The organism is Chryseobacterium caseinilyticum, assembly GCF_014837145.1.
Taxonomy (GTDB): Bacteria; Bacteroidota; Bacteroidia; order Flavobacteriales; family Weeksellaceae; genus Chryseobacterium; species Chryseobacterium caseinilyticum.
This window is the reverse complement of the sequence record NZ_JACYFS010000003.1, coordinates 1-57,671: the sequence shown is the minus strand read 5'-3', so window position 1 is coordinate 57,671 and position 57,671 is coordinate 1. Positions and strand designations below refer to the sequence as shown.

55 protein-coding genes, 2 tRNA genes, 1 rRNA gene and 1 pseudogene (1 of these 59 running past the window's edge) are annotated in these 57,671 nt (G+C 37.3%); 26 read left to right on the top strand and 33 right to left on the bottom strand.

Going from position 1 to position 57,671, the window contains the following annotated elements; all coding sequences use genetic code 11:
- The 5 genes and pseudogenes from sufB to sufD all read left to right on the top strand — a co-directional run.
- Nucleotides 1-75, top strand: partial view of a Fe-S cluster assembly protein SufB gene (gene sufB / locus IC610_RS10880; RefSeq protein ID WP_191736886.1) — the 3' end only. Its footprint begins 1,374 nt before the window's first position; the window shows 75 of its 1,449 coding nt (coding positions 1,375-1,449); its start codon lies beyond the left edge, outside the window; the stop codon is at nucleotides 73-75.
- 30 nt (nucleotides 76-105) lie between these two features.
- Entirely contained in the window at nucleotides 106-315 is a 210-nt protein-coding gene (locus tag IC610_RS10875; protein ID WP_191736885.1) for a DUF2683 family protein, read from the top strand.
- Nucleotides 316-327: 12 nt separating this feature from the next.
- Nucleotides 328-576: pseudogene (locus tag IC610_RS10870) on the top strand (Txe/YoeB family addiction module toxin); the annotation flags it as partial.
- 6 nt (nucleotides 577-582) lie between these two features.
- On the top strand, nucleotides 583-1,326 hold the full coding sequence (sufC, locus tag IC610_RS10865) for a Fe-S cluster assembly ATPase SufC (protein ID WP_056083605.1): 744 nt from the start codon (nucleotides 583-585) through the stop codon (nucleotides 1,324-1,326).
- Between the two features lie 114 nt (nucleotides 1,327-1,440).
- Nucleotides 1,441-2,748, top strand: a complete 1,308-nt coding sequence (sufD, locus tag IC610_RS10860) for a Fe-S cluster assembly protein SufD (protein ID WP_191737237.1) — start codon at nucleotides 1,441-1,443, stop codon at nucleotides 2,746-2,748.
- Between the two features lie 67 nt (nucleotides 2,749-2,815).
- Here sufD and IC610_RS10855 read toward each other — a convergent pair whose 3' ends face one another.
- Nucleotides 2,816-3,748 carry a DUF3078 domain-containing protein gene (locus IC610_RS10855; protein WP_191736883.1) on the bottom strand — a complete coding sequence of 311 codons (933 nt, stop codon included), beginning with the start codon at nucleotides 3,746-3,748 and terminating at the stop codon, nucleotides 2,816-2,818.
- Nucleotides 3,749-3,981: 233 nt separating this feature from the next.
- Between IC610_RS10855 and IC610_RS10850 the strand changes: the two genes are divergently transcribed.
- From IC610_RS10850 to gdhA, 3 genes are all read left to right on the top strand, one after another.
- On the top strand, nucleotides 3,982-4,755 hold the full coding sequence (locus tag IC610_RS10850; RefSeq protein WP_191736882.1) for a rhomboid family intramembrane serine protease: 774 nt from the start codon (nucleotides 3,982-3,984) through the stop codon (nucleotides 4,753-4,755).
- A gap of 30 nt (nucleotides 4,756-4,785) precedes the next feature.
- A complete protein-coding gene (gene dprA, locus IC610_RS10845; protein ID WP_191736881.1) occupies nucleotides 4,786-5,895 on the top strand; it encodes a DNA-processing protein DprA in 1,110 nt (369 codons plus the stop codon).
- Nucleotides 5,896-6,086: 191 nt separating this feature from the next.
- Complete coding sequence (gene gdhA, locus IC610_RS10840) at nucleotides 6,087-7,445, top strand: NADP-specific glutamate dehydrogenase (protein ID WP_191736880.1); 1,359 nt, start codon at nucleotides 6,087-6,089, stop codon at nucleotides 7,443-7,445.
- 136 nt (nucleotides 7,446-7,581) lie between these two features.
- On the opposite strand, the gene IC610_RS10835 is transcribed toward gdhA, so the two are convergent.
- Nucleotides 7,582-8,037, bottom strand: coding sequence for a hypothetical protein (locus IC610_RS10835; RefSeq protein WP_191736879.1), 456 nt, complete (start codon nucleotides 8,035-8,037; stop codon nucleotides 7,582-7,584).
- Nucleotides 8,038-8,170: 133 nt separating this feature from the next.
- Between IC610_RS10835 and IC610_RS10830 the strand changes: the two genes are divergently transcribed.
- Nucleotides 8,171-8,539 carry an iron chaperone gene (locus IC610_RS10830; protein ID WP_191736878.1) on the top strand — a complete coding sequence of 123 codons (369 nt, stop codon included), beginning with the start codon at nucleotides 8,171-8,173 and terminating at the stop codon, nucleotides 8,537-8,539.
- Nucleotides 8,540-8,877: 338 nt separating this feature from the next.
- Here IC610_RS10830 and IC610_RS10825 read toward each other — a convergent pair whose 3' ends face one another.
- Both IC610_RS10825 and IC610_RS10820 read right to left on the bottom strand, forming a co-directional pair.
- Nucleotides 8,878-9,543, bottom strand: coding sequence for a hypothetical protein (locus tag IC610_RS10825; protein WP_191736877.1), 666 nt, complete (start codon nucleotides 9,541-9,543; stop codon nucleotides 8,878-8,880).
- Between the two features lie 40 nt (nucleotides 9,544-9,583).
- The gene (locus IC610_RS10820) at nucleotides 9,584-10,072 is read right to left on the bottom strand and encodes a YkgJ family cysteine cluster protein (RefSeq protein ID WP_191736876.1); all 489 of its coding nucleotides are present in this window, start codon (nucleotides 10,070-10,072) and stop codon (nucleotides 9,584-9,586) included.
- A gap of 230 nt (nucleotides 10,073-10,302) precedes the next feature.
- On the opposite strand from IC610_RS10820, the gene IC610_RS10815 reads away from it, so the two are divergent.
- A complete protein-coding gene (locus tag IC610_RS10815) occupies nucleotides 10,303-10,683 on the top strand; it encodes a group III truncated hemoglobin (protein ID WP_191736875.1) in 381 nt (126 codons plus the stop codon).
- Between the two features lie 41 nt (nucleotides 10,684-10,724).
- On the opposite strand, the gene IC610_RS10810 is transcribed toward IC610_RS10815, so the two are convergent.
- The 9 genes from IC610_RS10810 to hflX all read right to left on the bottom strand — a co-directional run bounded on the left by IC610_RS10810 (nucleotide 10,725) and on the right by hflX (nucleotide 20,120).
- Complete coding sequence (locus IC610_RS10810; protein WP_056083626.1) at nucleotides 10,725-11,795, bottom strand: calcium:proton antiporter; 1,071 nt, start codon at nucleotides 11,793-11,795, stop codon at nucleotides 10,725-10,727.
- Nucleotides 11,796-11,860: 65 nt separating this feature from the next.
- On the bottom strand, nucleotides 11,861-12,199 hold the full coding sequence (locus IC610_RS10805; RefSeq protein WP_056083629.1) for a DUF6122 family protein: 339 nt from the start codon (nucleotides 12,197-12,199) through the stop codon (nucleotides 11,861-11,863).
- Nucleotides 12,200-12,216: 17 nt separating this feature from the next.
- Entirely contained in the window at nucleotides 12,217-13,437 is a 1,221-nt protein-coding gene (locus IC610_RS10800; protein WP_191736874.1) for a hypothetical protein, read from the bottom strand.
- A complete protein-coding gene (locus IC610_RS10795; RefSeq protein ID WP_191736873.1) occupies nucleotides 13,438-15,546 on the bottom strand; it encodes a coiled-coil domain-containing protein in 2,109 nt (702 codons plus the stop codon).
- 12 nt (nucleotides 15,547-15,558) lie between these two features.
- The gene (locus tag IC610_RS10790; protein WP_191736872.1) at nucleotides 15,559-16,221 is read right to left on the bottom strand and encodes a hypothetical protein; all 663 of its coding nucleotides are present in this window, start codon (nucleotides 16,219-16,221) and stop codon (nucleotides 15,559-15,561) included.
- Nucleotides 16,222-16,241: 20 nt separating this feature from the next.
- Nucleotides 16,242-16,952, bottom strand: coding sequence for a DNA alkylation repair protein (locus IC610_RS10785; RefSeq protein ID WP_191736871.1), 711 nt, complete (start codon nucleotides 16,950-16,952; stop codon nucleotides 16,242-16,244).
- A gap of 6 nt (nucleotides 16,953-16,958) precedes the next feature.
- A complete protein-coding gene (locus tag IC610_RS10780; RefSeq protein ID WP_191736870.1) occupies nucleotides 16,959-18,248 on the bottom strand; it encodes a cation:proton antiporter in 1,290 nt (429 codons plus the stop codon).
- 15 nt (nucleotides 18,249-18,263) lie between these two features.
- Entirely contained in the window at nucleotides 18,264-18,890 is a 627-nt protein-coding gene (locus IC610_RS10775; protein ID WP_191736869.1) for a DUF4919 domain-containing protein, read from the bottom strand.
- Between the two features lie 12 nt (nucleotides 18,891-18,902).
- The gene (gene hflX / locus IC610_RS10770; RefSeq protein ID WP_056083649.1) at nucleotides 18,903-20,120 is read right to left on the bottom strand and encodes a GTPase HflX; all 1,218 of its coding nucleotides are present in this window, start codon (nucleotides 20,118-20,120) and stop codon (nucleotides 18,903-18,905) included.
- A gap of 226 nt (nucleotides 20,121-20,346) precedes the next feature.
- On the opposite strand from hflX, the gene IC610_RS10765 reads away from it, so the two are divergent.
- Nucleotides 20,347-21,054 (top strand): LytR/AlgR family response regulator transcription factor, encoded by a 708-nt coding sequence (locus IC610_RS10765; RefSeq protein ID WP_191736868.1) that lies wholly within the window; start codon nucleotides 20,347-20,349, stop codon nucleotides 21,052-21,054.
- On the opposite strand, the gene IC610_RS10760 is transcribed toward IC610_RS10765, so the two are convergent.
- Nucleotides 21,034-23,037, bottom strand: a complete 2,004-nt coding sequence (locus IC610_RS10760) for a tetratricopeptide repeat-containing sensor histidine kinase (protein ID WP_191736867.1) — start codon at nucleotides 23,035-23,037, stop codon at nucleotides 21,034-21,036. The genes IC610_RS10765 and IC610_RS10760 overlap by 21 nt on opposite strands.
- Before the next feature lie 150 nt (nucleotides 23,038-23,187).
- Here IC610_RS10760 and IC610_RS10755 point away from each other — a divergent pair, with 150 nt between their 5' ends.
- Genes IC610_RS10755 through IC610_RS10745 form a run of 3 tightly spaced genes read left to right on the top strand, consistent with a single transcriptional unit; the run spans nucleotide 23,188 to nucleotide 26,647 of the window.
- Complete coding sequence (locus tag IC610_RS10755; RefSeq protein ID WP_191736866.1) at nucleotides 23,188-23,667, top strand: T9SS type A sorting domain-containing protein; 480 nt, start codon at nucleotides 23,188-23,190, stop codon at nucleotides 23,665-23,667.
- 4 nt (nucleotides 23,668-23,671) lie between these two features.
- Nucleotides 23,672-26,221 carry a beta strand repeat-containing protein gene (locus tag IC610_RS10750; RefSeq protein ID WP_191736865.1) on the top strand — a complete coding sequence of 850 codons (2,550 nt, stop codon included), beginning with the start codon at nucleotides 23,672-23,674 and terminating at the stop codon, nucleotides 26,219-26,221.
- A 6-nt stretch (nucleotides 26,222-26,227) separates the two neighbouring features.
- Nucleotides 26,228-26,647, top strand: a complete 420-nt coding sequence (locus tag IC610_RS10745; RefSeq protein ID WP_191736864.1) for a hypothetical protein — start codon at nucleotides 26,228-26,230, stop codon at nucleotides 26,645-26,647.
- A gap of 92 nt (nucleotides 26,648-26,739) precedes the next feature.
- On the opposite strand, the gene IC610_RS10740 is transcribed toward IC610_RS10745, so the two are convergent.
- On the bottom strand, nucleotides 26,740-27,174 hold the full coding sequence (locus tag IC610_RS10740) for an META domain-containing protein (RefSeq protein ID WP_228462909.1): 435 nt from the start codon (nucleotides 27,172-27,174) through the stop codon (nucleotides 26,740-26,742).
- 85 nt (nucleotides 27,175-27,259) lie between these two features.
- Between IC610_RS10740 and IC610_RS10735 the strand changes: the two genes are divergently transcribed.
- Entirely contained in the window at nucleotides 27,260-29,458 is a 2,199-nt protein-coding gene (locus IC610_RS10735; RefSeq protein ID WP_191736863.1) for a S46 family peptidase, read from the top strand.
- Nucleotides 29,459-29,511: 53 nt separating this feature from the next.
- On the opposite strand, the gene IC610_RS10730 is transcribed toward IC610_RS10735, so the two are convergent.
- The 6 genes from IC610_RS10730 to IC610_RS10705 form a co-directional block, all read right to left on the bottom strand.
- On the bottom strand, nucleotides 29,512-30,015 hold the full coding sequence (locus IC610_RS10730) for a hypothetical protein (RefSeq protein ID WP_056083671.1): 504 nt from the start codon (nucleotides 30,013-30,015) through the stop codon (nucleotides 29,512-29,514).
- 72 nt (nucleotides 30,016-30,087) lie between these two features.
- A complete protein-coding gene (scpA, locus tag IC610_RS10725) occupies nucleotides 30,088-32,199 on the bottom strand; it encodes a methylmalonyl-CoA mutase (RefSeq protein WP_191736862.1) in 2,112 nt (703 codons plus the stop codon).
- A gap of 521 nt (nucleotides 32,200-32,720) precedes the next feature.
- Entirely contained in the window at nucleotides 32,721-34,766 is a 2,046-nt protein-coding gene (locus IC610_RS10720) for a prolyl oligopeptidase family serine peptidase (protein WP_228462917.1), read from the bottom strand.
- A gap of 140 nt (nucleotides 34,767-34,906) precedes the next feature.
- Nucleotides 34,907-34,981, bottom strand: a tRNA-Val gene (locus tag IC610_RS10715).
- Nucleotides 34,982-35,014: 33 nt separating this feature from the next.
- A tRNA-Val gene (locus IC610_RS10710) sits at nucleotides 35,015-35,089 on the bottom strand.
- 39 nt (nucleotides 35,090-35,128) lie between these two features.
- Nucleotides 35,129-36,373, bottom strand: coding sequence for a bifunctional folylpolyglutamate synthase/dihydrofolate synthase (locus tag IC610_RS10705; RefSeq protein ID WP_191736860.1), 1,245 nt, complete (start codon nucleotides 36,371-36,373; stop codon nucleotides 35,129-35,131).
- Nucleotides 36,374-36,556: 183 nt separating this feature from the next.
- On the opposite strand from IC610_RS10705, the gene IC610_RS10700 reads away from it, so the two are divergent.
- Genes IC610_RS10700 through IC610_RS10680 form a run of 5 tightly spaced genes read left to right on the top strand, consistent with a single transcriptional unit; the run spans nucleotide 36,557 to nucleotide 40,772 of the window.
- Complete coding sequence (locus IC610_RS10700; RefSeq protein ID WP_191736859.1) at nucleotides 36,557-37,897, top strand: TolC family protein; 1,341 nt, start codon at nucleotides 36,557-36,559, stop codon at nucleotides 37,895-37,897.
- A 1-nt stretch (nucleotide 37,898) separates the two neighbouring features.
- The gene (locus IC610_RS10695) at nucleotides 37,899-38,489 is read left to right on the top strand and encodes a SprT-like domain-containing protein (protein WP_191736858.1); all 591 of its coding nucleotides are present in this window, start codon (nucleotides 37,899-37,901) and stop codon (nucleotides 38,487-38,489) included.
- A gap of 3 nt (nucleotides 38,490-38,492) precedes the next feature.
- The gene (locus IC610_RS10690) at nucleotides 38,493-39,575 is read left to right on the top strand and encodes a mannose-1-phosphate guanylyltransferase (RefSeq protein WP_228462908.1); all 1,083 of its coding nucleotides are present in this window, start codon (nucleotides 38,493-38,495) and stop codon (nucleotides 39,573-39,575) included.
- A 32-nt stretch (nucleotides 39,576-39,607) separates the two neighbouring features.
- Nucleotides 39,608-40,270 carry a hypothetical protein gene (locus IC610_RS10685; RefSeq protein WP_191736857.1) on the top strand — a complete coding sequence of 221 codons (663 nt, stop codon included), beginning with the start codon at nucleotides 39,608-39,610 and terminating at the stop codon, nucleotides 40,268-40,270.
- Nucleotides 40,236-40,772: a GNAT family N-acetyltransferase gene (locus IC610_RS10680; RefSeq protein WP_191736856.1), complete on the top strand. Its 537-nt coding sequence runs from the start codon at nucleotides 40,236-40,238 to the stop codon at nucleotides 40,770-40,772. The genes IC610_RS10685 and IC610_RS10680 overlap by 35 nt, the downstream gene beginning before the upstream one ends.
- A 73-nt stretch (nucleotides 40,773-40,845) precedes the next feature.
- Here IC610_RS10680 and IC610_RS10675 read toward each other — a convergent pair whose 3' ends face one another.
- The 6 genes from IC610_RS10675 to IC610_RS10650 all read right to left on the bottom strand — a co-directional run bounded on the left by IC610_RS10675 (nucleotide 40,846) and on the right by IC610_RS10650 (nucleotide 45,013).
- Nucleotides 40,846-42,147, bottom strand: a complete 1,302-nt coding sequence (locus IC610_RS10675) for a C2 family cysteine protease (protein ID WP_191736855.1) — start codon at nucleotides 42,145-42,147, stop codon at nucleotides 40,846-40,848.
- 14 nt (nucleotides 42,148-42,161) lie between these two features.
- A complete protein-coding gene (locus IC610_RS10670) occupies nucleotides 42,162-42,557 on the bottom strand; it encodes a hypothetical protein (protein ID WP_191736854.1) in 396 nt (131 codons plus the stop codon).
- 145 nt (nucleotides 42,558-42,702) lie between these two features.
- Nucleotides 42,703-43,029, bottom strand: a complete 327-nt coding sequence (locus IC610_RS10665; RefSeq protein WP_056083710.1) for an SUF system Fe-S cluster assembly protein — start codon at nucleotides 43,027-43,029, stop codon at nucleotides 42,703-42,705.
- 18 nt (nucleotides 43,030-43,047) lie between these two features.
- Nucleotides 43,048-43,740: a 3'-5' exonuclease gene (locus tag IC610_RS10660; RefSeq protein WP_191736853.1), complete on the bottom strand. Its 693-nt coding sequence runs from the start codon at nucleotides 43,738-43,740 to the stop codon at nucleotides 43,048-43,050.
- A gap of 87 nt (nucleotides 43,741-43,827) precedes the next feature.
- Nucleotides 43,828-44,175 carry a tRNA-binding protein gene (locus tag IC610_RS10655; protein ID WP_191736852.1) on the bottom strand — a complete coding sequence of 116 codons (348 nt, stop codon included), beginning with the start codon at nucleotides 44,173-44,175 and terminating at the stop codon, nucleotides 43,828-43,830.
- Between the two features lie 58 nt (nucleotides 44,176-44,233).
- On the bottom strand, nucleotides 44,234-45,013 hold the full coding sequence (locus tag IC610_RS10650) for a hypothetical protein (RefSeq protein WP_191736851.1): 780 nt from the start codon (nucleotides 45,011-45,013) through the stop codon (nucleotides 44,234-44,236).
- A 194-nt stretch (nucleotides 45,014-45,207) separates the two neighbouring features.
- Here IC610_RS10650 and IC610_RS10645 point away from each other — a divergent pair, with 194 nt between their 5' ends.
- Nucleotides 45,208-46,743 (top strand): YifB family Mg chelatase-like AAA ATPase, encoded by a 1,536-nt coding sequence (locus tag IC610_RS10645; protein ID WP_191736850.1) that lies wholly within the window; start codon nucleotides 45,208-45,210, stop codon nucleotides 46,741-46,743.
- A gap of 132 nt (nucleotides 46,744-46,875) precedes the next feature.
- On the opposite strand, the gene IC610_RS10640 is transcribed toward IC610_RS10645, so the two are convergent.
- The 4 genes from IC610_RS10640 to IC610_RS10625 all read right to left on the bottom strand — a co-directional run bounded on the left by IC610_RS10640 (nucleotide 46,876) and on the right by IC610_RS10625 (nucleotide 51,227).
- Nucleotides 46,876-47,628 carry a hypothetical protein gene (locus IC610_RS10640; RefSeq protein WP_191736849.1) on the bottom strand — a complete coding sequence of 251 codons (753 nt, stop codon included), beginning with the start codon at nucleotides 47,626-47,628 and terminating at the stop codon, nucleotides 46,876-46,878.
- A gap of 359 nt (nucleotides 47,629-47,987) precedes the next feature.
- On the bottom strand, nucleotides 47,988-49,148 hold the full coding sequence (locus IC610_RS10635; RefSeq protein ID WP_191736848.1) for an FtsX-like permease family protein: 1,161 nt from the start codon (nucleotides 49,146-49,148) through the stop codon (nucleotides 47,988-47,990).
- 5 nt (nucleotides 49,149-49,153) lie between these two features.
- Nucleotides 49,154-49,801: an ATP-binding cassette domain-containing protein gene (locus IC610_RS10630; RefSeq protein WP_191736847.1), complete on the bottom strand. Its 648-nt coding sequence runs from the start codon at nucleotides 49,799-49,801 to the stop codon at nucleotides 49,154-49,156.
- On the bottom strand, nucleotides 49,794-51,227 hold the full coding sequence (locus IC610_RS10625) for a DUF4836 family protein (protein ID WP_191736846.1): 1,434 nt from the start codon (nucleotides 51,225-51,227) through the stop codon (nucleotides 49,794-49,796). Before IC610_RS10625 ends, IC610_RS10630 begins: the two co-directional genes overlap by 8 nt.
- Nucleotides 51,228-51,797: 570 nt before the next feature.
- Here IC610_RS10625 and IC610_RS10620 point away from each other — a divergent pair.
- The 4 genes from IC610_RS10620 (at nucleotide 51,798) to IC610_RS10605 (ending at nucleotide 55,694) form a co-directional block, all read left to right on the top strand.
- On the top strand, nucleotides 51,798-53,189 hold the full coding sequence (locus IC610_RS10620; RefSeq protein ID WP_191736845.1) for an RtcB family protein: 1,392 nt from the start codon (nucleotides 51,798-51,800) through the stop codon (nucleotides 53,187-53,189).
- A gap of 211 nt (nucleotides 53,190-53,400) precedes the next feature.
- On the top strand, nucleotides 53,401-54,099 hold the full coding sequence (prfH, locus tag IC610_RS10615) for a peptide chain release factor H (protein ID WP_191736844.1): 699 nt from the start codon (nucleotides 53,401-53,403) through the stop codon (nucleotides 54,097-54,099).
- Nucleotides 54,086-54,595, top strand: coding sequence for a tetratricopeptide repeat protein (locus IC610_RS10610; protein ID WP_191736843.1), 510 nt, complete (start codon nucleotides 54,086-54,088; stop codon nucleotides 54,593-54,595). The genes prfH and IC610_RS10610 overlap by 14 nt, the downstream gene beginning before the upstream one ends.
- Before the next feature lie 385 nt (nucleotides 54,596-54,980).
- Complete coding sequence (locus IC610_RS10605; protein WP_191736842.1) at nucleotides 54,981-55,694, top strand: C40 family peptidase; 714 nt, start codon at nucleotides 54,981-54,983, stop codon at nucleotides 55,692-55,694.
- A gap of 654 nt (nucleotides 55,695-56,348) precedes the next feature.
- On the opposite strand, the gene IC610_RS10600 is transcribed toward IC610_RS10605, so the two are convergent.
- Together IC610_RS10600 and IC610_RS10595 are read right to left on the bottom strand one after the other, a co-directional pair.
- Nucleotides 56,349-56,504 carry a hypothetical protein gene (locus tag IC610_RS10600; protein ID WP_191736841.1) on the bottom strand — a complete coding sequence of 52 codons (156 nt, stop codon included), beginning with the start codon at nucleotides 56,502-56,504 and terminating at the stop codon, nucleotides 56,349-56,351.
- 89 nt (nucleotides 56,505-56,593) lie between these two features.
- A complete protein-coding gene (locus IC610_RS10595) occupies nucleotides 56,594-56,767 on the bottom strand; it encodes a hypothetical protein (protein WP_191736840.1) in 174 nt (57 codons plus the stop codon).
- Nucleotides 56,768-57,605: 838 nt separating this feature from the next.
- Here IC610_RS10595 and IC610_RS10590 point away from each other — a divergent pair.
- A 16S ribosomal RNA gene (locus IC610_RS10590) occupies nucleotides 57,606-57,671 on the top strand; the annotation flags it as partial.

Here is a 57,671-nt window from a genome sequence, read left to right as displayed (position 1 = left end):
AATAAATTACCAATGGAGTTTGCCATCGAAGCTCAGAAATTACTGGAAATTTCTTTGGAAGGTTCTGTAGGATAGAATTTCGTAATTTTAAATAAAATTTAAATTATGGAAGTTGTTCTGAAAAATTTGAAGAAAAAAGATTTTGAAGTGATTAAATCACTGGCAAAAGCATTGGGCTTTGAAATTGAAAAAAAGGAAGAACAAAGTCCGTACAATCCAGAGTTTGTAAAGAAGATTTTGGATGCTCAAAAAGAAATAGAAGAAGGGAAAGGTACGAAAATGACCCTTGAAGAACTGGATGCTTTATGGAAATAATATTCTAATAAAGCAAAAAGTGATTTGCTTTTTTGGCAGAAATCAGGAAACAAAATTATTTTGAAAAAGATTTCGCAGCTTATTCGTTCCATCCAAACTAGTCCTTATGAAGGAATTGGAAAACCAGAACCTTTGAAATATAATTTATCTGGAACCTGGTCAAGGAGAATTGATAAAGAGCACAGGATAATTTATCAAATTACCGAAGAGAATACAATAGAAATATTAAATATTTTGTCTTTAAAAGGACACTACGAATAAAAAAGTATGTTAAACATTAAAAACTTACATGCCAGAATTGAAGATGGCGCACAAATATTAAAAGGTATCAATCTTGAAATCAAGCCGGGCGAAGTTCATGCGATCATGGGACCCAACGGTGCCGGAAAATCTACGCTTTCTTCTGTAATCGCAGGAAAAGAAGATTACGAAGTGACGGAAGGCGAAATCATTTTTCAAGGTGAAAACATTATTGAAGATGCTCCTGAAGAGAGAGCGCACAAAGGAATTTTCCTTTCTTTTCAATATCCAGTAGAAATTCCGGGAGTTTCTGTGACGAATTTCATTAAAGCTGCTTTAAACGAAAACAGAAAAGCCAACGGATTTGAAGATATGCCTGCGAAAGAAATGCTGGCCATGATTCGCGAAAAATCTGAAAAGCTTGGAATTAAAAAAGATTTCCTTTCAAGATCATTAAACGAAGGATTTTCGGGAGGTGAAAAGAAAAGAAATGAGATATTCCAGATGATGATGCTGAATCCTAAACTGGCTATTCTTGATGAAACCGATTCTGGATTGGATATTGATGCTTTGAGAATCGTTGCAGACGGTGTAAACCAGTTTAAAAACGAAGGAAATGCAGTTCTTTTGATTACGCACTACCAGAGATTGCTGAATTATATTGAGCCTGATTATGTACACGTTTTAGCGAACGGAAAAATCATTAAAACAGGTGATAAATCTTTAGCTTTAGAATTGGAAAGCAAGGGATACGACTGGTTGCTTAACTAATAATATATTTTTGGTTAAGTTTTTTATCAATCCTTAGTCAAAAATGCAGTGAGAAACTGCGGTATTGATACAAATTAAATTTATAATAAAGGTGTGATGGCCGAAATATCAGTAATGGCTTTATACGATCAAACAATAGAAAATCACAGTGAATTTTTGGAGAGTCTGCGTCACAGATTTTTAGATGACGACAGAAAAACGGCGCTTCAGAAATTTGCAGTCAAAGGTTTTCCTACAAAGAAAGACGAAGAATACAAGTATACCAACCTCAAAGAAATAACGGAGAAAGATTACAATTTTTTCCCGAAAGAAAGTCACAACATCACCAAAGAACAGCTTGATGAGCTGCATTTGGGAGAAGAAAATTTTGACTGGATTGTTTTTGTGAATGGCCAGCTTCGTAAAGAGCTTTCAAACATTTCTATCGAAAATGCAGAATTTCTGTCTTTCAATTACGCTTTGAATGACGAGAATCATAAAGATGTTTTCGATAAATATTTTAATACAATTGCTGCAAAAGATTTAGCTTTTACCAATTTAAATCAGGCGTACTGCAAATACGGATTCTTTTTAAAAGTTCCGAAAAATGTGATCATCGAAAAACCGATTCATGTTTTTTATCTTTCCCAAAATCAGGAAGAAAACACATTCTACAACACGAGAAATTTATTAATCGTAGAAGAAGGAGCAAAAGTTGAAATCATTGAAAGTCACCATAATTTTGACGAAAGTTTTGTGTTTACCAATTCGGTAACTGAAATTTTCACTTATCAGAATGCAAAAGCCGACTGGCACAAAATTCAGAACGACAGCGATACTTCTTATCTGGTAGATCATACATTTGCGAAACAGGAAAGAGACAGCTTAACGACGGTAAATACGTTCACATTCGGAGGGAAAATCATCAGAAACAATCTTGATTTTATTCATAACGGAGAAAATATCAACTCTTTCATGAACGGAATCACCATAATCGGGAAAGATCAGTTGGTCGATCACCACACGGCGGTTCACCACAATACTCCAAACTGTCGGAGTTACCAGAATTACAAAGGTATTTTCAAAGATAAATCTCACGGGGTTTTCAACGGAAAAGTATTTGTAAATAAAATTGCCCAAAAGACCAACGCTTACCAGCAAAACAACAACGTTTTACTCAGCGAAGGTGCTACGATTGACACCAAGCCTCAGCTGGAGATTTTCGCAGACGATGTGAAGTGTTCTCACGGTTGTACGGTTGGTCAGTTGAATAAAGATGCTTTGTTTTATTTAAGAGCAAGAGGAATTTCTAAAAAAGAAGCACAGGCATTATTGCTTTACGCTTTTGCCAATGACGCAATGCAGAACATCGACATTGAGCCGTTAAAAGTAAAAATCGAGCAGCTTTTGGCTGAGAAACTTGAAGTTACAATGGAATTTTAATTCAAATAAATCTTATATAAAAAACAGGCAGTCCCTTTTGAGGCTGCCTGTTTTTATTTGATGCAATTTATTTCTTCAGCCAGAACTGGCTGTCTTTCCTGTCAGATCTTTTTACTCCGTTATCAATATTGTATGCAACGCCGACCCCTAAAGTCTGTTTCAGCTGGGTTTTTCTGATCTGGTTATGATCATACATCAAATCCAGAGTTACAATTGATGAGATAAATCTGTTGATTTTCATATTCAGAAGCATGTTGTAGGATAAGACCATGTGATCAGGATTTTCGAGATAATTTGAGAAGATAGAACCAGTGTTGGTCATTTCGATATTCTCCATCAGTTTTACTTTATAGATCGCGGATCCCAGAAAACCCATCTGCATCAGGAAAAAATCACCATCTGATTTTAAATCGTATGTTCCGGCAACCTGCAGTTCTTTATCAAGTACAAAAGTGAATCTGCCGTTGACAGGTCGCATTGTAACAGTAAGGTTTTCATTAGGTCTGTAGGTGATCCCGAGCCCGGCATTCACATATCCTGGCGCCATAAAATTTGAAATCTTTTTTGCTTCAGGATTATTTCCGTCTTCAAAACCGCCTGAAAACTGTGAAAGAACACTCGCTCCTGTAGACACATACCAGCTTTTGGAAAACTGAAGACCGTAGTTGGTGGAAATATTAAGGACATCCTGCGTTTTTCTTGTTCCGATACCTTTGGTGGTGTTTTGTCCGTAATTCATGATGATGATATTCTCCCAAAGGTTACGGCCGTTTTCATAAACGAGATTGTAATTGGCACTTGCAAGCCATCCTACATTGTTGGCGCCACCGCCCACCCAATTGGAGAATGCGGCCTGATTAAACATCAGACTGTTTTTAGCAGTTATGGACCAGTGTCTCGGTTTTTTAATGGTATCTACTGCCATGGAATCGCTTATTATAACCTGGGCATTCATCATCAATCCTGTGTACATCAAAAATAGCAGAAAAAACTTCCTCATAATTCTTACTTATAATTTGTTCGGTGCAAAAATAAGAATATATAAATTGACCGGTTTATCAGACCTTTATGAAAAAATTTGGAGATAAATTTAAATTTTCGAAAATCAGTAATTCATAACAGTAAACATTTTGATAATTAATAACTTTCTGTCTGAATAATATTTAAAAACATAAAATAAAAGCCAAAATTTCCGAAATTTATGCGTGGCTTTCGTTTTGTGAGCTAAGAGGTATGATTAATAATGTAATTTCAAAAAAGGCTTTGCTTTACCCGCTTTTGATGCTGGCTGCGATGTGGTTTGGATATCTGCTGCAGATGAATGGCTTTTTTGACAGCTGTTTCGGCGCAATTATTCCTCTCCTGCCGGAAGGTCTTTTAGGAATTATCACGGCACCGCTTCTTCACGGAAATATAGATCATATTGTAAGCAATTCTATTCCGATTGGGATTCTGATGTTTCTTCTTTATCAGTTTTACCCTGAAGTCGCCAATAAAGTATTTGTAATCGGGTGGATCTTAGCTGGTTTTTTAGTCTGGATACTTCCTCCGATTGATATTCTTACTGGCGAATATACTTACACCTGTACCATTGGTGCCAGTGGAGTAGTGTATGTTCTGGCGTTCTTCCTGTTCTTCAGCGGTGTTTTCAGATGGAATATGAAATTACTGACAATTTCACTTCTGGTGGTCCTGTATTATGGTAGTCTGATCTGGGGAATGTTTCCTGAAGAAATGTTCAGTGAAATGCTTGAGCCCAGTAAAATCTCGTGGCAGGCACATTCTGCAGGAGCTATTGTAGGAAGTGTTTTGGCATACTCATTTAAAAAATCAGGTGAAAAAAAGAAAAAATACATTTGGGAATTTCCAAATTATTACAGCGAAAAAGATGACAAGCTGTGGCAGGAATATAAAGAAAATCATCCCGACGACTTTCTGGAACTTCCGTATCAAAAAAGAGAAGATATTTGGGATTATCTGGAAGATTTAAGAAAAAATAAATCTTAATTGATTAAATTTGATGAAAATAAAACACAAATGTACACAGAAGAGCAACTGTATTCTATTGCGCTGCGGGAGTGCAATTTTATAGGAGATATCAACTTTCTGAAACTGGTTCGCCGCTTCGGAACTGCAGAGAATGTCTGGAAATTTTCAAAAAAAGAACTCAGCAAAACAGACGGGATAGGCCTGAAAACCGTTTCGGACATAGGAAATGCTGAACATCTGAAATTTGCTGAAAAAGAAATTTCGTTTTGCGAAAAAAATTCAGTTAAAATAAATCTCAGACATAAGAATGAACTTCCGTTTTTACTGAAGGAATGCGATGATGCTCCCGCAATCCTTTACCAAAAAGGAAATTTTGACACGAAACTAAATACCTTAAGTCTTGTCGGAACAAGAAACATTACTTCATACGGCAAAAAATTCATAGAAGACTTTTTCGAAGAAACAAAATCACATCAATATATTTCTGTAAGTGGGCTGGCGTTGGGTGTTGATAAAGAAGTTCATGAGCAGTCTCTGAATCATCAGATTCCCACCATTGGAGTTTTGGCGCATGGTTTTCACACTTTTTATCCGTCAAAAAACAGAAAGCTTTCAGACAAAATACTGGAACAGGATGGTGGTTTGCTTACTGAGTTTAATTCTTCAAGAAAACCGGACCGGGAAAATTTCATTCAGAGAAACAGAATAATTGCCGGAATTTCTCCAGCCACAATCGTTGTGGAAACAGCTTTTGGCGGTGGTTCTATCAGTACAGCAACGTTTGCAAATACTTACAACAGAGATGTTTTTGCACTTCCCGGAAGAATTTCAGACAGATACAGCCAGGGTTGCAATCATCTTATTTTTCAGAATAAGGCAACGGCAATTTCCACAATCAAAGATTTGCTGGATCTCATCGGTTTTAATGATTCCAGAGAAATAATAGGAGAGCTTTTTCCACACAGTACAGTCACAATTCAATTATCTGAAAATCAGGAATTAATATACAGAAGTATCAGAGAGAATCCGCATGTAACATTAGACGATCTGGCAGAAAAAATATCGTTCCCATCACATAAATTATTGCCTGTAATACTGGAACTCGAGCTTTTGGGAAAAGTAAAATCATTTTCAGGGAGACAATTTTTGGCGATATAAGAATTAATGATTTCGTAATATTTCATTATTTTAGATATAACATTTAATTTTTAATAAAATTCAGATTGTTATTATTAATTTAATAATATTAGTATTCGTTATTGTTGAATTATCAGCAAATATCAAATAAGCTATTGTGAATCTTGAAAAAAAAATTAAATTTGTTGACATAATATTCAACCTTACCTAATATGGAACAATATAATATTGACCAGAAAATTCAGGAGTTTATTGCTAAGATAGAAGCAAAAAACCCGAATGAACCGGAATTTTTACAGGCAGTAAAAGAAGTTGCCGTAACTGTAATTCCGTTTATCTTAACGAGAAAAGAATATACAGGCATGAAGCTTCTTGAAAGAATGGCTGAAGCTGAAAGAATTATTATTTTCAGAGTTCCATGGGTTGATGACAAAGGTGAAATTCAGGTGAACAGAGGTTTCAGAATCCAGATGAACTCTGCAATCGGACCTTACAAAGGAGGAATCCGTTTTCATCCAACTGTTAACCTTTCTGTACTTAAATTCTTAGCATTCGAGCAGGTATTTAAAAACTCTTTGACAACTCTTCCAATGGGAGGTGGTAAAGGAGGTTCAGACTTTGATCCGCAAGGTAAAACTGATATGGAAGTGATGCGTTTCTGCCAGGCTTTCATGACGGAATTGTGCAAACACATTGGTCCTGAAACTGACGTTCCTGCGGGAGACATCGGTGTTGGAGCAAGAGAAATCGGATATTTATTCGGTCAGTACAAGAAAGTGAGAAACGAATTTACAGGTGTTCTTACCGGTAAAGGTCTTGCTTACGGTGGTTCACTGATCCGTCCTGAAGCTACAGGATACGGTGTTGTTTACTTTGCTGAGCAGATGCTGAAGACTATCGGACAGACATTTAAAGATAAAATTGTAACGGTTTCAGGTTTCGGAAATGTTGCGTGGGGCGTTATTAAAAAAGTACATGAACTTGGCGGTAAAGTGGTTACACTTTCCGGACCTGATGGTTATGTGTACGATAAAGACGGTATCGATGGTGAAAAAATCGATTTCCTTCTTGAATTAAGAGCTTCAGGAAACAACAGAGCTGAAGATTACGCAAAACAATATCCTTCAGCTGTTTTCCACGCAGGAAAACGACCTTGGGAAGTGAAATGTGATGTTGCAATTCCTTCTGCAACTCAGAATGAGCTTGATTTTGAGGATGCTAAACTTTTGGTTGAAAACGGTTGTCTTTGTGTGACTGAAGCTGCCAACATGCCTTCAACACTGGAAGCTATCAACTATTTCCTTGAGAATAAAGTATTATTCTCTCCAGGGAAAGCTTCAAACGCAGGTGGTGTAGCTACTTCTGGTTTGGAAATGACTCAGAATTCAATCAGACTCAACTGGACTTCAGAAGAAGTTGATGCAAGACTTAAAGAAATTATGATCGGAATCCACAAGGCTTGTAGAGACTACGGTAAAGAAGAAGACGGATATGTAAACTATGTGAAAGGTGCAAACATCGCCGGCTTCGTAAAAGTAGCTGAAGCAATGTTGGCTCAGGGTGTAGTATAAAAATATAAAGGTTGGGAAGTTTTCCCGGCCTTTTTTCATAAAGCCTGTCCCGGGATTATAAATGGGAAAAAGTAATAGTGAAAGTGAAAGCATTGAATGTCCAGTTCAATGCTTTTTTTTGTGATACAAAACTGTCTTATTTTGTCTTTTTTACAGGTGTGGTCGGCGTGGTGGTATTTACAGTTCCTGAGCCCGGCATGGGCTTGTTAACACCCGTATTTACATTTCCGCTTGTATTGAGACTGCCTGTAGTTCCGATGTTAACCGTACCAGGCGATGAAATTTTATTATCGACAGTACCTGTACTCAAAGGAAGAGTTCCGTTTGGGTTGGAAGAATTGATGGTTCCGTTATTCATGGTGCCCATATTGTTATTAACAGTTCCCTGCAGATTGTTACCGGTGCCTAATTGATTGTTATTCAACCCTCTCACATCTGAGTTAAGATTTCCTCGGGGAATAGTCATGCCTTTCTGAGTTGTTGATGGAGTCGTAACAGTGGTTGAGCCTGTATTTGTTTTCTGAGGTGTTGTCTGTGCAGATACAGCAAATATACCTCCCATAGCAAAAGCTGCTAAAATTAATTTTTTCATAATATAATATTTTGGTGATAATCAATACTATACAAATAGCGTACAACTCTGTGATCATTAATCAAATTAATAATTTTTTTAATTTTTTAATGATTTAGAATTTCATATTTTTATTTTTAATAAAAACTTTGCAATGAAAAACACATTTACAAATTTTGAAGAATATTTTCTTCTTTTCCCCAAAGATGTTCAGGTTAAGCTTGAAACATTAAGAAAAACCGTTCACGCCCAGACTCCAGAACTGGAGGAATACATCGGATATCAGATGCCGGCGTTCAGGTATAAGAAAAAGCCTTTGGTTTACTTTGCTGCGTACAAAAATCACATTGGTTTTTACCCTGCTTCAGAAGGAATGAAAAATTTTGAAAAGGATTTTATCGAAAGAAAATTTAAATTCTCCAAAGGTGCAGTACAGTTTCCTTTAAATGAAGATCTACCTTTGGATCTGGTTGAAAGAATGGTGAAATATAAAATTACAGAAATTGAAGATAAAAAATCCTGAAACATTACATCTCAGGACTCCATTTACATATATAAAAACTACTTCTATGTGCAAACCAATTTGCATTGATTTAATTCTGAAACGCAGGGACAGAAATAAAATTATATTTTCGTTTTTATTTTAACTCAATTTAAAAGATTTTAAAACCTTTTAAGATTAAATTTTTTATTAAGATTTTTCATCATACTTTCCACAAACTCAAATGCAGCTGGACAAACACCGTGTTTTTAATCATCAGATCAATGATATGATAGCTTTTCTAATGTCTGTCTAAGTAGAAATTCATCACTCAACTTTTATTTGTTGAAAGTCAGATTGCAGGCGTTTAAAGATTGATATTAATTCTTGCGGCATTTCCTGAATCTGAAAGCATTTTGTCTGTTGAGTTCATCAATTTCTGAGTTCAGTAAACTGTCAATTTTGAAAAGTTTTAAATTTTTATTGTATTCGTAGCTTGCATTTTTTTCATCAGCATAATCTTTTTTAAAATCATATTCAGGAAACGAAATAGTAACAGGGTGGTTTTGCTCAACTACAAATATGTAATTTTTGTGAATGCTATGTAAACCAAGTATCTGACTTTTTTGCATGGTTCTGAAATTTTTAATTCTTTCATTTTTTAGTTCTGAAAATAAATTAATATATGAGTTGATTATGTGATTTGATTTGAGAGGTGTCGGATAATAAACCGCCACATCAACAACTTTTTGAATATAAGAACTATCTTCCTTTTTGAATAAAATATATTTTTCTTCAATTTCACTACTGTCACAGTCCAAATTTGATTTTCTACTTCCATGATTCATTTTGATGTAAATGATATAATTTTTATCAATCGTGTCAAAATCTTTTTCAGTTTCCAAAACAAATGAATTGCGATTAATTTCCTTTGTCTGAATTTTTACATTAGAAACAGAAACAGAAACAGAAAGAGGTGCAGCTATTTTTGTTTTACAGCTAAATAGAAAGGTGACAATAAACAGAAAAATAAGCAATTTTCTCATAGGTTTTTTTGTAATAACTCTCGAAAAATCGCTTTAGTATTTACTTACCCAAATTCGTCATCATCTTTTCTACAAACTCAAACGCTGCCGGGCAAATCACAGTGTTTTTAATCATCAAATCATTGATCTGATAAATCTTTTTCCTGTCTGTATGCGGATATTCTCTGCATGCTTTTGGACGGACATCATAAATCGAACAAGTGTTATCGTCATTCAGAAAATAGCATGGAAGATTCTGTAAAACTTTGTCGTTCTCTTCATCTACTCTCAGAAATTTAGCTTCAAAATCAGCTTGTTTCATGCGGAGGTGTTTTGAAATTCTTTCAATATCCTTTTCGGTGTAAAGAGGACCAGTAGTTTTACAGCAATTGGCGCATTGAAGGCAGTCTACTTTTTCAAAAACCTTTTCATGTGTTTCCTGAACGGTATAATCTAAGTTTTTGGGCGGTTTCTTTTTTAAACCATCCAGAAACTTTTTATGTTCTTTCTGTTTCTGTAAAGCCTGGGTTTTATAAAAGTCTAAATTCAATTTTTTAATTTTAAAATGCTGAAAAGCAGACTGCAAAGATAAAACATTGTTTTTATGAAACTGTCATGAATTAAAAATGTAGAAGCATAAGGTTTTTAAGCGTTTGCAGGTCTCGTTTTTAAAATTTAAAAATCACGATATGAAACTTATCAATCATAAAATCTACTTTACGATTAACAATTAAACTAAATTTGACAGACGATTTTTAGTTTAAATTTAATTTAAATCAAATGAAAAAATTAGAATCAAGAGAAGACATCGAACTGCTCGTCAATTCGTTTTATGATAAAGTTGTGAAGGATGAAACGATTGGTTTTTTCTTTAATGATATTGTGAATGTTGATTTTAAAAAGCATTTGCCTAAAATGTATTCCTTTTGGGAAACGATTTTATTCGGACAGATGAGTTACAAAGGAAATCCGATGGCGGTACATTTTCCGATCAACCGACTGGAAGCTATGGAAAAACATCATTTCGAGCAATGGTTAAAACTATGGAAGCAAACCATCGAAGAAAAGTTCGACGGAGAAAATGCTGATATAGCGATTACAAAATCGGAGAATATTGCTAAACTTATGGCTTATAAAATGGAAATGGACAGAAAACTTTAACCTTAATTTTGCCTTAACCTTAACCTTAACCTTAACCTAAATTATGGCACAATCACCGTAAAAATATAAGCCGCTAAATTAACCAGCAACACAGTTCCATACAGCACATTCGTTTTCCCTCTGCTCAACGACAACATCACGATAAACACGGATAAAGTAAGTAAAATAATATCTTTCTTATCTAAACCTAAAACCAGCGGAATATCGTACATAATGCTTACCGCAGAAATCGCAGGAATACTTAAACCGATACTCGCCAAAGCCGATCCCAAGGCTAAATTTAAACTCGACTGTATCTGATTGTTTCTTGCTGCACGAATTGCGGCAAGTCCTTCAGGAAGCAACACGACCGCTGCAATAATAACACCTACCAATGACTTCGGAGCGCCCATGCTCTGTACCATATCTTCAATCGTTCCCGAAAGTCCTTTAGCTAATAAAACGACGATCACAAGACAGATGACCAAAAAGATAAAACTGTTAATTGCCTGAGCTTTACTCGGAATATAATACTCTTCTGCATTACCGTCCGCCGGGACAAAATAACTTCTGTGTCTTACCGTCTGAACCATCAGGAAAACTCCGTAAATAACGAGACACGCAATAGAAACAAAGACCAGCTGCGCATTATTATAATAAGGTCCGTTAACGCTTGAGGTAAAATTCGGGAGTACCAGTGTGATCACAAGAATTGAAACAATACTCACAAGATAAGTTGTTGCTGAAGTCCGGGCAAAAAACTGTTCAAAATATTTCACACCTCCCACCAATACACAGATACCGATAATACCGTTCAGAATAATCATCACCGCGGCAAAAACGGTGTCACGGGCGAGGGTAATTGCCTGTTCGCCACCAGCTACCATTAAAGAAACAATCAGAGCGACCTCAATAATTGTGATACAGAGTGCAAGAATGATCGTTCCGTAAGGTTCGCCGACCTTGTGTGCTACAACTTCAGCATGATGAACTGCAGACAGTACGCTTCCGGTTAAAAGAATTCCGGCAATAACGTCAGATATAACTCCGGTTCCCATAAATCCCAGAAAGTAATAAATTACCGCCAGCACAGGGAAAATGTAGGTGTAGTGTAAAAATTCTTTTAGCTTCATAACAGTCTCTAAAATACAAAAAATCTATTGAAAGGGCAATATTAAAAGAAAACATTAATCAAATTTTAATGTTGCCAAAACATAAAGTCCTGAAAATCGGTGAGCATGTGAAAGAGCAGACCAACAGCAACAATTCTGATATTTCCTTTAAAAAAAAGCATCAAAAAATACACCGCAATCGCAGGGTAGGAGTGAAGAATGTGAAAACCGACACTCATTCTGTTGGGATCAAAAATTGGGTTGGCCAGTAGATGATCGAGATCTACAAGCATGGTGGCCAGCATGATAACATAAGCCTTTTTCCAGTGAGGTTGGAAGAAAAGATACGCGATGGCAGCAGGAAAAATAAGATGTAAAAAATAATGCGTAAAAGTTCTGATTAGAGCGAGATCATCGGCATTCATCGGATATAATTTAAGTTTTATCTCAGGATTAATGGGAGATTGCCAGACTTAAACTGAAAACGTACCAAAGTTTGCTTTTTATCATTCCAGTACAGTACAGATTCCAGCTCACGTACCTTTTTTGTGATTTTGGGAGATAAGCTTTTAAATGATGAAAGCAGTAAGGGGTTGTTTTTAATTAAAATAAAATTCGCCTCAGAACTTTTTTTGATTTTTGGATGGTTTACAGTGTTAATTAAAATTCCGTTCTCATCTCTCGAAATTTTGTTGGGCAGAAAAGGAATCGCTGTAAACTGATTTTGCGGACTGATGAATTTTTTCTGTTCAAAATAATTCCAGACTTCATCGGAATTTTTGGTTTTAATCTGAATCAGATACTGTGGCTGAACGATCTTCTGATAGCTGACTTTTTCAACTTCATTGAAATTATCATCGTAATCATAGCTGATGATGGTGTCTGTAATTTGTTTTAAATCAGCATTCATTTCAACCGAATTGATTTCCGGATGAGAAAAAATTTCAGTTTTAAAGAGATTCGAAAAGGTCTGAATGTTTTTTTGTTCAAGCTGAGCAGTAAGAAAATCGGTTTGATTTATGTTTTGAGAAAAAGCAGTTTCAGCCTTTTTAAAATCAGTAAAGTTGGAAATTTCGATATTTTCATCATTTAAATGAATCGAATAGTTTTCTCTGTTTTTTCCATTAATAATTCCTAAACTTCCAATTCCATCAGTCATAAAATCATCGGCATTCCATAGAATTTTGTTTGATTTTAAAGAGCTTTCAATGGTTTCAAATGATCTCTGAGAAGTTCCGGCGATGCAGATTTCTCCGTTGATCTTCAGGAAAATATTTCCGTTTGTGTAGAGACTGTTGCCTTTGGTCTGAAAATTTTGGTCTTTTAAAAAAGATTCAAATTCTTTCCTGTTTTTAATTTCTAAAACCATGTACCAGTTTGAAAAACCTTCATTTTTAAGATGGAAAAGCTGCACAAAATCCGGAATTTTAATTCCGGCATCTTTCCATGAAATCCCGGCTTTTTTATCGCCTTCTTTCAACCAGACTGAGGGATGCAGAACTGTTTCAGAAAGATATTTTCTTGTGAAATTTTTTACATCAATCAAAACCACAGCATCTGCACCGTCTGGGATGTATTTCAGTTCTTTGTTTTTATGATAAAGAATGAAATACACCGCCAAAAGTACGATAACACACACCAGAAAAAGAAGCCGTCTTTTCATTTACAAAGGCTGATTTTTTTTCTCAGACTCAGATATTTTATAGATTTCATCTACCAGATTAAAGAAATACATCAGGCTGTTTTCAGCAGACGTTTTAATTTTATAATCAATCTCAGTCTGTATGCTGTTGCCTTTCACTTCACTTTTGTAATTGAATTCTCCGGCATTTTTCTTCATTAAATTCAGCAATTTTATTTCAGATGAATCCTTGAATTCCTGATTGAGACCGATGAGTAATTTCTGAAGGTCAAATCTTCCTGAAACTGCATATTTTTCAGAATCTTTCATCCATTTTTTTGAAATGTCTGTCTGGGATTTCGGGTTGATGTTTTCTTTTGCCGTCGTCAGATAAACAATACCGTCTTTTACAGTAAAATACAGCTGATCAACCGGTCCCTGATTTGTTCCTTCTTTGAATTTATAGAAATCACCATCTTTAATGAATTTTTCTTTTGTGTCTTTGTTTGAAACAAGCATGTCGAAAATTCTGCTCCAGTACTTTTCATTTTCCGTTGCAAATGCAAACGTGAAATCCGGAAACATTACATCTTTGGTTTTCGTGACTTCCTTTTCGTTGTAATCGTCGTCGTACTCAAAATCTGTATATTCTACTTTTTTTGATTTCAGTTCGTTCAAAACAAAAATTCCGTTTCCGGGAGCGATTTTAGAGATGGCTTCTTCGTCCAAAACGATTTTCACCGTTTCCATCATCAGCTGAATTTCTTTCTGATATTTTCCGTCACCGGTGTTTTCAAATAAAGTGTAGATGAGGTCAAAATATTTGTAGCCGTTGAGGTTCATCGCATAATATCCAATGCTTTTATCATTGATAAGAGCAGTGAGTTTTTTGTTCTTTTTACCTTTGTAGACGGCGGCAAAACTGTTGTTGATATTGCTGTCTTTGTGTTGGTAGTTGTTGATGAGCCTCACCTTATCGTCGTCAAAATAAAGATTGTATGACGAATTGGAATTGTACATTTTTCCTACAAGATTTTCAATATCAAACTCTCTGTAAAAGCTTCTGTAAGATTTTAATCCGAAAATTTTACCATAATCTGTATGAATAAATATGTCAGAATTGCTGTCTCTGAAACTCAAAATATCTTTCGCTACTTCAAGCTCAAGATTTGAACTGAAATATTTGTCGAAATCTGCTTCTGCAAACTTCTTCACCATTTTGAAAGTCTCGATATTAATCGAATCCATTTCCTTCATAAAGAGTGAGTCGGCAACGGCTTCTGCTTCATAATCGTAGTCATCCATTTCTTCTGTCTGGTCTTCCTCTTCACCAGATTTCCGTGGTCCTACAGGCGGCGGTGGCGGAATTTCCTCTTCGTAGCTGCCTTCTTTATAGGTGGTGTCTCTGATGGCTTCCGTCGTTTTTTCTTCAGGATATTTTTTGTGCTTTTCGAGATATTTTATGTCTTTCTGAAGTTTCACAATTTCAGCATTGTTGTCTTTGATGTTTTGTTTGATGTAGGAAATTTCATCTTTTAGGTTCTGAATTTCCTCTTTATAATCAAACGGTTTTTCTGCTTCTATTTCGTAATCTGCATCCACTGCAACACTGTCTACGGCTGCTGCCGTGCTGTCTACCACTGCCACTGTACTGTCTGCATACACATCATAATCGTATGGTTTGCTGTAGTTCATCATTTTGAGAACGGCTTTTTTGTCGTTCCACGCCACAAAAATATTGTCGTCGATGTCTACAAATTCGTAATTGCTTTTTTTGGTGACTTCCTGACCTTTTTTCTTCACAGAATTAATGAATTCGGTAAATTTTGAAGTGTTGTCTAAAGTAAAGTAAGTTGTATAAGCGTAAATGGAATCATTTGCCGAAGCGTAGTGATACTGTGTTGCGTCGTATTTTATTCCGGTTTTTGAAAAGTCATTCCACGAAGTGGTTTTCTTGTCATTATCCTTTGAAAGTTCCTTGAAAAACGGATTTACTTTCTCCCAGTTTATTTTTTTATTAAGCTGCTTCCCGTTGATTTCCATGTAGAAAAGTGCGTCTTTTGGCAACTTCGGGCTCTGCTGTGCACCGAGATATGCAAACGCGAAGAGCATGAAAAAGATCTTCTGTGTTTTTATTAAATATGTTTTCATGAAGTTTTTGGTTTATTGAAATTGAATGTTGTTGTGGAGCTGTTTTTTCTGAAGGATAAAATCTAAAATATTACCATCAAGCTTCAGTGCTTTTTTGTTGGGCGAAAGCTGGTAAAGACTGTTGCTTTGGGATTTAATGGTGTTTTCAAACTGCATTACAGAAACGTATTTTGCCGTAGCGAAAACTTCTTTGTCTGCCGCGCTGAGCTTGTTGTAATCTTCTTTGAAAGTATTGATTTTATTTCTCGTAAGTGTTTTGTTCTGAATATTCTGGCTGTACATATTCGTAGGAATCATTTTTCCGATGATGTTTTTTGCCTTTAAATTTTCCAGACCGGTGTTGATGTTTTCAATTTTCTTGAAACTGCAGCTGAGTTTAATGATGTAATTGTCAAAATCCATCGATGTTTTCACATTAGAAATTCCGGGAGTGGTTTTAAAAATCTGGGCCGCCTGATTGATTTTAGATTCAATTTCAGATCTTTTGGGAACTTTTTTGCCGTTCACGGTTTCCATTTTAGACAGGGAAGCAATTCTTGTTTTGCTTTTGCTGGCATTTAAAATCAAAGTATAATCGCCGCTTCCGTCGGCCCTGATGTTGACTTTGTCTAAGATATCAAAGCAACTTGTAAGAAGCAGCAATGGCATCAGGAACAAAAAGTATTTTAATTTCATATAAAAATCCGTGTTGATGTCTAAATTTTTCCTTTTAAATAATCCTGCCTCAGGTTTTCATCCAATTTCTCAATCGCGTAACGAAGGCTGGTTCGGGGCATTTTTCTGTAGTGAGAATTTAGGAACCCGATTAATTCAGTTTCATTTTTATTTCCCATTTCACGCAAAAGCCATCCATTTGCCTTGTGCATCAGGTCGTGACTGTGAAAGAGGTTTCTCAAAACCAGTTTTTTTGTCAGCTCAAAATTACCTTTTTTTACGTAATGCATCGTGCCTACAACTGCAATTCTTTTGTGCCACATATCTTCGGACTCAGAAAGGTTGATCAGAAGGTCATCTTTTTGATTTTCAAAGGCATAGCGGCCTAAGATTTTGTAGCAGCTGGTGTCTGCCAAATCCCAGTTGTTGATTCCTTCAAGATTATTCAGGTAAAACTGAACGATTTCGTCTTTTACAGAATTGTCCTTTGTCTTTTCAAATTTTGAAATCAGCATGAAAAGTGCTGTCAATCGGTGTTCGTGATACTTCGAGGAAAGAAGTTCAGCGATTTCATCTAAAGAAATCTTGGTGTAAAACTCTTTCGCCACCGCCCGCTGGTCTGGAACTTTTACGCCCAGAAACAGATCGCCTTCACCATATTCACCTTTCCCGGTTTTAAAAAATTTAGGAAGAAAAGCTGCTTTCTCAGGAATGGCAAGTTCTGCAAGGGCGGTTTTCAGTTCTTTAAGCATGAGAAATTAATTCTGATTTTCTGCCATCGCAGTAGATTCAAGACTTTTTTCTTCGTCAGCAATCTTTTTCGGGTTGGCGACTTTGGCAATTGTAAGTCCCTGAACGATAATTGAAAACACAACCACAAAATAAGTAATACTTAAGATCGTGTTGTGGTATTCTCCTTTCGGAATAGACATTGCCAGTGCGATGGAAACACCGCCACGAATTCCACCCCAAAACAGAACTTTTATCGTCTGCGGACTGAATCTTGTTCTGAAAGACATGAATTTCGTAGGTCCCCAAATCGAAACAAATCTAGCAACCAATACAACCACAATAGCGATCAAACCAGGAATGACAAAATGATTTAAATCCTTAATCATCAACAGCTCAAAGCCGATAAACAGGAATAGAACAGCATTCAGAATCTCATCAATCAGTTCCCAGAATTTAATTAAATAATCCTGAGTGACAGATTTCATTTTAAATTTAACATTGAAATTACCCATAAATAATCCCGCTGCAACCATCGTCAAAGGTCCTGAAACATGCATCTGACGTGCAACAAGATAACCACCCATCACTACTGCAAGTGTTACCAAAACTGAAATGATGTAATCATCCACTTCACGCATCAGTCTTGAAGTTATCCATCCTAAAACAACACCTAAAAGAAGACCTCCGCCTGCTTCATGAAGGAGTAAAATTCCTATATTTTCTATACCCAAATCAACTTCTTTTCCTATAGCCAGCTGCAATACAACGGTGAAAACCACAACTGCCATACCGTCATTGAAAAGCGACTCGCCGGCAATTTTTGTCTCCAGAGCTTTTGAGACATTGGCCTGCTTCAAAACACTTAAAACTGCCACAGGGTCAGTAGGAGAAATCAAAGCTCCGAAAACCAGACAGTAGATAAACGGTATTTTCAAACCTACTAACGGCAAGAGGTAAAACATTCCAAAACCGACAATGAAGGTCGATATGATAACGCCGGCTGTAGAAAATATCAGCACCGGCCGGAACTGTTCCTTTAAATCATTGATGTTAATGTGAATTCCTCCCGCAAAAAGAAGGAAATTTAACATCGCTCCCATCAGGACCTCTGTAAAGTCGATGCTGTTCATCAGATCATTTAAATGACTGAATGTTTTTGGAAGAAAATTTTCACCAAATAATACCAGAATGATAGAAACCACAATGGCAATAACCATAATTCCGATGGTGCTCGGAAGTTTTAAAAACCTGTAATTGATGTAGGCGAATATAGATGCTAAAACGATAAGTGCTGAAAATGAATAGTATAATTCCATTAAAAAATTTTAAGTTTAAAAGCCTGTGTAAAGTACTTTTATATAGAGTTTCTGATCTCCTTTTGACCAAACATCGTACATCGCGCCATTGGCGGCCTGAGAACCGCGCGAGTAATCCTGCCCGATCTGAAGCATGTTGAGGAGAATGTATTCGTCACCCACAGAATTGACAACGTAAGCTGTTTTTTCGGATTTTCCGTCGCCCGAACTTTTAATAGCGTCGGTTAAGCTTCGGAGCTGATTCATGTGGTGCGAAAAATTGGTGATGTCCTGCTTCATTTCATAGCCACGAAGCAGAATTAATAAGACATCAAGATTGGTCGGGTCTTTCCCGTAAATTTCCTTTCCAAGCGTGATAGATTTGTCAACATCTTTATCTCTGAAAGCATTGGCAAGATTCTTAAATTCATCGCTTGAAGTGGAAATGATGTTCTGATAATTTCTTCCGTAATACAGATGCTGAGCCTCCAGACTGTCTAAAGATTTTGGAAGACCTTTGTATTTGAAAATCAGTTTGTCATAATGAAAATCTGACTTTTTATTCTGAAGATTTTTCTTAATATCTTTGAGGTCGATGTTTGCTTTCTGAGCAGAAAACAGCCCAAAGCCAAGCATCAGAAAAAGGATGAAATATTTTTTCATCTGAATATATTTTTAGTTGTTTTCTTCATCATTATCAAAATATTCAAAAAGAAAATCGTTGTACGGGAATCTTGAAATGTGGATTTTCATCACCTCATCGTAAATCATTCTCTTCATTTCAGGGAAATTTTCCTTCGTCAAAGCCGAAATGAAAACGGTAGGATATTTAGATCTCGCCATCCATGTTTTCTTCCATTCTTCCAGAGAAATATTTTTCTTTGATGATGGAGTAAGATCGTCTTCATCTTTCTTTTCATAGCTGAAATCGTCAATTTTATTGAAAACCATGACCATCGGTTTCTGATGCGCATTAATTTCCATTAAAATCTGGTTAACAGACTCGATGTGATCTTCGAAACTTTCATGAGAAATATCCACAACGTGAATCAGAAGATCAGCTTCACGCACCTCATCCAGAGTAGATTTGAAAGATTCTACAAGCTGAGTAGGTAATTTCCGGATAAATCCGACCGTATCAGTTAAAAGGAAAGGTAAGTTTCCAATCACCACTTTTCTTACAGTCGTATCGAGCGTTGCAAACAGTTTATTTTCGGCGAAAACATCAGACTTTGAAATAGCATTCATCAGGGTAGATTTCCCAACGTTGGTGTAACCAACAAGAGCAGCACGAACTACTTTTCCACGGTTGTTCCGCTGAGTCGCCATCTGTTTGTCGATGATTTTCAGTTTATCTTTCAGCAAACTGATTCTGTCGCGGATGATCCTTCTGTCGGTTTCAATTTCTGTTTCACCGGGACCACGCATCCCGATTCCCCCTTTCTGTTTATCTAAGTGAGACCACATTTTACTCAAGCGGGGAAGTAAATACTGATATTGCGCCAGTTCTACCTGAGTTCTTGCATAAGAAGTCTGTGCTCTTTGGGCAAAAATATCAAGGATCAGATTGGTTCGGTCGAGGATCTTAACTTCAATTTCTTTTTCAAGATTTTTCAGCTGTGACGGCGAAAGTTCATCATCAAAAATGATAGTACCAATCCCGTTTTCTTTTACGTATTCTTTTATTTCCTGAGCTTTACCGCTTCCTACAAAGGTTTTGGAGTCAGGCTGAGTTAAATTTTGTGTAAAACGTCTGTCCACTTCAGCACCAGCAGTATGAGCAAGAAATTCCAGCTCGTCCATATATTCCTGCAGCTTTTCTGCATCCTGATTTTGGGTAACAACGCCGACCAGAATGGCCTTTTCGTAATTATGTTGTTTCTTTTCTAGCATTAAATTCTGTATAATTTATAAGATTTACAAGATAACATTTTTTATCTTCAGATGCAAAAAAGAGTCCGTAAAATAGCTTTGCATTTTGGTAAGAGGAGTTTTTCATATAAGAACGGCGTCTAAATTTTCATCAAAATCGGGTTTGTTCAAATAAATTTTTGTTATTAAATGTCTATCTTTAATCCGCTAATTCTTTTCAGATAAAAAAAATTATAACCAAACCGAGATGAAAAGGGAAATTAAATGCATCATAGTAGAAGATGACGAGCTGGACCGGCTGGTTCTTCAGCAACATCTGAAAAAATATCCTCATATTGTGGTGTTGGGTATTTTTGCCTCGGCGGAAACTGCGGTTTCTTCTTTAAACCCAGATGTGGATCTCCTGATTTTAGACATAGATCTTCCGGAAATGAACGGTATCGAACTGCGGAAAAATTTTAAAAACGTTCCTGCATGTATTTTCATCAGTTCGCATCCGGAATATGCCATTGATACTTTTGAACTGGATACATTAGATTTTATCAGCAAACCATTAAAAGCTGCCCGCTTTGAATATGCGATGCAGAAACTCGCCGATTTTTTTGAAATGAAAGAAAAGTCAGAAAGTTTTGATGCTCTGATTGGCGAGAATATTGTTAAAATTAAAGACAGAAACGAAGTTTTTCAGATTAAAATAAGTGATATTCTTTATTTTGAAGCCTTAAAAGATTACACCAGAATTATTACTACAGACAAAAAACACTGTATTTTAGATTCCATCGGGAACCTGTTGCAAAAGGAGCATTTCAGTCACTTCATACGCATCCACCGAAGTTTTGCAATTCCCAAACATCATATCAGAAAAAAATCTGCTCACGAAATTGAGATCGTTCAGCAGATCAAACTTCCCATCGGAAGGGCTTTTAAAGCTAATTTAGATTTTTTTAATCCTTAAGGAAATTTCACTTCCTGTACCGCTTTCAGAATGAACTTCCAGCGAAATGCCGATGGCTTTGCTCATGTCTCTGATCAGGTGCAGACCAAGTCCTTTTTTAATTCCGACAGCAATTCTGTCATCGAAAAGCGCCTTAAATTTTTCCTGGGACGCGCCATGACCGTTGTCTGAAATGGTTAGGCAGATGTATTCAGGTTTTTCCACAGCTTTCCAGCAGATTGTTTTTTCGCCCTGTTTTTCTTCCAGCACTTTTATGGCGTTATTGGTGAGATTTCGGGTGATGGTTTTCAGATATTCGGGATCGGTTTTTATTTTTAATTCCTCAGGAAAGTCAAATTTAAAAGAGATGTTTTCTGCCCACGTGAAATTATCTTTTATATCATCAAAAATTTCCTGCACTGGTATTTCTGATATTTCCGGCGAGAAATGATCCATTTGCCCTTTGCTCCACAAAAGCAGATCTTCCATTTGCAGAAGAAGCTTTTCTGCAGCATCCATCGTTTTGTTTTCAAGCCGGAGTTTGGTTTCGTCATCCATCAGTTCCGGTGCCTCTCTTTGGAGATGCAGAAAGTGTATTAGTCCGGAAACAGGACTTCGCAGGTCATGGTTTAAAATTCCGAAAAATTTAATTTTTGTTTTATTGGCGGTTTCCAGTTCATTATTGAGTTTCGTGAGTCTGTCTGTGTTCTTTTTGCTTTGGCGGTACAGAAAGAAAAGGAGAATTACGATAATCGTTACTGAACCGAGACCCACCAGTGACAGCAGTTTTTCTCTCTCTTTATTTTTAATAACGAGTCTGTTGTACGCAATTTCTTTGTTTTTTTGTTCTACCACTTTTCTGCTTTCGAGTTTCGCAATTTCATTTTTTCTGTCCTGTGAATAAACCGAATCTTTTATAGTGTGGTATTCGTTGATGTTTTTGGCGTAATTATCAATATCTTTTGTGATTCTATAGAGTTCAGACATTCCCAAATAATTGAACATTACCCACTGTTGGTTATTATTTTTCTGTGCAATTTCTTTACTGATTTTAAATTCCTGCATTGCCTTTTCAAGCAGTTCTTTCTTAGAAAAACCATGTTTTTTGCTGTAGACCGAAAAGTTTAGGTAAAAATCCATGTAAGAAAATCCTGTGTTATAATGATTAGCTACAGACATATAATGATGAGGTGAAATTCTGTCCCAGATTTCCTGTGCTTCCTTTTGCATGCGGTAGCTTTTGTCAATATCAGAAATGTCGAGAAGAGACCAGTTGGTCAGCAGCCATGCATGGCCGTATTCATTGTGATTCTGTTTAAAATACTTTTCGGCTAAAAGGAAATTTTTCTGTGCATTATCTTTCTTATTTAAATTTCTCTCCATTTCTGCCAAAACACCGTAGCAAAACCCCAGCTCATCAGAGTTATCTGCTTTCTCAGCCGATCTTATGGCTCTGTTGATGTTTTCATATGATTTTTTTTCATCAGATTCATCCAGGTAGAGGAATGCGAGACTCCTGTAGGCACTGCTCACAATGCGGAAGTTTTTGCTTTTTTCTCCAAGGTCTACAGCTTTTAAATAATTCGCTACCGCATTTTTGTGATCTGCTTTCAAATGAAAAAGCCTGCCGTACATGTAATAATTGTCTGCCAGAGAATAACTGTCTTTGTTTTTAAGGTTAAGTTTTTCTGATTCTTTATTGAATTTCAGGCCGTCATTGATCTGATTTTTTTCGGTAGCATAACTAACCAAACCCAGCAGCGCCTTGCCTTTTTTGCTTTGCCAGTTATTTTTTTTGATCAGTTCGAGATTTTTTCTGGTGTATATAAGACAGCTGTCGGGATTATAAGTTCTGTAAACAGCGACCAATTTTTGCTGAATTTCAAATTTTCTTTCATCTGAAATCTGCCAGGATGGAGGCTTCTGATGATTAGCCGTCTTCAGTGAGCTCTGTGCACACAGTGCAAACGGAACAAGAGTAAGTATGAACAGCCTGAATTTCATGGTAATAACTTGCTTATGACTAAGATACAAACATTTCATCTGTCATTTGTCGATTTTTTAGGTCGTTTATCTATTTTTTCTGAAAAGGCTTCACCGGTGAACTAATTTAGCTCCACCAAAACACTGATCATAATCATAAAACTAATAACCATGAAAATTTTTTACACTCTAAAACTGATTCCGCTCTTTGTACTTTCGGGCATTGGTCTTCAGGCTCAGAAAGCGGTTCTTGCAACGGGAACTAATGCAACGGGAAGCAATGGTTCAGTTTCCTACAGCGTTGGTCAAATAGATTTTAATCAGAAAGGCAGTGGTCTTCCGATGATGGAAGGTGTGCAGCAAAGCTATGAGATTATTACACTTTCGGTGAACAGCGCTATTGCCAATACGGAAGACATCAGGCTTTATCCAAATCCGTTTCAGGATTTTATCTATCTCGATTTTCCTGTAAAAGATTATAAGGATGCAGAATTTCAACTTTTTGATTCCTCCGGCAAACTTTTAAGAACAGAGAAGATTCAAAATTCCAAATCTGAATTTAATTTTTCATCACTTCCTTCAGCGATGTATTTATTCAACATCGTAGAAAAAGGGAAAGGCATCAAATCATTCAAAATAATCAAAAAATAATACCATGAAAAAACTTTTACTAACAGCCGGGCTTGTGCTGGGCTCCATGCTGGTGTATGCTCAGGCTCCTGAAAAAATGAGCTATCAGGCTGTAATGAGAAATTCGGGAGGGCAACTTCTTTTAAATCAGAATATCGCTGTACGCGTAAGTGTACTTCAGGGCACGCCAACAGGAACGGTGGTATTTTCTGAAAGACTTACCGGAACTACCAATGCCAACGGATTGGTAAGTCTGGAAATTGGTTCGGGAACTGTTTTATCCGGAACTTTTGCAGGCATCAACTGGGCTTCAGGAAATTATTATCTGAAAACTGAAACAGATCCACTTGGAGGAACAACATATTCGATTGCCGGAACAAGTCAGCTTCTGAGTGTACCATATGCAATGTATGCGAAGACAGCAGGAGGAACTTCCGGTGGTGCATTAACTTTACCTTACACAGCAACTGTGAATAACGCAGGTACATTATTTTCAATCAATAATGACGGTGACGGAGCTTCTCTGGAAGGAACCAATAATACAACCACCTCCAGCATTGCAGCCGTAAGAGGCTTGGTCAATAATACAGCTCCGGGAGGATTTTCTTCTGCGGTACGGGGAATCAATAACGGTACTGGTGGTCTTGGAATCGGTGTCTGGGGTTCCCAAAACGGAAGCGGATGGGGAGTTTATGGTGTATCGCCGACAGGCCTAGGTGTTTACGGAAATTCTTCAGGGGCGGGATATGGTGTTTATGCAAACAGTAATACAGGAACAGGTCTGAATGCCACAAGTACAAATGGTATCGCAGCAAATATTGCAATATCCAATAATGCCAACAACAATAATGTTATCAATGCCAACAGCTTAGGAAACGGAATAGTAGTCAATGTATCTACTACCGGTTCAGGTTCAGGTGTTGTAAGTAATACAGGAGCCGGTTTCGCTGTTCACGGAATTACATCTGCACAAAGTTCTGCCGGGGTCATCGCTGATAACAACGGTGCAGGGGAAGCTGTTGTAGGTAGAAACACAAGTGATATTGCCGGCGCAGTAGTGGGCAGAAACGATGGGGGTGGTTATGGTGTAAGAGGTTTTGTCTCAGGAAATACTTCAGGAACAAGCGTTGGGGTATTTGGTCAGGTAGGTCTTAACTCAGGGAAAGGACGAGCCGGACGTTTTGTAAACAGTAATACCAATAACGACAGAAATACTTTTGAAGTAGAATCTAACGGCGCAGGTAATATTCCGGATAATACATCAGGAAATGTTTCCTCTTTTCTCAATACCAATACAAACAGCGTAAGTGCCGGGGTTAGAGGAGAAGTAAAAAGCATCTTCGGAAACTTCGGTGCAGCGGGTATCTTTGGAGTATCATCTGGAACAGGAGGGGTTGGCGGACTTTTTCACGCATCAAATATCAACGGAAATGGAGCCGCTTTGGTAGCCATCACTGAAGGAAATGGAAATGCCATCCGCGCCAATGCAGGAAAAGATGGGAATGGGGTAGAAACAAACATCGATGGAAACGGAAATGCCCTTTATGCCTGGGTTCCTACATTCGCAAACGGTCGTGCCGGAAAATTTAATAATTTCAACACCACCAATACAAGCGATGTAATTACCTCAACAACCGTGGGGAATGGTATTGCCGGAAATTTTTTGGTAGACAGAACAACAGGAACTTCTGCAGCATTGAAAGGCGAGGTAAATTCCATTTTTGCCAACTTTGGTACTGCGGGCGTGTATGGATTATCATCAGGAACAGGTGGATACGCAGGTTTATTCTACGCATCAAATGCGACAGGAAACGGACCGGCTTTATTAGCTTTAACTGAAGGTGCCGGAAATGGAATTACGGCCAATGCTGGCGGAAACGGTGATGGTGTGGAAGCTACGGCAGATGGAACAGGTTCTGCGATATATGGTTGGATTCCCAACTTCGGAACCGGTAGAGCAGGATATTTCAGAAACTTCAATAACGCAAACGGACAGCCGGTAGTTCATGTAACCACAACAGGAACCGGTTCAACCTTATTGGTCAACCATCAGGGGCCTTCAGGGAATATTGCTGTATTTCAGAGTGGAAGTACGAATGTAGCAAGAATAAATAAAACAGGACAGGCATTTTTTAATGGCGGAACACAAAACAGCGGTGCCGATTTAGCGGAAGCTTTTGATGTGGAAGGAAATACTTCAGAATACGAGCCGGGAGATATTCTTGTGATTTCTACAGACACAGACAGAACAGTAGAGAAATCTTCAAAAGCATATTCTACTTTGGTTGCAGGGGTTTATGCTACAAAACCAGGCGTACTTTTAACAGAAGAAAATATAGATTCTGAGTTGATTGGTAAAGTTCCGATGGGAGTTGTAGGCGTTATTCCGACGAAAGTTTGTCTGGAAGGAGGAAAAATCAAGAGAGGCGATTTTATTGTAACTTCATCACAATCCGGAATAGCAATGAAAGGCAATCCTAAAAAAGTGAAAATAGGGCAGGTCATCGGGAAAGCCCTGCAGGACTATGATCAAAACGGAATCGGTAAAATTAAAGTATTGGTAAACATTAAATAAACTATTATGAAATCATTATATATCATCCCATTTCTGGCTTTAAGTCTGAATATTTACGCTCAGGAAAATAAAAAGTCTACTGAAAATCTGACTCAGGAAGCTGAATCTTACAAGGAGTCCAAAGCTTTTGAAGCGAAAATGATGCAGGAAGCGAAAGAAAATCAGAGTAAGAAACCCTCTGTAGAACTGGCTTCGGAGCAAGGGTTAGCTGAAAAGCAAAAAAATGTAAAAGCTGAAACGCCAAAAGATAACTCGGGAAAGTTGCTGCCCAATACGGCTAGTCTGGAAGAAGTTTTAGCGGCAATTCCGGGAAGGAAAGTGACAAAAGCGAAACAGGCCAATACTGCGAAAACCGAAACAAAAGGATTTGTATTGACGCCGGAAATGACTGTTTACGACATTAAAAAAACAATTCCAAAAAACTAAACTAAACACAAAAACTAATAACCATTTTTCTTTTCATGAATAAGTCCGCTTTCTATGGCGGACTTATTTTTTTATTTAAATTTTTATCAAAACTAATCCCAGTCGGCTGCGATAAATTTCATTTGATTACCTTCCTCATCAGATAAGGTTAGAAAATGACCTTCAACCTTATAGTTTTTCACCTTTTTAAATTCTTTTGAAAATTCATCTTCAAGTTTCATGTTTTCACAAGCCATCAAAGTAGATCCGACTCCGGAGATTTCTATTTTGTCTTTAGATTTAATCTCAGCAGTGAAAAACATTCTGTTGCAGCCCATGAATGCACCGCCCTGTATTTTTTTGTCTTTAATTTCCGATGTTAAATTGATTTCAGCCTTGCTTTTTACCAGTTCTTCTTTAGTGAAATTTTTAAATGAAACCAACATCCACTGTCTTTGGATTTGTGCATTATTAATCTTTGCAGATGAACAGTTTAAGATCAATCCCAAACACAGAAACCCTATAAATATTGATATTGTCTTTTTCATTCGCTTTATCTGTCCATTTTCATACCATTTAAGCAGTAGATAGCGTAAAAATTAGTAATTTAGCCACACAAAAATTATTTAGAAAATGAAAAGAATACTTTTACTATTCACTTTTTTACTGAGTTTCGCTCAGATGAGAGCTGATGAAGGCATGTGGCTTCTGATGCTTGTCAAGAGACTTAACGGTGTAGACATGCAAAAAGAAGGTCTTCACCTTACTCCGGAAGAGATTTATTCTGTAAACAATTCAAGTCTTAAAGATGCTATCGTAAGCTTCGGTGGATTCTGTACAGGAGAAATCGTTTCAGACAGAGGTCTAATTTTTACCAATCACCACTGTGGTTATGGTGCTGTAGCTGCGGCTTCAACGCCTGCCAAAGATTATCTGAAAGATGGTTTTTGGGCAATGAAAGATAAAGATGAGTTTAATGCTAAAGATCTTTACGTAAGATTTTTAGTGAGAATGGATGATGCTACGCAGAGAATCAATTCAAAATTAAACAATAGGATGTCTGCTGCTGAAAGAAAAGCAGTAATCGATGCCGAATCAAAAGCAATCCAGACAGAAAATTCAGAGAACGGAAAATATACAGTTGTAGTAAGAGATTTTTTCAATGGAAATGAGTTCTACTATTTTGTATATCAGGATTATAAAGATATAAGATTGGTGGGTGCTCCACCTTCATCATTAGGTAAATTCGGTGGAGATACAGACAACTGGGAATGGCCAAGACATACTGCAGACTTTACAGTTTTCAGAGTTTATGCTGACGCTGCGGGAAATCCTGCAGAGTATTCTCCAAGCAACGTTCCTTTGAAGCCAAAGCATTCACTTCCGGTTTCTTTGAAAGGAATTAAGCCGGGTGATTTCTCAATGATCTTAGGCTACCCTGGAAGAACAAACCGTTACCTCACTTCTTACGGTATCGATCAGATGGTGAACAAAGACTATCCGGCTTGGGTAGAAGCTTCAAAACTGGCGATGGATGTGATGAAGAAATTTATGGACAAGGACAAAACCACACAGTTGGCTTACGCTTCACAATATGCTTCAGTAGCCAACTACTGGAAAAACAGACAGGGAACAATTGATGCCGTAATCAAAAACGGAACAATTACTGACAAACAGAATGTAGAAAATACATTCAGAACGTGGGCAGTACAACCTGCAAATCTTGAGAATGAAATGGTTTTAGACGAAGTTAAAACCTATTACAAACAGACTTCAGACAGAAATGTTGAAAGAAACTATGCTTCTCTTTTAACAAGAAATTCAAAATATTTCTCAGTAGCACTTCAGCTTTCAAGCTTATTCAACAGCTATGCATCTCAGGATTTGGCGGGTAGAGTAGCTATGAAACCTAAAGTAGAAGATGCAATCAAGCAGACTTACGAAAGCATCAACACACAGCTTGAAGGTGAAATGATGAATTCTATGGTAAACCTTTACCAGACAAAAGTGAAAGCAGATGTTGCATCGCCGACATTGATGGCTCTTGATGCTAAGAATCTTTCTAATGTTGCATTCTCTTCAATTTTTGCAAATAAAACTTCAGCTACCAATTTCCTTCAGAATCCTGACCGTGTGAAGCTGGATGCAGATCCGTTATTGAAAATCGCAAAAGGAATTATGGCAGATCAAAAAGCTTCAGCTGAAAGATTTGTAAAAATTGATGATAATTTTGCAAAAAACAACAGACTGTTCCTTGCAGGATTGATGAAGGCTATGCCTGAGAAAAAATTCTATCCGGATGCAAACTCTACAATGAGACTTACTTACGGACAGATTACAACATTGCCTGTAAGAGACGACAGAAACTATTTCGGAGTTACAGATAACTATTATACTACAATGGAAGGTTTAGTAGGGAAGTACAAGCCGAAGGATGAAGAATTTGATCTTCCTCAGAGAGTTTTGGCACTTCAGGGAGCTAAAGATTACGGAATGTATGCTGACAAAGCAGGATATTTACCGGTAAACTTCCTTTCAGATAACGATATTACAGGTGGAAACTCAGGTTCTCCGGTAATCGACGGTGACGGTAACCTTATCGGTATCGCATTCGACGGAAACAGCGAAGCTTTAAGCGGAGACATCGTTTTCGAAAAAGAATGGCAGAAAACCATCAGCGTAGACGTTCGTTTTGTACTTTGGACAATCGACAAATATGCCGGTGCAAGAAGAATCGTAGATGAGCTGAAACTGGTAAAGGACGAAAACACTCCTGCAGATACAGGAAAATCTAAAGTTCCTACTGCAGCTCCTGCAAAAAAGAAGAAGTAATCAAAATTGCTTCATAAAAAAACCGGTATGTTTTTCATACCGGTTTTTTTTGTTTAATCTTTAGATCCCAATCCATCCATTGTATCTCCCATACCCTGTTCTGGTGTAGTGGTATAATTTCTTTCTGAACCAAGGAAGTATAAATTGTGTTTTGCCTTAGCAATAATTCCTCTTTCTACATCCTGAGGGATGTCGTCCGGAACCTCCTTTCTGATAGTTTCGCCTTCCCGCTGTTTTATGATTTCGATAGCTCCTTTTCCGTCTAGAATCGATTTTGCTCTCTGTGCTTCATCGTAGCTGCTGGTGTACAAAACGATAGTGGTGTTTCCTCTGCTTTTTTTGCTGTAGGCATCAAGCATTTCGGTGTCGTTGGCAAACATGTGATCCCAAAAATGCCTTGTGTTTTCATCATCCTCAAGATCATTTGCAGAATCAACATCTACTTTAGATTTTGAAACGATAATATTTTCATCTGAAAATCCTTCGCTCCTTAATTGTGATTTTACTTCCTCGGTGTCAGTTGCCGGCGGAAATACTGAAATTACTGTATAAGCCATAATATTTTGTTTTTGGTTATGGCTTTAAATGCAAATGGTGTGCAATTTTCTGAATTCTTATTAGATTTTAATCTAAAACCTGTTCAAAATATCCACCGCACACTTCGGTAAATTCGTTCCGGGACCGAAAATAAAATCAGCACCATTCGCATACAGATATTCATAATCCTGCTGTGGAATTACGCCACCTACGACAATTGTAATATCTTCTGCACCTAGTTTTTTCAGTTCTTCAACAACCTGCGGAACCAAAGTTTTGTGACCTGCCGCCAGAGACGACACACCCAAAATATGAATGTCATTTTCCACCGCCTGTTTCGCTACTTCTTCAGGAGTTTGGAATAATGGCGCAACATCCACGTCAAATCCCATGTCGGCAAAAGCCGTTGCAACTACTTTTGCACCGCGGTCATGACCATCCTGACCCATTTTTGCCACCATAATTCTCGGGCGGCGGCCTTCTTCTTCTTCAAATTTCTGAGTAAGCTCAAGGGCTTTTCCAAAGTATTCGTTTTTACCTGCATTCATAGCGTAAACTCCCTGTATTGTTCTGATGTTGGCTTTGTAACGTCCGAAACTTTCTTCCATCGCATCGCTCATTTCGCCCAAAGTCACTCTTCTGCGGGCTGCCTCTATGCAAAGTTCTAATAGATTTCCGTTCCCGGTTTTAGCACAATTTCTAATATCATTTAAAATTTGGCCGACCGCCTCGGTCTTTCTGGTTGATTTGATAGATTCAAGTCTTTCGATTTGTTTTCTGCGGACTTCCGTGTTATCGATATCTAAAATGTCAATTGGCGTTTGTTTTAAACTCGATCTGAATGAATTGACACCAATGATAAATTCTTCGCCGCTGTCAATTTTCGCCTGCTTTTTTGCGGCTGCTTCCTCAATTCTCATTTTTGGAATTCCTGCTTCGATGGCTTTGGTCATTCCGCCTTCTTTTTCTACCTCATCGATGAATTTCATGGCTTCTTCGATCATCTGCTGGGTTAAAGCTTCTACAAGATTACTTCCGCCCATCGGATCAACAACATCGCAGATTCCGCTTTCCTGCTGAAGAATAATCTGTGTATTTCTCGCAATTTTCGCAGAATAATCCGTCGGGAGTGCGATGGCTTCATCCAAAGCGTTAGTATGCAAAGACTGAGTTCCTCCCAAAGCTGAAGATAAAGCTTCGATGGCAGTTCTTGTGATATTGTTAAATGGTTCCTGTTCCGTCAAAGACCAGCCGGAGGTCTGAGAATGCGTTCTTAATGCTAAAGATTTTGGATTCTGAGGATTAAACTGCTTTAACAAAGTTGCCCAAATATATCTTGCAGCACGCATTTTAGCAATTTCCATGAAGTGATTCATTCCGATTGCCCAGAAAAAAGACAGTCTTGGAGCGAAGTCATCGACATTCATTCCTGCTTTTATTCCAGTTCTTACATATTCCAGACCGTCGGCTAAAGTGTAAGCCATTTCCAAAACCGGCGTGGCTCCGGCTTCCTGCATGTGATAGCCTGAGATGGAAATTGAATTGAATTTCGGGATATTTTTAGATGTATATTCAAAAATATCAGCAATGATTTTCATGGATGGTGTCGGCGGATAAATGTAAGTATTTCTCACCATGAATTCCTTTAAAATATCATTCTGAATTGTTCCTGAAAGCTTATCCTGAGAAACGCCCTGCTCTTCTGCAGCGACAATATAAAAAGACAAAATCGGCAAAACGGCACCGTTCATCGTCATCGAAACTGAGATTTCATCCAGAGGGATTTCATTAAATAAAATCTTCATATCCTCAACAGAATCAATCGCAACACCAGCTTTCCCAACGTCACCCACTACTCTTGCATGGTCCGAATCATATCCTCTGTGGGTTGCCAAATCGAAAGCTACGGAAAGTCCTTTTTGTCCGGCTGCCAGATTTCTTCTGTAAAAAGCATTGGATTCTTCAGCAGTTGAAAAACCTGCGTACTGACGCACCGTCCACGGTTTCTGAACATACATTGTGGAGTAAGGTCCCCGTAAAAAAGGAGCAATTCCCGGTGAAGAATCGCTGATAGTCTGATCTTTAATATCCTCAGAAGTGTATTTTGATTTCAATTCAAGACCGTCTTTCTCGAACTGATAGACTTCCAAATGTTTTTCTGATATAGTAAATTGGGGATTTTTATTTTGAATTTCCCTTCTCATGCTTTCTGATTTAAGATTTTAAAAGTAAGCATTTTTGGATTAATGTTTCGGTGCTGATTTTCAGTTTGAAAGAATAATTTTAAACACATCAGTCATAGGAGATTTTTTAAAATTGTTCCACATAAAAGGACACATTATTCTTTGAAAAAAATTTGATTTTCTTTCTAGTTGATTCCTGTTTTCTAAGCTTGTTGTAAGCTTGAAGCGACTTAAAAATCTTTAATTGGTTTTAAGATTTTGATGAGGATCAGAGGATTTCATTCTATTCTTTGATAAGTTGTTACTTTGGGACTTTTAATCACCTACACAAGTTTCATTAATAATGTTTTTTTGCCATGAATGCACGAATTATCATTATTAAATTTAGTAAAAATCCAATTTCGCAGGAAAATAACATTCGTGAATTCGTGGCGATTTTTTAATTGAAACAGATAAAAAATAATCTTTAAAAGCTTTAATAAAAAAAGCGACACCGTACTGTTACAATGTCGCTTTTATATTTAATTAAAAATAGTATTTTATTATTTTCCTAATTTTTTCACACCCATTTCATACAGCGCAAAAGAAAGTAAATCTGCATTTTCACTGATGACCTGGTCGGTTGCTCTTCCTGCACCGTGACCTGCATTCTTTTCAATTCTTATTAAAATTGGGTTGGCACATTTCTGTTTTTCCTGCAATTCTGCCCCGAATTTAAATGAGTGTGCCGGAACCACTCTGTCATCGTGATCACTTGTAATAATCATCGTTGATGGATAACAGATGCCTGCTTTTACATTGTGAACCGGAGAGTATGATTTAAGATAATCAAACATCTCCTTGTTGTCTTCGGCCGTTCCGTAATCGTAAGACCAACCCGCGCCGGCAGTGAATTTATTGTATCTCAACATATCTAAAACACCCACTCCGGGAAAAGCGACTCTGGCCAGATCCGGACGCATCGTCATGGTTGCCCCAACCAAAAGTCCACCGTTTGATCTTCCTGAAAGTGCCATGTATTCTTTTGAAGTATAGCCTTTAGCCTGAAGATATTCTCCGGCTGCTATGAAATCTTCGAATACATTTTTCTTATCCATTTTCGTTCCTGCATCGTGCCATTTTTTTCCGTATTCTCCACCACCGCGGATGTTTGGAACGGCATAGATTCCGCCATTTTCCATCCAGATGGCATTGACAACCGAGAAGGAAGGCTGTAAGCTGATGTTGAAACCACCGTAAGAATACAGCATTGTCGGATTTTTACCATCCATCTTAATTCCTTTCTTATAGCTGATCATCATCGGAACTTTTGTACCGTCTTTTGATGTGTAAAATACCTGTTCAGAAACGTAATCTTCAGGATTGAATTTTACTTTTGGCTTCTGATACACCTCAGATTTTCCGGTGTCTGCATTGAATTTATAAGTCGTTCCGGGTGTAATATAATTGCTGAAAGAATAGTACATTTCCTTCTCCTTTTTCTTACCACCGAAACCACCAACATTTCCTTTTCCAGGTAGAGAAATTTCTCTGATCAGTTTTCCATTTTTGTCGAACTGTTTAACTTTGTCAATTGCATCAACCATGTAGGTTGCAAAGAAATATCCTCCGCCTGAGGAAATACCCAACACATTTTCTGTTTCAGGGATCACGTCTTTCCAGGTTGCCGGAGTTGGATTTTGGATGGTAGTTTTCACCAAACGCATATTGGGTGCATCTTTATCGGTAAAAATATAGAGATTATCGCCGTCGGTGTCCACAATATTGGCATTGATATCAAAACCGCTGTTGATCTGTACGAAATCGCCACCTTTTTTTAGGTCTTTAATATAAACTTCATTTCCATTGGTTGCATTGGCTGCAGAAATAATCAAATATCTTTCGTCTTCAGACAGGTACGCTCCCAAATATCTTCTCGGTGTTTTTTCTCCTCCGAAAATCAACTGGTCGGCAGATTGTTTTGTACCTAATTTATGATAGTAAACCTTATGTTTATCAGTCATACCAGAAAGCACTGTTCCTTCTTTCGGTTTATCATAACTCGAGTAATAAAAACCTTCATCGCCCTGCCATGCAACACCACTAAACTTGACGTCAACAATAGTTTCGTCGATTTGTTTTTTGGTAATTGCATCGATGATGATGATCTTGTTCCAGTCGCTTCCACCCTCTGAAATAGCATAAGCTGCCAGATTTCCTTTTTTATTGAAAGACAGACTTGAAAGTGACGTCGTTCCTTTTTCTGAAAATTTATTTGGATCTAAAAAAACTTCTGTTGTTTTGGTTTTGTTATCGGTTCTGTACAATACAGATTGTGCCTGCAGTCCGTTATTTTTATAGTAATACGTATAATCTCCTTCTTTAAAGGGTGCACCGATCTTTTCGTAATTCCAGATGTCTGTCAGTTGTTTTGCGATTTCCTGTCTGAACGGAATTTTAGATAAATAATTCTGGCTGAAAGCCACCTCTTCATCCACCCATTTTTTGGTGGGTTGAGAGTCGTTTTCCAAATCTCTGTACGGATCTGCAACGGCAGTTCCGAAGTAAGTATCGGTTTGATTTCCTTTTATAGCTTTAGGATAATTCATTTTCTGAGAATAAAAAGTAGCTGAAAACAATACTCCAGCCGTTAATAAGATGGGTTTAAAATTCATTGTGAAGGATTTGACCAAAAATAAGGAAAGTTGGGGGAATAAAAAAAGTCTCCTAATAAATTAGAAGACTTTTGTGGGCCCTGAGGGATTCGAACCCCCGACCCTCTGGGTGTAAACCAGATGCTCTGAACCAACTGAGCTAAGAGCCCTGAATTTTTTTGAAAGGTTTCAGTAAACCTTTGTGGGCCCTGAGGGATTCGAACCCCCGACCCTCTGGGTGTAAACCAGATGCTCTGAACCAACTGAGCTAAGAGCCCTAGACGATTTCTCGTTTTGAGTGGTGCAAATATACACACTTATTTTATATCAGTCAAGTTTTTTTCTAAAAATTCTCCCACTACAAAGTTACTTCCGCCAATAAAAATCATTTCTTCATTTGTACATTTCTGTTTTGCAGAAAGATACGCGTCCTGAACAGAATCAAAAATTTTATAAATTATTTTTGAATTTTTTAATAAATCTTCATACTCGCCCGGGTGACGGCCTCTGTTAATGGAAGGTTTTGCAAAATAAAACTCAGAATTTTCAGGAAGAAGAGACATGACATCATCAATTTTCTTGTCATTTACAAAACCTAAAACAACATGTTTATGTTTCGGAATTGAATTTAACTGTGAAAAAACAAATTCCAACCCAGCCTGATTGTGTGCCGTGTCACAGATTGTAAATGGATTTTGAGAAAATTCAAACCAGCGGCCGATGAAACCTGTGTTTTGATGAACATGTAAAAGTCCGGTTTTTATATTTTCATCTGAAATTGCATAATTCTGTTTCTTTAATTCTTCAGTCAGAGCCAAAACTACTTTTATATTCTTATGCTGATAGTTTCCTTTTAAATCTGATTTTAAATCTGATTCCAACAAAACTGCATCGATAAGTGGTGCATTTTCTTTTTCAGCTTTAGCTTTAATAATATTTCTGACTACTTCATTTTCATCGCCGAAGACAATTGGAACTTGAGGTTTAATAATTCCTGCTTTTTCAAAAGCAATTTCTTCAATGGTGTTGCCTAAAATGTTCTGATGATCGAGCTGCACGTTGGTGATAGCCGAAACTAAAGGTGTAATAATATTGGTGGAATCCAGTCTTCCGCCCAAACCAACTTCAATAATAGCAAAATCCACATTTTTCTGAGCAAAATATTCAAACGCCATGATGGTCGTAAACTCGAAAAAAGAGGGCAGAATATCCTGTGGAAGTTTTTTTAATTTTAAAATAAAATCATAGACAAATTCCTTATCACAGTTTTTTCCGTTGACCTTTATTCTTTCGGTAAAATCGATGAGGTGTGGGGAGTTGTAAAGCCCGACAGTGTAGCCGGCTTCCTGTAAAACTGATGCCAACATATTGCTGGTAGAGCCTTTACCATTGGTTCCTCCGATGTGAATGCATTTGATTTTTTCCTGAGGATTGCCAAAAAAAGCACAGAGTCTTGTAATATTGTCCAATCCCGGTTTATAGGCTTTCTCACCGTCAATCTGATAATTAGGAGCCTGTACGAAAAGCCATTCTACAGCTTCCTGATATTGCTGATGTGTCATGCCACAAAATTCCTGAAAGTTTTGGTAAAATAAAATATAAATTTTGCATCCGCTGTAACTTTTCTGTAATGGTTTCGTCTAATGTGAAAAAAGCTGATATGAATTCGCTGTATTTTGGTTTTTCAAAAACCTGTAAAGAAATTACGACTGAATTTTAGCTTTAAAAACAAAAAATAAGTCAATATGAAAAAATTTCTGATTCTTTTTGCGGGACTTTCTGTTTTGAGCCTTAGTGCTCAGAAAAAGTGGTCACTGCGGGAATGTGTAGATTATGCTGTGAAAAATAATCTGCAGGTAATTCAGAATGAATATAACAAACAGATACAGGATGTCAACCTGAAAATTGCCAAAAGCAACTATCTGCCAACTGTGTCTGCCAACATGGGAAATAATGTGAGCTTCGGGCAGGCTTCTCTGGGAACGGGAAGTATCAGGAACGACAGATTCAGCAATAATGCCAATATCGGAGCCGATATTTTACTTTACAATAACGGAAGACTGGAAAAAACTGTCAGAAAAACCCAGTTTGATGTTGAGGCAAGTCAGTATGATATTGAAACCATTAAAAATGACATTTCACTTCAGATTGCACAGCAGTATTTAAATACACTTTTGAATAAAGAGATTGTAAAAATAAACCAGAGCGCGGTTACCAATGCACAGAAGCAATATGACCGTTCCAAAGCAACTACAGAAGTCGGAACTACTGCGCAGACTGTTTTGGCAGAAGCTGCAGCGGCTCTGGCAAGAGAAAAGCAAAATTTAAAAACCGCCGAAATCAATGTAGGCCGAAGTCTTTTTGCATTGGCTCAGCTCCTTCAGCTTAAAGAATATAAAGATTTTGATGTGGAAGATGTTGTTGTAGATGATAAACTTACTCCTCAATTGGTTTCTGTAGATGAAGTTTTAACGACTGCTTACGAAAATCAGCCTCAGGTCAAAGCTGCGGAGAGCAGAATAAAAGCAGCAGAAGCTCAGACGGTTATTACACGTACTTCGTTTTATCCAACACTTACAGCGACAGTTGGAGTGGGGAGTTTTTATAATAATTTACTGAATACCAATAATGTAGGATCGGAATTTTTCTATATTAACGAAAGATCTTTTTTCCGTCAGTACAAAGATAATTTTGGTCAGCAGGGCGGACTTTCATTAAATGTTCCGATTTTTAATAAAGGAATTACGAGACTTCAGGTGGAACAGGCAAAAATCAATGAAAGTATTGCCAAAAACAATTACGAACAGCAGAAATTTGCCATCCGACAAAGCGTTCAGCAGGCCCAGTTTGACGCCGATGCCAACTACGAAATTTATCTTGCTGCCACAGAAGCAGAAAGAAATACAAAACTTTCGCTGGATTTTGCTGAGAAAAGCTATGCCGCGGGCCGTTCTACAATTTTTGACGTGAATATTGCCCGAAACAACTATGCCAATGCGCAGGGCTCGGTGGCTCAGTCTAAATACAATTATCTTTTCAGTTTAAAATTATTAAATTTCTATGCGGGAATTCCTTTAAGTTTGTAAAATGTCTATTCAAACGCTGGAAAAATTTTTGCCGGACAACTGTGTCAGCCATCTGAAAAAATGGTTTGCCGGCCATTCCATTCACATTACAATTACAAGAGAGCGCAAATCTAAACTGGGAGATTACAGAAAAAAGCGTGATGGCTCGCATGAAATTACCATCAATTCTACACTTCAACCCGAACTTTTTTTCTTTGTTTTCACTCATGAGTTGGCTCACCTCCTTGCTTTTGAAAAGTACGGCCGAAGAATTGCACCACACGGAAATGAGTGGAAACATACATTCAGAATTATGTTGATGGAAAGCATTGACGTTTACAGCAAAGAATTACAGTCAATCATCATCAGATTCTCCAGATCTCCGAAGGCTAATTTTATGGCAAGTCCGGAACTCGTTAAGTATTTTCATTTTGAAAAAAATGATGATGATGGCGTTTATGTGGAAAGCATTAAGAAAGGAGAAAACTTTATCTACCGAAATCAAAAGTATGTTTTAGAAGGTCTGATCAAAAAAAACTATCTTTGTATGAACCTCGAAACTGGCAGAAAGTATTCTTTCAGGCCTTTGGCGAGGGTACAAAATTGCAGTTAAAAAATGTCAACATCAAATCAATACTGCGTAATCATGGCAGGTGGCATCGGAAGCCGTTTCTGGCCATTGAGTACGCAAAAATTTCCAAAACAGTTTCAGGATATCCTGGGGACGGGTCGCACGATGATTCAGCAGACCTACGACCGCATCAGCAAGCTTATTCCAAAAGAAAACATTTTCGTAATTACGAATAAAGAATACGTTGCTCTTTCTCATCAGCAGCTTCCGGAAATCCCTGAGGCAAACATTGTGGGCGAGCCGCTTGTGAAAAATACTTCAGCCTGTAATCTGTACATGGCCAATAAAATCGGGGAACTGAATCCTGATGCCACGCTCATCGTTTTGCCCGCAGATCATTTAATTTTAAAGGAAGATGTTTTTCTTGAAAAAGTAAAACTTGCCTTGAATTTAGCTTCCAAAAATGATTATCTGATAACTTTGGGGATCGTTCCAACCAGACCGGAAACCGGCTACAGATATATACAGTACGTAGAAAGCAGGCAGTCTGATTTGCATAAAGTAAAAACACTTACTGAAAAACCAATTTTAGAACTGGCCAATACTTTTCTGGAAAGCGGCGATTTCCTCTGGAATGCAGGTATTTTTATCTGGAATATTAAGACGATTCACAAAGCTTTTGAAGATTTTCTTCCGGAAATGACGCAGCAGTTTACTTCGTGTGAGTATAATTCTGAAAGTGAAATCAGCTGTATTGAAACCATTTATCCTAAAATTCAGAAGATTTCCATTGACAACGGGATTCTGGAAAAAGCAGAGAATGTACACGTTATTCCTGCCGATCTTGGCTGGAGTGATCTGGGAACATGGAGATCTGTTTTTGAGAACAGTGAAAAAGACGAAAATAACAACGCCAACCCGCACAAACATTCACTTTCCTACAACTCTTCAGGAAACATCATTCATTTAAAAAATGTAAATAAAGCGGTCATCGTAGACGGATTAAATGATTTTATCGTTGTAGATACAGACAAGGTTCTTCTGATCTGCCCGAGAGATCACGATCAGTGCATCAAAGATTATGTTCTTGATCTGAAAAACCTTAAAAAAGGGGATAAATTTATGTAAAAAGCCGGCATTATGCTGCCGCAACTCGATTTATGAACAGTTTAAAGAACACCGGAATTTTAGTTTTAATGCTTATTTCAACTCTTGTATTTTCACAGGAGAAAAAGAAATTTGCCAGCTTACAAAATGTTTTGGCTCAGATAATTCCGAATGACAAATATGATTTCTGGGTTTTGGTGTATAACGAATACGGCAAAAATAAAGAGGTGAAAATTTCAGGTTCAAAAAAAGATTATCTGCCACAGTTTTCCGGTTTTGATCTTACACCGAGTGAAGATACTTTTTTCTATATCGTTAATTCTAAAGGGGGTAAGATAAGTTATATTACAGATTTAAAAGATCTCAAATCATTTATCGGTAAAATTGATAATGCCGAGGAAGCAGCGCTGTCAGCGGTTTTGGAAGGTTATATTATTGATGATGAGTTTGTAGACCTTGCCGCCAACTATTATCAGGATTCAAAAAATTACTATCTCGACTTGGGAAAAGTGACTTCTGTGGAATGTCCGTATCAGAAAAAACATTTCACGCTTACAGTTTCCAAAACTTCGGGAATGATCGAAAAAGCTGAAGAGAACGGTTCTTACATCGAACTTTATAATAAAAAGTGCAAAAACAATCCGAGACTTTTAAAAATAGAAAAAAAGCCTGAACCGAAAGATGACCCCAAAAAACAACCTGCAAAACGAAGATAATTTCTTTGCTACTGAAAGGCTCATCATCCGCTTGATTTCGCTAGACGATGCTCAGCTGATTTTTGATCTTTACAACATGCCGAATTTCATAAAGTTCATCGGAAACAGACATATCACAAGTCTTGAAGCTGCTGAAAATTATATTGAAAACAGATTTTTCCCGCAGATCAACCGTCTGGGTTATGGGAATTATACTGTTATTTTAAGGGAAGGAGATATTAAAATTGGCGCGGTCGGCATTTTTGAGCGTGACGGATTGGATGTTTCGGATATTGGTTTTTCTGTCCTTGAAGAATTTGAAGGAAAAGGTTTGATGTATGAAGCAGCCGCTAAAATAAAAGATGAGGTCATGAACCGGTTTAATTTAAAAAAGATTTCAGCCATCACTACCAAAGACAATATTTCATCCCAAAAATTAATTGAAAAGCTGAATCTAAAGTTCAAAAACTTCGTCACACTTCCCAATGAAGATGAGGAATTGATGTATTTTGAAACTGAGTAAAATTTAAATATAAAAACTTCCACAAAGTAAATCTATGGAAGTTTAAATATAAAGTTTAGATTGGTTTAAGTCATTACTTCGCTACACCCATACCAGCAAAATAATATTTGAAGGCATTGATTTCCAGAGCGAAAACTCCGTCGTTACCAATCATGTTAATTGGTCTCCAGAAGCTGTTGTCGAAGAAACTGATGAGCCCCTGATAAGAATTTAACCCGTTTGGTTCTGTCACTCCCCAAGGATTTCTAAGAATAATATAACTTTTGTTGTTTACAAATGCCCAACCTAAAATGGTGTACGCATGATTCGCCACAATATTTGAGCCTGAATAATTCCCTGAACCGTATGTCCATGCTACCATTGGGTTAATGGTTTTCATGCTCATCGAATTTTCTCTCACAATACCATACAGCTGATCTGCAGTTCTTGTGTTGGTATAATAATACAGCGGTGTTTTGTTGTTCAATTGAGCGATGGCTTTTACAGGATCTCCGTAAGCTGTTTTTGTAATATCCGGTTTGTCGTCTCCTGTTTGGTTAATCCATTTTGCGAAAGCTTTTTCGTAAACAGCAGGCCAGATTTCGCCTGCATCATTACTTCTGCAGTACACAGGATTGTTTGAAGTAGTGATAATAGTACTGTCTGTTACTTCAATTAATTTGCTTGGTGCATCCTTTCCGCCGCCTTTTGTGTAAAACTGAATAGCATTTACACGCTGTGTTTCTCCCGTTCCTGTAGCTCTCACTTTATGCTCTATGGCATAAGGAGTTGCCCACGCCAAAGCCGCAATCGCAGAAATGAAATAGCAGTTTCCTACAGCACCCTGAATAGGATCGTTAAATTCCGTTACATCATTGAAGAAATTTCCACGGTCGCTCCACAGGCAGTTTGCCGGCGTCCAACCCAGATTAATGTTTGGAGATCCGAAAACGATGTCTTTGATGACTGGAGAAACCATAGTGTTGGTGATGGTATTGTTGAGTTTCGGTACATTCAGAACAACTTTTACGTCTCCTTTATCAAGTCTTGCATTTTTTATTTCAACGCTGTCCAGGTCTGTAATTCCTGCCTTTGAAAGATCTTTCAGATTTTTGATGGTTGAAAAATTGATGGTTTCCAATTTGTCTGAAGATCTTACTTTGACATCTTCTGCCCTCATTGTTTTCACAGTATTGTCCCTTTCCAACTGTAAACCTGCGTACAGTGGCGAATTAAATTTAATATCAAATAATTCAGAGTAACTTTTTTCTAAAGTCTGCTCCAGAATCTGATACGATTTTGCGTCTGTCCAGTCAAATTTTCTTCCGGTGATTGCTTCTGTTAATGCGTAGGGATTGATTACTCCTACAAACATTTCTTTAGGTGCTTGATCCATGATAATAATTGTTTTTAATGGTTAATGATTTTATTAATGATGTTTAAAAAATCAGGGTTATAGAGGTAGAGAAAGCGATTGAAAAGATGGATTCCTTCCAGATTATCATTCTGAATAAAAATTTTTTCAGATTTACCGTTGATGAACTCAATGCTGCGCTGGCTCCCACCGACTTCCGGCGAATTTTGTCCGAAAGTTCTGAGGTTGTTAATTCCGACAATCAACTGTTCCAGAATTAAAACATTGACTTTTTTTGTTTCAGAAAAAATATTTTTCTCGTCAAGGTCATAGCCTTTAAAAACTATAAGTTCGGCACTTCCATGATCTGAAAAAATCAATTCGTAACGGTATGCGTATTCAGGCGGAACGCTTCCGTTGTTAAATGATACAATTACTTTCCTTGTTTCCATAACTCTAATTTGATACTCCAAAATTAGAACTTTGCAACCATCACAATATCAGGGTTTTTACTATTTCTGCACCGTGAAACCACTGAAAATGCAAAAAGCTGCCACAATTGTGACAGCTTTCTGTATGTTTCAGCTAAAATTAATATTAAAGCATTCCTAGCTCAAATTTTGCTTCTTCGCTCATCATATCTTTGTTCCAGCTTGGTTCGAAAGTAAGTTCCAGATCTACATCATTTACATTTTCCACCTCTTTCACTTTATCTTTCACCTCTTGTGGAAGCGTTTCTGCAACCGGACAGTTAGGCGTTGTAAGCGTCATAATAATCTTTACATCGGCTTCTTCAGAGATCTGCACGTCGTAAATTAATCCCAGCTCATAAATGTCTACCGGAATTTCGGGATCATAAACCGTTTTTAAAACACCAATTATTTCTTCACCAATATCTGCGATCTGATCGTCTGTAAATTTCATTTTTATGATTAATCTAAATTAAGAATATCTTTTCAGTAAATCTTCCTGACGCATGCGCCGGAAAATATTGGCCAAAGTTAAGACATCTTTTTCACAATAGTCTACTATTCTCTGCAAGTCTTTTTCTATGTAGTAAATTGATGAAACCATTGATCCGTCGATATCGTCTTTTGGCGTCGGAATCCCGAAAACATGTGCCAGAAGTTCCAGTGAAACAAAACTTTTATAATCCCCGAATTTCCAGAGTTCCATCGTATCGATGTGTGGAATTTCCCATGGTTTTTTTCCGAAAAGCTGGAAGGGAGAAGGCGGTTGCATTCCGTTGATTAAAAATCTTCTGGCAATCCAGGGGAAATCGAATTCCTTGCCATTGTGAGCACAGAGAATCACGTCGCGAAGCCTCATGCTGTTGAAAATTTCACCAAATTCTTCCAGCAGAATTTTCTCATTGTCATTTGCAAAGCTTTTGATTTTTAAAGTGTCGTTTTTCTCGACCATTCCGATAGTAATGCAGATAATTTTTCCAAATTCGGCCATGATTCCTGCCCGATCATAAAAATCTTCTGCGGAAATTTCATCCTTGCGCTGGTATCTTGTTTTTTTATCCCAAAGCGTTTGTTCGGTATTGGGAATTTCGTTCCAGTTTCCATGTTGCGGAACGGTTTCTATATCAAGAAACAGTATTTTTTCTATAGGAATATTTTGGATCATATTGTGTTTGGTTTTTCTAAGTAATAATATTTGTCATTTCGAACCCTAAAGGTTTTTAATCCATTAGTTTTGAAATTTTTGTTGAATTTAACCAACCTGCAGTCCGTTTTTTACAGGCAATGAAGGCGAAAGAAGTGTCACGTCTTTGGAATCTTCACCATAGACACCTAAAACAAGACATTCACTGAAGAAATTGGCAATCTGTTTTTTCGGAAAATTCACTACAGCTAAAATCTGTTTTCCCACTAAATCTTCCTTGCTGTAGAGAGAAGTGATTTGCGCTGCAGATTTTCTTATTCCCAAATCTCCAAAGTCGATTTCAAGTTGATAGGAAGGATTTCTGGCTTTTTCAAAATCATTTACAGAAATAATTGTTCCGCAACGGATGTCTAATTTCTCAAAATCTGGCCAGGAAATTTCGGGTTTTAAATTCATTATGCCTAATTAATTTGATGAAAACAAATATATTAATTTCTAAACCAGAATTCCGAAATCATTTATTTGAATTTGTTAATATATCCAACGTTTCTGAAGTTACAACACCTGTAAAAAGGTCTGGATACATCAATTTATCCTCCTTCGTTAAAAATTTATAGAGATTTTCATTAAGAATTATTTTAAAATTGGCTCCATAAGGAATCTCAGCATCCAGTTGCGTATAAAATTCATGATAATCAAATACATTCTGTCTTTTAAGGAACGGATTAAAATAAATTCTATATTTAATTGTTGCTTTTGGATTGATCGTTACCATATTGTTGAGAAGGTACCAATTATAAACTGCGTATAAATTGCTTGGCAGTTTATTTTTCTCCTTCCATTGTTTTATAACTGTCAACCTATCTGTCTTCGATTGATTTTTTTCCATTGCATCCGGTGGTGGAATAATATTCAGATGGTAGGGCATATCAAATTCTTTATCAATGAATTTATTTTTTTGAAACAGGAAAGGATGAACTCCCAAAACATTAAATAAGTCCGGATCAGTTCGGAAATCTTCTCCTTTATAATATCTCCAAATGTCTTCAGTATATGGTAAAGCATAACTGAGTGTATCTAAAGGCAAAGAAATTGTTTTTTTGGTGTTATTTATAAGTGAAATCTCAAAAATATGACCTTTATATTGAGATTCCATACTCTTGACAAAATCGTTATCCGGAACATATTCTTTAAATTCATCATAATTAAGTTCTCTAACTTTTAAAGAAAGCTGACACAGTAGAGAGGTACTGATGAAAAATAAAATCGCTGAAAAATTTTTTTTTATGCCCATAAGTTATCATTTGATTTGCAGAAAGGGATACTTTATTTGTTCAGATCCGGAGTATAGCAGAGACTTCTTTAAGATTCGATTTAATTAAGACCAGTTGTTTTAAAACAAAAATATTGAAATTTAGATTTAAAATTTAGCTAAAAACTCTTTAGTGCCACATAATTTTTTTTTAAATTTACTTCAAACACAAAGCAATGCTGATCAAAATTTACGGAAGTGCCATCTTCGGAGTATCTGCTCAAACCATTACTATTGAAGTCAACATAGATACCGGTGGGGTAGGCTACCATCTTGTGGGTCTTCCAGACAATGCCATCAAAGAAAGCAGCTACAGAATTTCTGCCGCACTGAAAAATGTCGGTTTCAAAATTCCCGGAAAGAAAATCACGATAAACATGGCTCCTGCAGACCTTAGAAAAGAAGGAGCAGCTTACGATCTGAGTATTGCCATGGGAATTCTGGTGGCTTCAGACCAGATTGTTGCCGAACATATTAAAGATTACATCATCATGGGTGAGCTTTCGCTGGACGGAAGTTTACAACCGATCAAAGGCGTATTGCCTATTGCCATTCAGGCTCGTGAAGAAGGTTTCAAAGGAATTATTTTACCGAAACAGAATACAAGGGAAGCAGCTATTGTCAATAATCTCGACGTTTTTGGTGTTGAAAACATCAAAGAAGTCATTGATTTTTTTAACGAAGGAATTCCTTTGGAGAAAACAGTTTTGGATACCAGGAAAGAATTTCAGGATAAAATCAATTCATTTCCTTTTGATTTCTCTGAAGTGAAAGGTCAAGAAATCGCAAAAAGAGCCATGGAAGTCGCTGCAGCCGGCGGTCACAACATTATTCTCATCGGCCCTCCCGGAAGCGGAAAAACGATGTTGGCGAAAAGAGTTCCGAGTATTTTACCTCCGTTAACTTTAAAGGAAGCGTTAGAAACCACAAAAATTCATTCTGTTGCCGGAAAAATGGGCACGGAAACTTCTTTGATGACGGTACGGCCTTTCCGCAGTCCGCACCACACAATTTCGGACGTCGCACTGGTCGGTGGCGGAAGTTATCCTCAGCCCGGAGAAATTTCTTTAGCTCACAACGGCGTTTTATTTCTGGATGAAATGCCTGAATTTAAAAGAACCGTTCTTGAAGTCATGCGGCAACCGCTGGAAGACCGTGAAGTAACGATTTCGAGAGCTAAATTTACCGTAAATTATCCTTCGAGTTTTATGCTGGTTGCATCTATGAACCCCAGTCCAAGCGGATATTTTCCCGATGATCCGAATAATACATCTTCTGTTTTTGAAATGCAGAGGTATATGAATAAACTTTCGGGTCCGCTTTTAGACCGTATTGATATTCATGTAGAAGTACAGAAAGTTGAGTTTGAACAGCTCGCCGAAAAAAGAAAAGGTGAAAAAAGTGAAGACATCAGAAAGCGGGTTTTGGTGGCTCGTGAGATTCAGAATGAGCGGTATAAAGATTTACCGATAAGCTACAATGCCCAAATTGGGTCGCGTGAACTGGAAAAATTCTGCGAATTGGATGATACCTCATTTAATCTCATCAAAATGGCCATGGAAAAACTGAATCTGTCTGCAAGAGCCTATGACAGAATCTTAAAAGTGGCAAGAACAATCGCTGATCTGGAAGAATCTCAAAATATTTTATCCCATCATATTTCTGAAGCAATACAGTACAGAAGTCTGGATCGTGAATTTTGGAATGTTTAAAACTCTAAAATCTTTAAGATGGTAAATGATAGGCTAAAAAACTTTCGTGCTGTTTCGGGATTTTCTAAAAAGAGAATTTACATCCAGAAAAACTTCTGCATGATTAATTCAGTTGATGATCTGAAAAAGTATTTAGTTTACTCTTCGTGTAAGAAGCACATTTAAGAGAAAAGTTCCCTGCCAATTGTTTCCAAAATGGTCTGAGCGAACCACTACTACTGTAAGTCTCGTTCTTCCGTTAGTGCCGTTATTTTCAATAGAAATCATATTTGCATTGTAGACATCTGGCAATCCGCTGTTATTACCGGCGGTTAACTGCGGATAAAGTCCTGAAACGTTAAATGGGCTTCCCTGAAATTCATATACAATAACCATTTTGGCCGGAGTATTGGTTCCTGCGTAGGTCGATACCTTAGAAATTACCCACCAGTTATCGCTGTCATAAATAGTATTATTGTGATTGCTAAAATCGGATGTATACTGCTGGTGTGGCGGTATTTTCAGTTGACCTCCATAGATGTCAACATTGGTTGATCTGATTGGTTGCCAGACTCCGGGTGCTGGAAGTGCGGCAGTATCAAAATAATAAAAGCCCGGCGATCCGATATTTATAGCTGAACCGGTTGCTGTACCTGTCGTACTGTTATTAACGTAGATCAGTGTAGAAAGTGTGGTTACAGGAGTGGTATTGTTTCCCATTGCCTGTGCCCTTTGCCTGTCCAGATTAGGAATGATGATCCCGTCCTTTGTCTCCGGATTCAGAGTGCCGGTGGGGAGTGCTGCAGTAATATCCAATGTGCTTTTAGGTGATGAATTGTTAATTCCAACCTGCGCATATGAGTAGATGTTAATTCCGACAATTAGGCTGAGGTAAACTTTTTTCATATATGTAATTAATTTGTGTTATTCTGGGCTATCCAATAAAATACGATTTCTCTAAATGATAATTTTAAACTTTTCTTTATCCATAAATCATATCCCCCAAAAATTGTATTAACAACAATTTTTTAATTATTCCGCTTCGCAAGAGGAACTGTTTATGAAACGATTTAATAAAATTCAAATATAATAAATTACGGATAGATGTAAAATATTTTTTTTCGCCCTACTATGATTTAAGTATGATTAAGTGTGTGTTCATCGTGTACGGTGGGGTTTTGGAATGTTTAAAAAGTTGCCAAAATTATCTGAAATATTTTTTCACTTAAAACAAAAACGACCGTCATCACGACGGTCGTTTTCTATTATATTTTCCAGCTTTTCAGCAGCCAGCGGTAAATCAGAATATTGACAAAGAAATAAACCAACAGTGGAATGATAATAATCACAGTCCACAGAAAAGGATTCACATACATCGACAGCAAACCGTTGGAAACATCAGATTTCGCAATCAGGTACTGTCCTAAGGCAATCAGTCCTAAACTTAATATTAAAACAATCATTAAATTTAAACTGAACTTCCGGCTGATGTCACTTACCATTTTCTTTGGTGAATATCCAAGACTGTTTTTAATGGAAACTTCTTCCTGTTTCTCTAAAAACTGAATTTTTATAAAGCTTACAATAATATAAAGGCATAAAGCGAAAATGAAAATCCCCAAAACTGCAATCACTTTTAAAACCAAAAACAGTTTCGACTTTATTTTTGCTGAACGTAGGCTTTCCTGATTCGATTCATAGCCATTTTCTTTCATCTTAGAAACCAAGCCTTCATCTCCGGAATCTTTTACCTGAACCAAAACCCTGTTGTAAATTTTAGGTTGACTGCCAAGTTCCAGTTTGGCAGCAGCATTCAGAGAATCAAGGAATTTTTTAGGAATTAAAACAGAATGAATTCTGTCTGAAAGCCCAACCATTTTTCCCCGATACGTTTTGTTTTCCTTATTAATAGTAATGTTGATATTAACTTCGATTTTCTTGGCAAAATCTTCTGAAATCTGCGGTAAGCCTTGATTAATGGCAAAACCGTAATTGTAAAGATTCAGATATTCTCTTGAAATAATGATTGGAATCTCATCTCCGTTCACCTGAAACTCTTCTTCTTTCAGAGGAACGTCAATCGCCTTCAAATCTACACTTTCAAAGTAAAGATCAGTGTAAAAAGGAATAAAATCGCCGCCGTTCGCCGAAGCTTTAAACTCATTGGCAGAAAAAGGGTAGATGTTTTTTACCTCAGACCAGTTTTTGATCTTCGCAACTTCATTTTCATTAAAACCCAGCAGTTCTTTACGTCCGATATTATCCGGAGTGAGTTTTTTGCTGAAAGTAAGCCAGTAATTGCTGTCACTGCTTTTGCTTCCGAAAAGACGGTTGGCATTTTCGTACAGCTGCAGACAGGACAACACCAAAATAAAGGCAATGAACAGTCCGGCGTACAGAATAAGTGAATTAAAAATTTTCTTCATAGCGTTTATAGATGAAGAATTTGATAATGATGCTCAAAAGGAAACTCATTCAGCTCAAAAAAGATCACCGAACTTCCGCTTTCTTCAGAAACTTCGTTGATCAGAGAAAATGCGATCTTCTTATTATTGATATCCAAATGACTGAAACATTCATCGTAAATCAGAAAATCTGTCGGATTGATCAGGCTTCTCACGATGGCGCTTCTTTGTCTTTCCCCATACGAGCAGTTTTCAGCTTTTTTGTTCAGAAGACTTTCAATTCCGAGACGTCGCGAATATTCTTCCATTTTTGGAATAAACTGTTTTTTATCTTTATTAAATATACGCAGCAGTATATTCTCAGAAATAGTCAGGTTTTTAATCATTCTTACATCCTGAAAAAGCAAGCTGATGCCCTGTTTTCTGTGTTCAACAATTTTTTCCAGATGCAGTTTTTTTACAACTTCCGTCCCGTATTTTATTTCTCCTTCATATTGGAAATGAGTTCCGAGCATTGCCGTCGCAAGAGTAGATTTCCCACTCCCTGACGGTGCAATGATCAGATTTTTTTTACCTTTTGCGAATGTGATATTCCGATTCCAGATTTCAGAATCTTCAATATTTTTCGGGGTAAAATATTTTGGAGAAATATTATTTAAAACAATATCAGTCATTCATTAATAAATAATACAGTGCGTTTTCGTCTTTCTTGTCGAGAGTAAATACCGTTTTAGAAAGAAGGTTTCCGCTGTCTTCCTTAGATTCATTGGTCATACTGATCACTTTCACTGGCGGATTTTCTCTTTGGTTGTAATCTTTACCATCAGACCATGAATAAGACATCACACCCGATTTTTTATCCAAAGTTGAATTTTTTCCGGCTTTTTTACTCTGAAACTGAGAAAGAACCTCAGGATTTTCAGAAACAATTACTTGATTGTCTGTTACTACATATTTTTTTCCTGCAGATGTTAGATATTGGTCCATTAAGCTTGTTAAAGTTGCTTTGTTTTTCGGATTGAAACCTAAAACGATCGCATTGTCTGATCTGTAATTGTAATAATCAGCAGTATCCTGTTTTACTTTGAAATCAACAAAAGCGTAATCTCCTGTAAAAGTAGAAGTGATGTCTTCCAAAGATTTGTTGCTTGAAGCCAAATAATGATTTACCGTAGCTTCAAAACCAGATTCTTTCACAAGATATCTCATAAAATCTAAGCTGAAAAACCCGATTGAGTAAGACTTAGCATTATCAAGTTCCACATTTTTTACAAGATCGTAGTTTACTTTATTTTTATCGTAATATTTTTCTACGATTTTCTTCATATCGCTGTTAAAGAAAGTCTTCGTTTCCATATTAGCTTTTCCTTTGTCGAAATTAAAATCAAAACCAATTCCCGAATCTTTGATCAGTTTGTTGATGGCAAGTGTTTCAATATAACCTTTAGATGCGAAGCTCGCTACGGCAGCAAGATTTACCCATCCGCTCACATCTTTATTTCCTACAAGAGAATTGTTTACCTGTTCTTTGATCGCAGCATTTTTACTTCCTTTTCTTGCCCAGAAATCTGCGAAATATTTATCGTTGATTCTCTCAGAACCTTCAGGCATCGCAGAATTATATCCACCGTAAGGATTGTACGCCTTTTCGCTGACCATAATGGCCATGTCGCCTTTCATACTTCCGGCAAGTTTTCCACCAATGTAGATATGATCTTTGTTGTCGATGGTCACTTTCGTTTTGGTCAGATCAGTCATACTTTTCTGAAACTTCGCTTTGTCATTGATCCAGAGAAAAGATTTTACATCAAATTCAGAATTTGTTTTACCCTGATCAACGAGAAGATAAAGAGGTTTATCGATGTCGATTCCGGATTCCTCAGGCTTATTGACCAACTGCAGAAACAGCTTTTCCTCAGCCTGAATATTTTTCTTCTCTTTCAGGATTTTGTCTACAGGAATCTTTTTTGAAATTTCCTTCAGATTTACTCTGGATATTCCCAAAGTCGTGTCTGTTGTGTAGTTTAAGATTTCATCATTCTTGTTAGAATTACATGAAAAAAGGATTACCAGCGCAAATGCACACAGTAAAGTTTTCATTAAAGTGCTTTTCATAAATGTTTGAGTTAAGGAAACAAATATAACATTTTGTACTACATGGAAATCATGTTAACGTGAAAAAAAATTAAAATTTTATTTTGAATTTCAAAAAAAATAATATCTTTGCATCTGAAAATCAAGTTTAACCATTTTAAAAAACAACGAAGCAATGTTCAGATTCAACTTACATTCAACAGTAGGATTGCCTTTTGCAAAGGCGGGGCTTCGTGGTTTGGTACATTCTTAGAACAACAGTATAATGAAATATCAAAACCCGGAGTCGTAAGATTTCGGGTTTTTTATTGCGCAATATTTCAAACTTAAAACGTTTCCCCGAAATCATTTTTTTAGGAGCTATTTCCCGCTTTCCGTTGCAATCTTTTTTGCCCTCGCTTTTTTCAAGCCAACGCAAAAAAAGGATTTCCACTGCAATCGGGGCTAGGGATTTCAACTCCAAATCAACATTTGTCATAAAAATATTGTGACAACAAAAAATCAACTAAAAATCTAGTTGAAAAAATTCAATGAGAGAAAATCAATGATCTCTCATCATTCATCAATTATATAAAAATGGGAAATTTAAAATTAAAAGGAAAAGATATATTAAAATTAGGCTATCCAAACAACCAGAGCGTCAACATCGCATTGGAAGTGATGAAGAGAAATTTTGCAACCAAAAATATTCATTATGTAAAATCTCTTCTCAAGGAAATCCACCAAAATCCGGAGAACTTCGAGAAAGATTTAACCTTCGGACAAATTGCAGAAGCTTTGCTTTCATCCAAGAAAACCGAGAAAAGAATGCTCAACACCAACCGGGCGTCTTTCCAGATTTTCGGAAATGATATTTCAGATGAAGCAAAAAACCAATTGTACACTGCACTGAAACTGCCAATTGCAACACAAGGCGCTTTGATGCCTGATGCACACAGCGGTTACGGACTTCCAATAGGTGGCGTTCTTGCGGTAGAAAATGCGGTAATCCCTTACGGAGTCGGGATGGATATCGGATGCAGAATGTCGCTCAGTATTTTGGATACGCCAATTTCATATCTCGACGGCGCCAAAGATAAATATGAAAAAGCGCTTGCCGAACACACCAAATTCGAGATGTACGAAACGCACAAATCTCACGTCGATCACGAGATTTTCGACAGAGATACGTTTGATTTAATTCCGATTTTGAGAAGATTAAAAGGAAAAGCCATCAAACAAATGGGAAGCTCCGGCGGCGGAAATCACTTTGTGGAATTCGGTGAAGTGGAAATTACGGAAGAAGATGAACAAATCAATCTTCCAAATGGAAAATACCTCGGAATCCTTTCACACAGCGGTTCGCGTGGTTTGGGAGCGGAAATCGCTCAGTATTATTCGAGAGTGGCGACCGAACAGTGTCCGTTACCGAAAGAAGCACAAAACTTCGCCTGGCTGGATTTGAACACGCACCTCGGATTGGAATACTGGACGGCGATGAATCTCGCAGGAGATTATGCTTCAGCCTGTCACGACGATATTCACAGAAGACTGGTGAAAGCGGTCGGCGGAAGAGTGAAAGCCAGAATCGAAAACCATCACAACTTCGCGTGGAAAGAAATTCACAATGGAAAAGAGGTGATTGTTCACAGAAAAGGCGCAACTCCAGCCAACGAAAACGAGTTGGGTATGATTCCCGGTTCGATGACGGCAAAAGGTTTCATCGTTCGTGGAAAAGGAAATCCGGATTCGCTGAACTCGGCTTCACACGGAGCGGGACGGGCTTTTTCGAGAGGAGAATGCAGAAACCGTTTTACTCAAAATGACATTAAGAAAGAAGTAAAACTCAAAAATGTCACCTTGATGGGCGGAAATGCGGAAGAAGCACCGATGGCGTACAAAGACATCAATGAAGTAATGAACGCTCAAAGTGAACTGGTCGATATTCTCGGAACTTTCCAACCCCGAATTGTGAGGATGGATAAATAATGATTAATGTTGGATGCGGGATGTTGGGTATTTGATGTCAAATACCTGCATTTTAATTCTTTCAAAAATCATTACATAATTTATAACAATAGTAATACAAAGGAGAAAAACAATAGCCCCGATTGCAGCGGCATCCTTTTTTTTGCAAGGGCTTGAAAAAAGCGAGGGCAAAAAAAGATACAGCGGAAAGCGGGATTAAGCTCCTAAAAAAATGGACAAAATAATACAAATCACCTCGGGAAGAGGACCTTTGGAATGTCAGTGGGTAGTTGCCAAAGTTCTGGAGGTCTTTCTTGAGGAAGCAAAACAAAATAAAATCGGTTACGAAATCATTCACCGTGAAAATGGTGATGAAAACCTGACTTTGAAATCTGCGACTTTAGTTTTAAAAGGAAAAGAAGCTAATGAATTTCTGAAAAACTGGCTCGGAAGCATTCTTTGGATTGGCAAAAGCGTGTTCAGAAAATTCCATAAAAGAAGCAACTGGTTTATCGGGATTTTTGAACTGGAAGATTTGGAGAAAATTGAATTTAATGAAAAAGAAATTCAGTTTCAGACGATGAGAAGTCAGGGAAGTGGCGGACAAAACGTGAATAAAGTGGAAACTGCCGTTCGGGCGACTTATCCGAAAACCGGACAGAGTGTTTTCGTGCAGGATTCCCGTTCGCAACTGGAAAACAAGAAAATTTCAATCATCAGATTAAAAGAAAAAGTAATGGAATTTCACATTCAGCAACTGGAAAAACAAATGCAGGAAACGTGGAACAATCATCTGAATGTTCAAAGAGGAAATCCGATTCGGACATTTTCGGGAAGCGATTTTAAAAAGAATCATCAGGAGAAATCTTTCAAAAAAGAGAGGAATCAACTGAAAAATGAATTAAAAAATTACAGAAATGACCTTAACTAAAAGTAAATATTATTTTGAAGCGCTGGATAATTATCCATACAGCTTGCCGGATTGTCTGGAAGCGCTGAATTATGCACTTTCCTACGACCCTGAAGATGCAGATTCGCTTTGTCTGATGGGAAGAATCTACAGCGAAATGCTTGATGATTATGAAAAAGCAAAACTCTATTTCGAGGAAGCAATGCAGTGTGATGTGACCAATCTGAATACGCCAAAATACTACATTAAATGTCTTTTGGACAACGAAAATTTTCAGGAAGCAGAAAAACTGATCAACTATTCTTTAAAAATCAAAGGAATTGACAGATCGACTTTATGGTTTTACAGAGCTTTGTTATCTGAGATGAGAGGAAGTCTTCCGAATGCATTAAAATTTTTAACCGAAGCGGAGAAGTTTTGCTTCACGCCACAAAGTTTAGATTTTATGAAAAGCCGAAAGAAATTCATCAAATCTAAAATGCCGAAGAAATCTAAAAAAAAGAAGGAGACGAGATAAGTCTCCTTTTTAATAGAATTCACTGAATTTTTTTAGGCAATAATGCAGTTATAATGATTTATTTTTCATAGTATATATAAGGATGAATTAAGAAATCCGTCAGATTAGCGTAATTTATTGATAATGAGTGGTGTAAATAATATTTGAAACGATTTCACTTAAACAACCGTTTCAATTTGTTAAAAAACCTTAATAAAAAAAACCGCACAACGTCCGTTTATGGGCGTTTGCGGTTTTAATTGCTTTAACATTGTTAATAATTATGTTAAAGTGTGTTAAATGCAGTCTTTCAAAGTATGAGATTCGACAGGTTTTTGATGTGAATCGATACTTTTGTAACGCTTTAAAAATAAAAGACAACGTTTAACACGGAAATAATTTATCTATGAAGAAAAAAGTTTTGTTGTATTTAGTGATGCTGATTTCTACTGTAAGTTTACAGTCATGTGTTACTAACTATGTAGTTTCAAAACCAACAACCTATATTAAGGACAACAAATCAGATGCCAATTATGCGGCAGTTGAGAGCAAAAGGTTGGAAATGGATAAAAAGCAGCTAATCAGCTCTTTTGTATCTGAAAAAACAGTAGCGTTATCCAACGCAAAAAACAAATTAAAGAATTCTGAAATTGCCAAGGCCATCAAGTATAATAAGGTAATCGACAATATCCTTGCAGAAGCGGAAACTTATTTGGGAACGCCTTACAGATACGGCGGTACAACAAGAAACGGAATCGACTGTTCGGCATTTGTATTATCAGTTTTCGGTGCAGCAGCAAGTCTTACGTTACCAAGAGTAGCAGCTTCACAGGCACAGGAAGGGGAGTCGATAGACAGAACAGAATTACAGAAAGGAGATTTGGTTTTCTTTTCACACGGCAGAAGAATTTCTCATGTAGGAATTGTAGAAAGCATTTCAGAAGATGGCGATATTAAATTTATACACGCCGCAACATCCAGAGGAGTGATGGTTTCCTCACTAAGTGATTCATATTGGGGTCCGAAATTCAGATTTGCCAAAAGAGTGATCAACGAAAACGGAGACAGCTATAATGCAACAGCAAAATTAGAGTCACAGGCATCTCTGCAAAATTTTTAAAACTTAAATAATTGATATTTAAAAAGAGACTGAATTTTCAGTCTCTTTTTTTTTCATATCTGATGTGATTGTCTCGTTGATTGTAGTTCTTAATCTTTCAATCTTCACTTCCTTTCCCCACTCTCAAATACACTCCAACTTTCTCGCTGCACTTTCATAAGTTATCATACCATTTTTATTACTCATTACTCATTACTCATTACTCATTGCTCATCTTTTCAGGAGCCGGGAACCCGCTGTCCGCTGTATCTTTTTTGTGCCGGTCTCCACTCCGCTACGTCCGCCACAAAAAAGGATGTCGCTGCCATCTGGGCTAGTAACGATTCCGCTTTTTAAGAACTGTTGAATTTTGATAAGTAATGAGCAATAAGTAATGAGCAATCACCAAAAGCAATTAATCTACAATAATCTCATTATAGAAAGCAACAAAAACTATAATCGGAAAGCCAAAACTTCAATTCAAAAGTTTCAAACATCAATCCTCACTACATTTTCAGTCCGGTCAGCAGTAAAAAACCAAACTTCCTTTATTTCCAATACCCCGTTGAACCATTCCCATCCTCTGGAGGGGATGTCAAAAATCGCAGATTTTAGACGGGGGTGGTTACTCCTTTGCAAAAGTTAACCTTACGTACAATAGAAATATAAACTTCATCAAAATAAAACTCTCAAAAACCCTTCTGCTCTCATGTAACAGTCTGCCTGTTTCAGAATTCTGCATCCAGAGCATTCACCGTTGATACTGTCGTCCAGCCCATGCCCAAATGCCACATCCAAACTCCGCAATCCGTATCCCAAATTTTCAGACATCAAATTTTAAATCCTCTCGATCCGCAAAAACCCTCCACTTCAGAACAAGGCATTCAATCCCCATAGTCCCCGAATGCCTGCCAAAGCAACTAAGAACCATCAGGCATACTCCGGAGGAGTAAAATCTGTGTAGCAAAAGCGACAACCAACGCCGCCGCACTCCGTAGGAGTGCCATCTGTGTAGAAACCACCATTCCAAAAATAACCGCACTCCGTAGGAGTGCCATCTTAAAAAGATCCACAAAAGCGATCTGAAAACTCAAATTGTATATTTTCAAATCATACAATGCGCAGTCATTTTCACCGAAAAGCCTTACAAAATAAACACTGATGCTCAAAAATTCCCAACAATACATATTCAACCAGCTCAATTCACCCAACCAGCCTGCAGAAAATAACACGTTAATACGCACAATGATTCTTTCCAAACTCCCACCGTACGGCATTTAACCCCATACATCTCGCACATCGCTCCACATCCCGTCCTTGCGCCGCGCATTCCCCAACTCACAATCCTCATGCATTTCACCTCGCACCTCACATCCCGAATCTCGAATCTCAAATCTCAAACATCAAATTTCAAATCTCACCCGCACCCTCCAACCCTCCAACCCTCCAACATATTTTCTCTCCACACAATCAGGCTGTTGCTTAATTATGTTAAATAAATATGAATAAAAGTTTGGTGGGGAATGTAAAAGTTTCTACTTTTGCACCACTGAAAACGAGAGGAAGTAAGTGGCGCAGGAGGATAAAGATAAGAAAGAAACTTCAGAAAAAATAACACTGAAAAATTTGCAAGAATAAAAAACAGTTGTATATTTGCAGACCCAATTAAGGGGAAGCGCAGGAGTTGATTGAGAGAATGTAAATAAGAAAAATTAAGGTCATCAAAAAACTTTAAAATTTTCTTCGAAAACATTTGGTCAATTGAAAATAACTTATTACTTTTGCACTCGCAAATACGGAGACGAAACTGACAGAAAAGTAGTCTTAGTTAAAAAGCGGAAGAAAAGAGATCATTGAAAAATAGATATAACAACCAAAATTAAGGAAAAACTAAAGCGTATATAAGAAACTTTGAGTGAGTCAGACAAACATACAATGGAGAGTTTGATCCTGGCTCAGGATGAACGCTAGCGGGAGGCCTAACACATGCAAGCCGAG

Coding starts and splice junctions, on each gene's coding strand:
- gdhA (WP_191736880.1), top strand. CDS start 6,087: ATGGAACAATATAATATTGACCAGAAAATTCAGGAGTTTATTGCTAAG.
- IC610_RS10695 (WP_191736858.1), top strand. CDS start 37,899: ATGTCTATTCAAACGCTGGAAAAATTTTTGCCGGACAACTGTGTCAGC.
- prfH (WP_191736844.1), top strand. CDS start 53,401: ATGGACAAAATAATACAAATCACCTCGGGAAGAGGACCTTTGGAATGT.
- IC610_RS10730 (WP_056083671.1), bottom strand. CDS start 30,015: ATGGCTTATACAGTAATTTCAGTATTTCCGCCGGCAACTGACACCGAG.
- IC610_RS10795 (WP_191736873.1), bottom strand. CDS start 15,546: ATGAAAACATATTTAATAAAAACACAGAAGATCTTTTTCATGCTCTTC.
- sufD (WP_191737237.1), top strand. CDS start 1,441: ATGGCTTTATACGATCAAACAATAGAAAATCACAGTGAATTTTTGGAG.
- IC610_RS10670 (WP_191736854.1), bottom strand. CDS start 42,557: ATGGAAACAAGGAAAGTAATTGTATCATTTAACAACGGAAGCGTTCCG.
- IC610_RS10680 (WP_191736856.1), top strand. CDS start 40,236: ATGACCCCAAAAAACAACCTGCAAAACGAAGATAATTTCTTTGCTACT.
- IC610_RS10830 (WP_191736878.1), top strand. CDS start 8,171: ATGAAAAACACATTTACAAATTTTGAAGAATATTTTCTTCTTTTCCCC.
- IC610_RS10875 (WP_191736885.1), top strand. CDS start 106: ATGGAAGTTGTTCTGAAAAATTTGAAGAAAAAAGATTTTGAAGTGATT.
- IC610_RS10765 (WP_191736868.1), top strand. CDS start 20,347: ATGAAAAGGGAAATTAAATGCATCATAGTAGAAGATGACGAGCTGGAC.
- IC610_RS10645 (WP_191736850.1), top strand. CDS start 45,208: ATGCTGATCAAAATTTACGGAAGTGCCATCTTCGGAGTATCTGCTCAA.
- IC610_RS10760 (WP_191736867.1), bottom strand. CDS start 23,037: ATGAAATTCAGGCTGTTCATACTTACTCTTGTTCCGTTTGCACTGTGT.
- IC610_RS10705 (WP_191736860.1), bottom strand. CDS start 36,373: ATGACACATCAGCAATATCAGGAAGCTGTAGAATGGCTTTTCGTACAG.
- IC610_RS10620 (WP_191736845.1), top strand. CDS start 51,798: ATGGGAAATTTAAAATTAAAAGGAAAAGATATATTAAAATTAGGCTAT.
- IC610_RS10735 (WP_191736863.1), top strand. CDS start 27,260: ATGAAAAGAATACTTTTACTATTCACTTTTTTACTGAGTTTCGCTCAG.
- IC610_RS10755 (WP_191736866.1), top strand. CDS start 23,188: ATGAAAATTTTTTACACTCTAAAACTGATTCCGCTCTTTGTACTTTCG.
- IC610_RS10720 (WP_228462917.1), bottom strand. CDS start 34,766: ATGAATTATCCTAAAGCTATAAAAGGAAATCAAACCGATACTTACTTC.
- IC610_RS10610 (WP_191736843.1), top strand. CDS start 54,086: ATGACCTTAACTAAAAGTAAATATTATTTTGAAGCGCTGGATAATTAT.
- IC610_RS10600 (WP_191736841.1), bottom strand. CDS start 56,504: ATGTCTGAAAATTTGGGATACGGATTGCGGAGTTTGGATGTGGCATTT.
- IC610_RS10775 (WP_191736869.1), bottom strand. CDS start 18,890: ATGAAAAAATATTTCATCCTTTTTCTGATGCTTGGCTTTGGGCTGTTT.
- IC610_RS10740 (WP_228462909.1), bottom strand. CDS start 27,174: ATGAAAAAGACAATATCAATATTTATAGGGTTTCTGTGTTTGGGATTG.
- IC610_RS10785 (WP_191736871.1), bottom strand. CDS start 16,952: ATGCTTAAAGAACTGAAAACCGCCCTTGCAGAACTTGCCATTCCTGAG.
- IC610_RS10800 (WP_191736874.1), bottom strand. CDS start 13,437: ATGAAAAGACGGCTTCTTTTTCTGGTGTGTGTTATCGTACTTTTGGCG.
- IC610_RS10690 (WP_228462908.1), top strand. CDS start 38,493: ATGTCAACATCAAATCAATACTGCGTAATCATGGCAGGTGGCATCGGA.
- IC610_RS10790 (WP_191736872.1), bottom strand. CDS start 16,221: ATGAAATTAAAATACTTTTTGTTCCTGATGCCATTGCTGCTTCTTACA.
- IC610_RS10605 (WP_191736842.1), top strand. CDS start 54,981: ATGAAGAAAAAAGTTTTGTTGTATTTAGTGATGCTGATTTCTACTGTA.
- IC610_RS10685 (WP_191736857.1), top strand. CDS start 39,608: ATGAACAGTTTAAAGAACACCGGAATTTTAGTTTTAATGCTTATTTCA.
- IC610_RS10635 (WP_191736848.1), bottom strand. CDS start 49,148: ATGAAGAAAATTTTTAATTCACTTATTCTGTACGCCGGACTGTTCATT.
- dprA (WP_191736881.1), top strand. CDS start 4,786: ATGTACACAGAAGAGCAACTGTATTCTATTGCGCTGCGGGAGTGCAAT.
- hflX (WP_056083649.1), bottom strand. CDS start 20,120: ATGCTAGAAAAGAAACAACATAATTACGAAAAGGCCATTCTGGTCGGC.
- IC610_RS10810 (WP_056083626.1), bottom strand. CDS start 11,795: ATGAAGCTAAAAGAATTTTTACACTACACCTACATTTTCCCTGTGCTG.
- IC610_RS10815 (WP_191736875.1), top strand. CDS start 10,303: ATGAAAAAATTAGAATCAAGAGAAGACATCGAACTGCTCGTCAATTCG.
- IC610_RS10640 (WP_191736849.1), bottom strand. CDS start 47,628: ATGAAAAAAGTTTACCTCAGCCTAATTGTCGGAATTAACATCTACTCA.
- IC610_RS10660 (WP_191736853.1), bottom strand. CDS start 43,740: ATGATCCAAAATATTCCTATAGAAAAAATACTGTTTCTTGATATAGAA.
- IC610_RS10750 (WP_191736865.1), top strand. CDS start 23,672: ATGAAAAAACTTTTACTAACAGCCGGGCTTGTGCTGGGCTCCATGCTG.
- IC610_RS10745 (WP_191736864.1), top strand. CDS start 26,228: ATGAAATCATTATATATCATCCCATTTCTGGCTTTAAGTCTGAATATT.
- scpA (WP_191736862.1), bottom strand. CDS start 32,199: ATGAGAAGGGAAATTCAAAATAAAAATCCCCAATTTACTATATCAGAA.
- IC610_RS10780 (WP_191736870.1), bottom strand. CDS start 18,248: ATGGAATTATACTATTCATTTTCAGCACTTATCGTTTTAGCATCTATA.
- IC610_RS10650 (WP_191736851.1), bottom strand. CDS start 45,013: ATGGGCATAAAAAAAAATTTTTCAGCGATTTTATTTTTCATCAGTACC.
- IC610_RS10855 (WP_191736883.1), bottom strand. CDS start 3,748: ATGAGGAAGTTTTTTCTGCTATTTTTGATGTACACAGGATTGATGATG.
- IC610_RS10805 (WP_056083629.1), bottom strand. CDS start 12,199: ATGAATGCCGATGATCTCGCTCTAATCAGAACTTTTACGCATTATTTT.
- sufC (WP_056083605.1), top strand. CDS start 583: ATGTTAAACATTAAAAACTTACATGCCAGAATTGAAGATGGCGCACAA.
- IC610_RS10850 (WP_191736882.1), top strand. CDS start 3,982: ATGATTAATAATGTAATTTCAAAAAAGGCTTTGCTTTACCCGCTTTTG.
- IC610_RS10825 (WP_191736877.1), bottom strand. CDS start 9,543: ATGAGAAAATTGCTTATTTTTCTGTTTATTGTCACCTTTCTATTTAGC.
- IC610_RS10625 (WP_191736846.1), bottom strand. CDS start 51,227: ATGAAAACTTTACTGTGTGCATTTGCGCTGGTAATCCTTTTTTCATGT.
- IC610_RS10700 (WP_191736859.1), top strand. CDS start 36,557: ATGAAAAAATTTCTGATTCTTTTTGCGGGACTTTCTGTTTTGAGCCTT.
- IC610_RS10675 (WP_191736855.1), bottom strand. CDS start 42,147: ATGGATCAAGCACCTAAAGAAATGTTTGTAGGAGTAATCAATCCCTAC.
- IC610_RS10630 (WP_191736847.1), bottom strand. CDS start 49,801: ATGACTGATATTGTTTTAAATAATATTTCTCCAAAATATTTTACCCCG.
- IC610_RS10835 (WP_191736879.1), bottom strand. CDS start 8,037: ATGAAAAAATTAATTTTAGCAGCTTTTGCTATGGGAGGTATATTTGCT.
- IC610_RS10655 (WP_191736852.1), bottom strand. CDS start 44,175: ATGAATTTAAAACCCGAAATTTCCTGGCCAGATTTTGAGAAATTAGAC.
- IC610_RS10665 (WP_056083710.1), bottom strand. CDS start 43,029: ATGAAATTTACAGACGATCAGATCGCAGATATTGGTGAAGAAATAATT.